General features: G+C 66.9%; 52 protein-coding genes (1 of these 52 running past the window's edge). 39 read left to right on the forward strand and 13 right to left on the reverse strand.

The window, feature by feature from the left end:
- Positions 1-167: 167 nt before the first annotated feature.
- Both ACFC4D_RS33145 and ACFC4D_RS33150 read right to left on the reverse strand, forming a co-directional pair.
- Entirely contained in the window at positions 168-695 is a 528-nt protein-coding gene (locus tag ACFC4D_RS33145; RefSeq protein WP_364632296.1) for a dihydrofolate reductase family protein, read from the reverse strand.
- 1 nt (position 696) lies between these two features.
- A complete protein-coding gene (locus ACFC4D_RS33150; protein WP_376069034.1) occupies positions 697-1,617 on the reverse strand; it encodes a helix-turn-helix domain-containing protein in 921 nt (306 codons plus the stop codon).
- Between the two features lie 212 nt (positions 1,618-1,829).
- Between ACFC4D_RS33150 and yajC the strand changes: the two genes are divergently transcribed.
- The 5 genes from yajC (at position 1,830) to ACFC4D_RS33175 (ending at position 7,637) form a co-directional block, all read left to right on the forward strand.
- Positions 1,830-2,204, forward strand: a complete 375-nt coding sequence (gene yajC, locus ACFC4D_RS33155; protein WP_364632300.1) for a preprotein translocase subunit YajC — start codon at positions 1,830-1,832, stop codon at positions 2,202-2,204.
- Between the two features lie 97 nt (positions 2,205-2,301).
- Positions 2,302-4,014 (forward strand): protein translocase subunit SecD, encoded by a 1,713-nt coding sequence (gene secD, locus ACFC4D_RS33160; RefSeq protein WP_375953560.1) that lies wholly within the window; start codon positions 2,302-2,304, stop codon positions 4,012-4,014.
- Positions 4,014-5,243 carry a protein translocase subunit SecF gene (secF, locus tag ACFC4D_RS33165; RefSeq protein ID WP_364632304.1) on the forward strand — a complete coding sequence of 410 codons (1,230 nt, stop codon included), beginning with the start codon at positions 4,014-4,016 and terminating at the stop codon, positions 5,241-5,243. The genes secD and secF overlap by 1 nt, the downstream gene beginning before the upstream one ends.
- 133 nt (positions 5,244-5,376) lie before the next feature.
- Complete coding sequence (locus tag ACFC4D_RS33170; protein ID WP_376069134.1) at positions 5,377-7,029, forward strand: ABC transporter substrate-binding protein; 1,653 nt, start codon at positions 5,377-5,379, stop codon at positions 7,027-7,029.
- Between the two features lie 35 nt (positions 7,030-7,064).
- The gene (locus ACFC4D_RS33175) at positions 7,065-7,637 is read left to right on the forward strand and encodes an adenine phosphoribosyltransferase (protein ID WP_375953558.1); all 573 of its coding nucleotides are present in this window, start codon (positions 7,065-7,067) and stop codon (positions 7,635-7,637) included.
- Between the two features lie 34 nt (positions 7,638-7,671).
- On the opposite strand, the gene ACFC4D_RS33180 is transcribed toward ACFC4D_RS33175, so the two are convergent.
- Complete coding sequence (locus ACFC4D_RS33180; RefSeq protein ID WP_364632310.1) at positions 7,672-7,953, reverse strand: hypothetical protein; 282 nt, start codon at positions 7,951-7,953, stop codon at positions 7,672-7,674.
- A 195-nt stretch (positions 7,954-8,148) separates the two neighbouring features.
- Here ACFC4D_RS33180 and ACFC4D_RS33185 point away from each other — a divergent pair, with 195 nt between their 5' ends.
- Complete coding sequence (locus ACFC4D_RS33185; RefSeq protein WP_364632312.1) at positions 8,149-9,339, forward strand: helix-turn-helix domain-containing protein; 1,191 nt, start codon at positions 8,149-8,151, stop codon at positions 9,337-9,339.
- Positions 9,340-9,346: 7 nt separating this feature from the next.
- Here ACFC4D_RS33185 and ACFC4D_RS33190 read toward each other — a convergent pair whose 3' ends face one another.
- Positions 9,347-9,634: a hypothetical protein gene (locus ACFC4D_RS33190; protein WP_375953555.1), complete on the reverse strand. Its 288-nt coding sequence runs from the start codon at positions 9,632-9,634 to the stop codon at positions 9,347-9,349.
- A 158-nt stretch (positions 9,635-9,792) separates the two neighbouring features.
- Between ACFC4D_RS33190 and ACFC4D_RS33195 the strand changes: the two genes are divergently transcribed.
- The 7 genes from ACFC4D_RS33195 to ACFC4D_RS33225 all read left to right on the forward strand — a co-directional run bounded on the left by ACFC4D_RS33195 (position 9,793) and on the right by ACFC4D_RS33225 (position 19,022).
- Positions 9,793-11,775 (forward strand): peptidoglycan DD-metalloendopeptidase family protein, encoded by a 1,983-nt coding sequence (locus ACFC4D_RS33195; RefSeq protein ID WP_376069037.1) that lies wholly within the window; start codon positions 9,793-9,795, stop codon positions 11,773-11,775.
- Positions 11,776-11,940: 165 nt separating this feature from the next.
- The gene (locus ACFC4D_RS33200) at positions 11,941-13,536 is read left to right on the forward strand and encodes an ABC-F family ATP-binding cassette domain-containing protein (protein ID WP_375953551.1); all 1,596 of its coding nucleotides are present in this window, start codon (positions 11,941-11,943) and stop codon (positions 13,534-13,536) included.
- A gap of 207 nt (positions 13,537-13,743) precedes the next feature.
- The gene (locus ACFC4D_RS33205; RefSeq protein ID WP_376069040.1) at positions 13,744-16,101 is read left to right on the forward strand and encodes a RelA/SpoT family protein; all 2,358 of its coding nucleotides are present in this window, start codon (positions 13,744-13,746) and stop codon (positions 16,099-16,101) included.
- Between the two features lie 134 nt (positions 16,102-16,235).
- Positions 16,236-16,871 (forward strand): pyridoxamine 5'-phosphate oxidase family protein, encoded by a 636-nt coding sequence (locus ACFC4D_RS33210; RefSeq protein WP_376069042.1) that lies wholly within the window; start codon positions 16,236-16,238, stop codon positions 16,869-16,871.
- Between the two features lie 9 nt (positions 16,872-16,880).
- Positions 16,881-17,231, forward strand: coding sequence for a hypothetical protein (locus ACFC4D_RS33215; RefSeq protein ID WP_375953546.1), 351 nt, complete (start codon positions 16,881-16,883; stop codon positions 17,229-17,231).
- 89 nt (positions 17,232-17,320) lie between these two features.
- Positions 17,321-18,637, forward strand: coding sequence for a serine/threonine-protein kinase (locus ACFC4D_RS33220; RefSeq protein WP_376069045.1), 1,317 nt, complete (start codon positions 17,321-17,323; stop codon positions 18,635-18,637).
- Between the two features lie 73 nt (positions 18,638-18,710).
- The gene (locus ACFC4D_RS33225) at positions 18,711-19,022 is read left to right on the forward strand and encodes a pyrimidine/purine nucleoside phosphorylase (RefSeq protein ID WP_364632327.1); all 312 of its coding nucleotides are present in this window, start codon (positions 18,711-18,713) and stop codon (positions 19,020-19,022) included.
- Positions 19,023-19,092: 70 nt separating this feature from the next.
- Here ACFC4D_RS33225 and ACFC4D_RS33230 read toward each other — a convergent pair whose 3' ends face one another.
- Positions 19,093-20,019, reverse strand: coding sequence for a dienelactone hydrolase family protein (locus ACFC4D_RS33230; RefSeq protein ID WP_376069049.1), 927 nt, complete (start codon positions 20,017-20,019; stop codon positions 19,093-19,095).
- 100 nt (positions 20,020-20,119) lie between these two features.
- Between ACFC4D_RS33230 and ACFC4D_RS33235 the strand changes: the two genes are divergently transcribed.
- Positions 20,120-21,091, forward strand: a complete 972-nt coding sequence (locus ACFC4D_RS33235; RefSeq protein WP_376069051.1) for a zinc-binding alcohol dehydrogenase family protein — start codon at positions 20,120-20,122, stop codon at positions 21,089-21,091.
- A gap of 64 nt (positions 21,092-21,155) precedes the next feature.
- Here ACFC4D_RS33235 and ACFC4D_RS33240 read toward each other — a convergent pair whose 3' ends face one another.
- Complete coding sequence (locus ACFC4D_RS33240; RefSeq protein WP_364632831.1) at positions 21,156-21,917, reverse strand: 3-hydroxyacyl-CoA dehydrogenase; 762 nt, start codon at positions 21,915-21,917, stop codon at positions 21,156-21,158.
- Between the two features lie 324 nt (positions 21,918-22,241).
- Here ACFC4D_RS33240 and ACFC4D_RS33245 point away from each other — a divergent pair, with 324 nt between their 5' ends.
- The 13 genes from ACFC4D_RS33245 (at position 22,242) to ACFC4D_RS33305 (ending at position 35,844) form a co-directional block, all read left to right on the forward strand.
- Positions 22,242-22,898, forward strand: coding sequence for a hypothetical protein (locus ACFC4D_RS33245; RefSeq protein WP_376069054.1), 657 nt, complete (start codon positions 22,242-22,244; stop codon positions 22,896-22,898).
- An 18-nt stretch (positions 22,899-22,916) separates the two neighbouring features.
- Positions 22,917-23,792, forward strand: a complete 876-nt coding sequence (locus ACFC4D_RS33250) for a MinD/ParA family protein (protein ID WP_375953535.1) — start codon at positions 22,917-22,919, stop codon at positions 23,790-23,792.
- Positions 23,789-24,442, forward strand: a complete 654-nt coding sequence (locus ACFC4D_RS33255) for a hypothetical protein (RefSeq protein ID WP_375953533.1) — start codon at positions 23,789-23,791, stop codon at positions 24,440-24,442. Before ACFC4D_RS33250 ends, ACFC4D_RS33255 begins: the two co-directional genes overlap by 4 nt.
- A gap of 160 nt (positions 24,443-24,602) precedes the next feature.
- Positions 24,603-24,893, forward strand: coding sequence for a hypothetical protein (locus tag ACFC4D_RS33260; RefSeq protein ID WP_364632339.1), 291 nt, complete (start codon positions 24,603-24,605; stop codon positions 24,891-24,893).
- Positions 24,893-25,156 (forward strand): hypothetical protein, encoded by a 264-nt coding sequence (locus ACFC4D_RS33265; protein ID WP_375953529.1) that lies wholly within the window; start codon positions 24,893-24,895, stop codon positions 25,154-25,156. Before ACFC4D_RS33260 ends, ACFC4D_RS33265 begins: the two co-directional genes overlap by 1 nt.
- A 52-nt stretch (positions 25,157-25,208) precedes the next feature.
- Positions 25,209-26,033 carry a hypothetical protein gene (locus ACFC4D_RS33270; protein ID WP_375953527.1) on the forward strand — a complete coding sequence of 275 codons (825 nt, stop codon included), beginning with the start codon at positions 25,209-25,211 and terminating at the stop codon, positions 26,031-26,033.
- A 56-nt stretch (positions 26,034-26,089) separates the two neighbouring features.
- Complete coding sequence (locus ACFC4D_RS33275; RefSeq protein ID WP_375953525.1) at positions 26,090-27,568, forward strand: hypothetical protein; 1,479 nt, start codon at positions 26,090-26,092, stop codon at positions 27,566-27,568.
- The gene (locus tag ACFC4D_RS33280; RefSeq protein WP_375953523.1) at positions 27,565-29,055 is read left to right on the forward strand and encodes an SCO6880 family protein; all 1,491 of its coding nucleotides are present in this window, start codon (positions 27,565-27,567) and stop codon (positions 29,053-29,055) included. Before ACFC4D_RS33275 ends, ACFC4D_RS33280 begins: the two co-directional genes overlap by 4 nt.
- A gap of 6 nt (positions 29,056-29,061) precedes the next feature.
- Complete coding sequence (locus tag ACFC4D_RS33285; RefSeq protein WP_376069055.1) at positions 29,062-32,541, forward strand: hypothetical protein; 3,480 nt, start codon at positions 29,062-29,064, stop codon at positions 32,539-32,541.
- Complete coding sequence (locus ACFC4D_RS33290) at positions 32,538-32,846, forward strand: transposase (RefSeq protein WP_376069057.1); 309 nt, start codon at positions 32,538-32,540, stop codon at positions 32,844-32,846. The genes ACFC4D_RS33285 and ACFC4D_RS33290 overlap by 4 nt, the downstream gene beginning before the upstream one ends.
- A 190-nt stretch (positions 32,847-33,036) precedes the next feature.
- Complete coding sequence (locus ACFC4D_RS33295) at positions 33,037-33,564, forward strand: hypothetical protein (protein ID WP_375953520.1); 528 nt, start codon at positions 33,037-33,039, stop codon at positions 33,562-33,564.
- Between the two features lie 37 nt (positions 33,565-33,601).
- Positions 33,602-35,461, forward strand: a complete 1,860-nt coding sequence (locus ACFC4D_RS33300; protein ID WP_375953518.1) for a type IV secretory system conjugative DNA transfer family protein — start codon at positions 33,602-33,604, stop codon at positions 35,459-35,461.
- Positions 35,458-35,844, forward strand: coding sequence for a DUF4913 domain-containing protein (locus ACFC4D_RS33305; RefSeq protein ID WP_364632357.1), 387 nt, complete (start codon positions 35,458-35,460; stop codon positions 35,842-35,844). Before ACFC4D_RS33300 ends, ACFC4D_RS33305 begins: the two co-directional genes overlap by 4 nt.
- Positions 35,845-35,958: 114 nt before the next feature.
- Here the strand turns inward: ACFC4D_RS33305 and ACFC4D_RS33310 are convergent, their stop codons facing one another.
- Complete coding sequence (locus tag ACFC4D_RS33310) at positions 35,959-36,513, reverse strand: hypothetical protein (protein ID WP_364632359.1); 555 nt, start codon at positions 36,511-36,513, stop codon at positions 35,959-35,961.
- A 425-nt stretch (positions 36,514-36,938) separates the two neighbouring features.
- Positions 36,939-37,727 carry a peptidylprolyl isomerase gene (locus ACFC4D_RS33315; protein ID WP_375953516.1) on the reverse strand — a complete coding sequence of 263 codons (789 nt, stop codon included), beginning with the start codon at positions 37,725-37,727 and terminating at the stop codon, positions 36,939-36,941.
- Positions 37,728-37,855: 128 nt separating this feature from the next.
- On the opposite strand from ACFC4D_RS33315, the gene hisS reads away from it, so the two are divergent.
- The 3 genes from hisS (at position 37,856) to ACFC4D_RS33330 (ending at position 41,221) form a co-directional block, all read left to right on the forward strand.
- Positions 37,856-39,136: a histidine--tRNA ligase gene (hisS, locus tag ACFC4D_RS33320; RefSeq protein ID WP_375953514.1), complete on the forward strand. Its 1,281-nt coding sequence runs from the start codon at positions 37,856-37,858 to the stop codon at positions 39,134-39,136.
- Positions 39,137-39,279: 143 nt separating this feature from the next.
- The gene (locus ACFC4D_RS33325) at positions 39,280-39,927 is read left to right on the forward strand and encodes a hypothetical protein (protein WP_376069060.1); all 648 of its coding nucleotides are present in this window, start codon (positions 39,280-39,282) and stop codon (positions 39,925-39,927) included.
- A 283-nt stretch (positions 39,928-40,210) separates the two neighbouring features.
- The gene (locus tag ACFC4D_RS33330; RefSeq protein ID WP_376069062.1) at positions 40,211-41,221 is read left to right on the forward strand and encodes a malate dehydrogenase; all 1,011 of its coding nucleotides are present in this window, start codon (positions 40,211-40,213) and stop codon (positions 41,219-41,221) included.
- A 1-nt stretch (position 41,222) separates the two neighbouring features.
- On the opposite strand, the gene ACFC4D_RS33335 is transcribed toward ACFC4D_RS33330, so the two are convergent.
- The gene (locus ACFC4D_RS33335; RefSeq protein WP_364632369.1) at positions 41,223-42,095 is read right to left on the reverse strand and encodes a TIGR03619 family F420-dependent LLM class oxidoreductase; all 873 of its coding nucleotides are present in this window, start codon (positions 42,093-42,095) and stop codon (positions 41,223-41,225) included.
- A 252-nt stretch (positions 42,096-42,347) separates the two neighbouring features.
- Here ACFC4D_RS33335 and ACFC4D_RS33340 point away from each other — a divergent pair, with 252 nt between their 5' ends.
- A complete protein-coding gene (locus ACFC4D_RS33340; protein WP_376069065.1) occupies positions 42,348-43,097 on the forward strand; it encodes an SDR family oxidoreductase in 750 nt (249 codons plus the stop codon).
- 157 nt (positions 43,098-43,254) lie between these two features.
- On the opposite strand, the gene ACFC4D_RS33345 is transcribed toward ACFC4D_RS33340, so the two are convergent.
- Positions 43,255-44,766, reverse strand: coding sequence for a hypothetical protein (locus ACFC4D_RS33345; protein WP_376069068.1), 1,512 nt, complete (start codon positions 44,764-44,766; stop codon positions 43,255-43,257).
- A 47-nt stretch (positions 44,767-44,813) separates the two neighbouring features.
- Positions 44,814-45,143, reverse strand: coding sequence for a type VII secretion target (locus ACFC4D_RS33350; protein ID WP_364632376.1), 330 nt, complete (start codon positions 45,141-45,143; stop codon positions 44,814-44,816).
- 177 nt (positions 45,144-45,320) lie between these two features.
- On the opposite strand from ACFC4D_RS33350, the gene ACFC4D_RS33355 reads away from it, so the two are divergent.
- The 6 genes from ACFC4D_RS33355 (at position 45,321) to ACFC4D_RS33380 (ending at position 52,094) form a co-directional block, all read left to right on the forward strand.
- Positions 45,321-46,310 carry an NAD-dependent epimerase/dehydratase family protein gene (locus ACFC4D_RS33355; RefSeq protein ID WP_376069070.1) on the forward strand — a complete coding sequence of 330 codons (990 nt, stop codon included), beginning with the start codon at positions 45,321-45,323 and terminating at the stop codon, positions 46,308-46,310.
- 50 nt (positions 46,311-46,360) lie between these two features.
- Entirely contained in the window at positions 46,361-47,377 is a 1,017-nt protein-coding gene (locus tag ACFC4D_RS33360) for an Rv2578c family radical SAM protein (RefSeq protein ID WP_375953502.1), read from the forward strand.
- 133 nt (positions 47,378-47,510) lie between these two features.
- Entirely contained in the window at positions 47,511-49,433 is a 1,923-nt protein-coding gene (locus ACFC4D_RS33365) for a 2-oxoacid:acceptor oxidoreductase subunit alpha (RefSeq protein WP_376069073.1), read from the forward strand.
- A complete protein-coding gene (locus tag ACFC4D_RS33370) occupies positions 49,430-50,509 on the forward strand; it encodes a 2-oxoacid:ferredoxin oxidoreductase subunit beta (RefSeq protein ID WP_376069074.1) in 1,080 nt (359 codons plus the stop codon). The genes ACFC4D_RS33365 and ACFC4D_RS33370 overlap by 4 nt, the downstream gene beginning before the upstream one ends.
- Positions 50,510-50,638: 129 nt before the next feature.
- Positions 50,639-51,307, forward strand: coding sequence for an SGNH/GDSL hydrolase family protein (locus tag ACFC4D_RS33375; RefSeq protein ID WP_376069076.1), 669 nt, complete (start codon positions 50,639-50,641; stop codon positions 51,305-51,307).
- Between the two features lie 31 nt (positions 51,308-51,338).
- Complete coding sequence (locus ACFC4D_RS33380; RefSeq protein WP_376069079.1) at positions 51,339-52,094, forward strand: MFS transporter; 756 nt, start codon at positions 51,339-51,341, stop codon at positions 52,092-52,094.
- Between the two features lie 671 nt (positions 52,095-52,765).
- On the opposite strand, the gene ACFC4D_RS33385 is transcribed toward ACFC4D_RS33380, so the two are convergent.
- Complete coding sequence (locus ACFC4D_RS33385) at positions 52,766-53,689, reverse strand: neutral zinc metallopeptidase (protein ID WP_364632390.1); 924 nt, start codon at positions 53,687-53,689, stop codon at positions 52,766-52,768.
- Positions 53,690-53,808: 119 nt separating this feature from the next.
- Between ACFC4D_RS33385 and aspS the strand changes: the two genes are divergently transcribed.
- On the forward strand, positions 53,809-55,599 hold the full coding sequence (gene aspS / locus ACFC4D_RS33390; protein ID WP_375953492.1) for an aspartate--tRNA ligase: 1,791 nt from the start codon (positions 53,809-53,811) through the stop codon (positions 55,597-55,599).
- A gap of 66 nt (positions 55,600-55,665) precedes the next feature.
- On the opposite strand, the gene ACFC4D_RS33395 is transcribed toward aspS, so the two are convergent.
- Positions 55,666-57,003 carry a hypothetical protein gene (locus ACFC4D_RS33395; protein ID WP_376069081.1) on the reverse strand — a complete coding sequence of 446 codons (1,338 nt, stop codon included), beginning with the start codon at positions 57,001-57,003 and terminating at the stop codon, positions 55,666-55,668.
- A gap of 195 nt (positions 57,004-57,198) precedes the next feature.
- On the opposite strand from ACFC4D_RS33395, the gene ACFC4D_RS33400 reads away from it, so the two are divergent.
- Positions 57,199-57,671, forward strand: partial view of a kinase gene (locus ACFC4D_RS33400; RefSeq protein WP_364632396.1) — the start only. It continues 697 nt past the right edge of the window; only the first 473 of its 1,170 coding nucleotides appear in the window; the start codon lies at positions 57,199-57,201; the stop codon falls past the right edge of the window.

Here is a 57,671-nt window from a genome sequence, read left to right on the forward strand (position 1 = left end):
GGGCGGGGGGGGGCCGGGGGGGGGGGGGGGGGGGGGTGGGGGGGGGGGGGGGGGGGGGGGGGTTGGGGGGGGGGGGGGGGGGGGGGGGGGGGGGGGGGGGGGGGGGGGCCCCCCCCCCCCCCCGCGGCCAGGTCTCACGACATCGGCGCTATTTCACGACATGGGCGCTATTTCACGACTTCGAAACGGGCGCACACGAGTTCACCGTTCAGAGCCGTTTCGACCGCGCGCAATTCCTGTTTGCGCGGCAGCAGCGGCGCACCCGAGCCGAGGGTGACCGGAGCGTACGAGACGATGATCTCGTCGAGTAGACCGTGCTCGGCGAATTCCGCCGCCAGCCCGCCGCCGCCGACCACCCAGAGCTTCTTGTCCCCAGCGGTTTCGGCCATCTGCCGATAGATCTCCGGAATCGGAGCACTGGTGAAGCGGATATCGCGTCCGGGCTTGGCCTCGAATTCGCGATGCGTCACCACCCACGCGGGCATGGTGTACGACCACTCGTCGGGTTCATGCTCGATCACCCACTGATAGGTGTTGGCGCCCATGACAATCGCGCCGATCTCGGCGATGAACGGGTTGTAGCCCATCGGCCCGTCACTATCGGCTTTGCGGGACAGCAGCCAATCCAGGGAATGCTCCGCATCGGCGATGAATCCGTCCAGACTGCTGGCGGTGTAATAGGTGGTGAAGGACATCTCAACCTCTCTGTCGCAGCCACATAATGGGATCCCCGTGGCCGATTTCCATTGCGTCATCGGGTGATTCAGCGCGCAGCCAGGCTCGGACGAGCAGTCTGCGATGCGCCGAATAGGTCAGTACATGTGCGATCACGCTGCCCAGCACGAAGCTCTCCGGCGGTTCGCACAGCGCGTCGATGAGGGTGTCGTTCCAGCCGCCGCGCCCATCGATCTCGCGCACGGCGGCGAGCCAGCGCGGGGTGACCTCCTCGAATCGCGCGCGCAGCGCGGCCGGATCGTCTGCCGTCGCGGCCGGGGTGTCCGCACCCTCGATCGCGGCCAGCCAGACCTCCCTGGTCCGGATCAGATTGGCCAGCACCCCGGCGATGGATTCCTCCACCCCGTCCCACTCCAGCACCGAGAACCCCGGTGCGCGCACCAGCCGATACCGTTCATCGGTCAATCCCGCCGCCCGCTCCAGCAGTTCGCGGGTGTCATCGACATCGTGGTGCAGCATGATCGCCGTCGGGTCCATATCGGGTCGTCCCTTCGGTTCGCTCTCCACCCACAGGGACATGGGCGGATGAAAGTGCACACCGTTGGCCGCCGGGAGCCAGCGCGCGGCCCGCTCGGTGCTCGTTCCGCTCGGCGGATGCCCGTAGGCCCGGCTGTATGCCCGGCTGAACCCCTCGACCGAGTCGTATCCGGCCTCGAACGCCACCTCGGTGACGCGTTCGCCCCGGCTCAATTGCCAGGCGGCGCGTTCGAGCAGCACCCGCCGCCGTAGCGCGACCGGGGATTCCCCGGTGCCGCGGGCGAATTGCCGGGAAAAGTGGAACGGCGACGAGAACGCTTCGGCCGCCATATCTCCCAGCGTCGAATTGTCCTGCGCCAGCACCGCGTCCAGCAGTTCACGAAGTCGATCTCGTCCGATGTGCACCTGATAAGTCTTGCGTGCGAGCCGCCCGCCGCGCTTGACCGATCTTGCTCTGTGTCGGCCATTCGCCGGGCGAGGTGTCGTCCGCACGTCCGGCCAACTCATTCGCCCTGGGCGAATCCAATACAGGTCGGCGCGCCCTATCTCAGGTTCTCCTGGCAGACTGTCGGGGAAACGACCCATTCGACCACTCAAATTAAGGGCTGACTTCGACGATGGACCTTCTGCTGCCGCTGCTGCTGGTTGCTCTGCTCATCCCGATGTTCCTGGGGGTCCGCCGCCAGAAGCGGGAGATGGCCAAGGTGACCGAGATGCAGGAAGCCCTGAAGGTCGGCGACCGGGTGGTCACCACCTCGGGCCTATTCGGCACCGTCGTCGAGGCCGATGACGATTCGGTCGATATCGAGATCGCCGAGGATGTCGTCACCACCTGGCTGCGCGCGAGCATCCGCGAAATCCGCAAGGACGACGCCGCGGTCACCGAGGAGTCGACCGACACCGATACCGAGGCCCCGGCCGTGGAATCGGTGTCCGACAGCGTTCCCGCGTCGGAGAACTCCGAAGACGCCCCCAAGCTGTCCAAGGACTGACATTCCCGCGCGCCGTCGGCCCGCCGCGATCCGGCGGCCGACGGCGCTGCGGTGTGCCCGCTCGATCCATCACTGATCCGCCTAGGAGATAAGTACTGTGCCACCTTCCCAGGGAACGGCGCATCCGTTGCGCCTGCTCGGCGTCTACGCCGCACTGGTGGCCGTGATGTTCGGCCTGATCTTCTTCACCGGAGACAAAACGGCGAGCCCCAAGCTCGGCATCGACCTACAGGGCGGTACCCGCGTCACGCTGACGCCGCGCACCCCCGACGGCGGTAAGCCCAGCCAGGACAGTCTGCGCAAGGCGCAGAGCATCATCGAGCAGCGCGTCAACGGCCTGGGTGTCTCCGGTTCCGAGGTCGTCATCGAGGGTGACAACCTGGTCATCACGGTTCCGGGCGAGGACGGCGCGCAAGCCAAGGCGCTGGCCACCACCGCCAAGATGTACGTCCGCCCGGTGATCCAGGCCATCGCGCCGCAGGTGAAGAACGGCCAACCGGTCAATCAGCAGCAGCAACAACCGCAGCAGCAGCCGGCCGCGCCACCCGCCTCGGTCTCCCCGAGCGCCCCGGCCGATGCGCCGCCCGCCGCGGATGTCGCGCCGACCAGTGAGGCCCCGGCACAGCAGAACCGGGTGTTCCCGGCACAGGCTCCCACCACTCCGCCGACCGCGCCCCCGGCGCAGCCGACCCCGCAGCAGACGCAGAAGGAGATCGCGGACGCGAAGGCCCTGCGCCAGAGCACCGATCCGACGATCCAGCAGACCGCCATGCTCACCATGGACTGCACCAAGCCGGATCCGTTGCAGGGCAACGACGATCCGAATCTGCCGCTGGTGACCTGTGGCGTCGAGGGCAATGAGGTCTACCTGCTCGACAAGAGCCGCCTGGACGGCCAGGAGATCAAGGACGCCTCCGGACAGTACGTCCAGAAGGAATCCAAATGGGTTGTGTCCGTTGACTTCAAGTCCGGCGGCGCCGACACCTGGGGCAAGCTGACCACCGAGTACTACAACAAGCAGCTGGCCTTCGTGCTCGACACCAAGGTCGTCAGCGCGCCCGTGGTGCAGCAGGGCGGCCAGTACGGCGGCAGCACCTCGATCTCGGGTCCGGGTATCAACAAGTCCTCCGCGCAGGAGCTGGGCAATACCCTCAAGTACGGTTCGCTGCCGCTCTCGTTCCAGACCTCGGAGGCCGAAACCGTCTCCGCGACACTGGGTTTGAGCTCGCTGCGGGCCGGTCTGATCGCCGGTGCGATCGGTCTGGTGGCGGTGCTGCTGTACTGCCTGCTCTACTACCGCATGCTCGGCTTCCTGGCCGGTTTCTCGCTCGTCGCCGCCGGTGTGGCGGTGTACGCGCTGATCATCCTGCTGGGCCGGTCCATCGGCTTCACCCTCGATCTCGCCGGTATCGCCGGTTTGATCATCGGTATCGGTATGACGGCGGACTCGTTCGTCGTCTTCTTCGAACGCATCAAGGACCAGATGCGCGGCGGGCGCAGTTTCCGCTCCGCGGTCCCGCGCGGCTGGCAGCGCGCACAGCGCACCAACCTCTCGGGTAAGACGGTCTCGCTGATCGCGTCCGCGGTGCTCTACATCCTGGCCGCCGGTCAGGTGAAGGGCTTCGCGTTCACGCTGGGTCTGACCACGGTGCTCGACATCATTGTGCTCTACCTGGTCACCTCGCCGCTGCTGATGCTGGCGTCGCGCTCGACCTTCTGGGCCAAGCCGTCGGTGAACGGTCTCGGCGCTGTTGCTGAAATTGCCCGGGAGCGCAAAGCGGCGTCCGGCGTCCTGGTGAAGGAGGCGTGATGGCGCGCGACAACAGTTCGGTTCTGGATATCGATTCCGAACTCGACTACGAATCCGAGCGGGCGACGCGTAAGCACAGCCTGTTCGAGCGGTTGTACACCGGCACAGGCGGTTTCGAGATCGTCGGACGGCGCAAGCTGTTCTACGGTCTCGCGGCGCTGCTGCTGCTGATCGCGATCGCCTCCATCGCGGTGCGCGGGTTCACCCTGGGCATCGACTTCGCCGGTGGTTCGCGCATCCAGTTGCCCGCGGGCGACGGCGTCACCACCTCGCAGGTGGAGAAGGTCTACGCCGATACCCTCGGCCATGACGCGGTCGCGGTGCAGAAGGTGGGCTCCGGTTCGGCCGCTGCCATTCAGATCCGGTCCGACAGCCTGGACAAGGATCAGACCGACAAACTGCAGAACGCCCTGTTCAACGCCTTCAAGCCGAAGGATTCGAACGGGCAGCCCAATATGAACGCCATCTCCACCGCGGAGATCAGCGAGACCTGGGGTGGCGAGGTCACGCATAAGGCGCTGCTGGCGCTGGTGGTGTTCGTCGTATTGACCATGGTGTACATCGCGATTCGCTTCGAACGCGATATGTCCATCGCGGCCATCGGCTCGCTGTTCTTCAATCTCGTTGTGACAGCGGGCATCTACTCGCTCGTCGGTTTCGAGGTGACGCCCGCGGCGGTCATCGGCCTGCTGACGATTCTGGGTTATGTGCTGTACGACAACGTGGTCGTCTTCGACAAGGTCGAGGAGAACACCGAGGGCGTACTGCATCTGACCAAGCACACCTACGGCGAGAAGGCGAACCTGGCAGCCAACCAGACGCTGATGCGCTCGATCAACACCACCATCATCGGCATCTTGCCGATCATCGGCATGCTGGTGGTCGCGGTATGGCTGCTGGGCGTCGGTACCCTCAAAGACCTCGCCCTGGTGCAGCTGGTCGGCATGATCGTCGGCGCGTACTCCTCGATCTTCTTCGCGGTGCCACTGCTGGTGACCATCAAGGAGCGCTTCGGCCCGGTGGCCGCGCACACCAAGAAGGTGCTGGCGCGTCGCTCGGGTGCGGTCAGCGGACGGGCCACCGAGGCCGCCGCGCAGCGTGCGGGCGCGGCCAGCCGTCCGGTGGCGGCGGGTGCGGGCCGCGAGGGCTCGGCACCGCGTTCCCGCGGGGGCGATGCGCCGCGACCGGGTACCCGACCGACCGGGAAACGAACCAAGCGAAGGCACTGAGCGCAGGGGGTTGCGGCAAGTGATCGGAAACAAAGCTCGCCGCGACAGCGCTTCTGTCGTGGCTCGCCACGGAGGAATTAACGCGGCTCGCCGCGGTTCGGTCATCGTGCTCGCCGGTGTGGTCGCCGCGGGCATGGTGGCGGGCTGCGCCGGGAAGAACCAGGTCCCGTCCATTGGGTACGGCGTCGACACCGCCGTCGCCAGCTATAACGGCGGCAGCACGCTCGGCGCGAACAGCGGTGCGGCGGCGGTGTTCTCACGGGTGATCACCGGGTTCTTCTACACCGGACCCGATGGGCAGCCGGTGGCCGATACCGATACCGGCACCGCCAAGGAGGTGCCGGGCGAGGCACAGACCATCCAGTACCGCCTGAATCCGGACGGTAAGTACTCCGATGGCGCGCCGACCTCCTGTGACGATCTGGTCATGGCGTGGGCGGCGCGCAGCGGGCGCTTCACCAAGGCCGGTCCGGGCGGGCCGGTGCCCATGTTCGATGCCGCGAGCACGGCCGGATACAGCGATATCGAGCGCGTGGACTGCCAGCCCGGGTCCAAGGACGCCACCGTGGTGTTCCGGCCGGGCCGGCACTATACGGCGTGGAAGACGCTGTTCAACGCCTCCGAGCTGATGCCCGCGCATGTGGTCGCCACGGCGGTGAAGGTGCCGAATGTGGTGGCGCCCTTGCAATCCGGTGATCAGGGCACGGCCGAGCGGATCGCCGATTTCTGGAACAACGGCTGGAAGCTTGCCCCCGGCAAGCTGGATCTGACCGCGCTGCCGTCCTCGGGCCCGTACCGGATCGAATCGTTCAGTGATAAGGACGGTCTGGTACTGGTCAAGAACGAGAAGTGGTGGGGCAACGCCGCCAAGACGCCGCGAATCGTGGTGTGGGACAAGAACACCGATCTCAAGGCCAAGGTCGATTCGAAGGCCGTCGGGGTGCTCGATATCGGTGCGGGCGCGCTCGGCGATGCCAAGCTGAGCGGGTTCTCCTCGGAGAATCTGCCGGGTCGCGGGGTGGAGCAGCTGGTGCTGAGCACCGGCGGGGTGTTCCAGAACGTGGCCGCGCGCCGCGCGTTCGCGCTCTGCGTGCCACGCCAGGCGCTGTTCGACAAGCTCGGGCATCCGGGCTACAAGGTCGATGTGGGCCTGGGTGCGGGCATTCTGAATTCCCGTACGGTGCAGCAGGATTCGCTGTACTACCCGGCCATCTCGGGTCCGGGTGACAAGTACAACAAGGGTGACGGCGGTGCGGCCGGTCAGGCCATGACTTCCGCCGGACAGGCCAATGCCACCATTCGCATCGGCTATCTGCGGCCCGATGAGCGGCGCGCGCAGACCGTCGCCATGATCGCCGACGCCTGCAAGGCCGGTGGCGTCACGGTGGTGGACGCGGGCACCCCGGACTTCTCGCCGCAGCAGCTCGTCGACGGCAAGGTGGACGCCATCCTCGGCGGCACCGCCGCCATGCCGGGCCCCTCCGGATCGCTCACAGCTACCGATGCGATCGCCGCGCTTCACACAGGTCAGGGGCTCAATTTCAATAGGTTCGGCAATGGCCGCTACGATGCCATCGCGGATCAGCTTGCGGCGGAGGACAACTCGACCACCGTGCTGAACTTGCTCAACGAGCAGGAAAACCTGCTCTGGAGCGAGATGCCGTCCATCCCGTTGTTCGCCTCCCCGCGCACCATCGCGTTCGGGGACGGACTGAAGGACGGGATCGCCAGCCCCACTCGGGCGGGCGCGGGTTGGAATATGGATCGCTGGGTGCTCGAACGGTGAGTGACCGTGGTGGCGAGGTGACGAGGAGTGGGTCTATGAGCAAGCATGGAATCGCGGATACCGCTGAAACGGTGGAGCAGCGCACCGCCAGGGCCGCGGACTCGGTACAGCGGCTGACCCGCTGGCATGACGACTTCCCGACTCCGGGAGTGCGTTTCGCCGATCTCACGCCGGTGTTCGCCGATGCGGAGGGCTTCCGCACGGTGCTGGACTGCTTCGCCGCGTGCGCGCCCGATGCCGATCTGGTCGCGGGCGTGGACGCGCGCGGCTTCCTGCTCGGTGCGGGCGTGGCCGCGATCCTGGGCACCGGTGTGGTGGCGGTGCGCAAGGCGGGCAAGCTGCCGCCGCCGGTCATCAGCCGCGAGTACACCCTCGAATACGGTTCGGCCGCACTGGAGATCCCGGCCGACGGTATCGATCTGAAGGGTCGTCGCGTACTGCTGCTCGACGATGTGCTGGCCACCGGCGGCACCCTCGCCGCCGCCGCCGAGCTGTTCCACGCCGCGGGCGCCGAGGTCGTGGCCGCGGCCGTGGTGCTCGAACTCGGCTTCCTGGGTGGGCGGGATCGCCAGGGCGATTACCCGCTCACCTCGATCGTCACGCTCTGAGCCGTTCGTCGCGATTGGGCTGTCGACGCCCGGGTCACGCCACGACCCGGGCGATCAGGCCGGTGACGAACAGCCAGAACACCGCTGCCAGACCGTAATTGATGACGATGTCCAGATTGCCGTTGCCGGTGTGGAACAGTCCCGGGAAGAACAGCGCGAGCGGTTCCGCCCAGCCCTTGATCAGGGTGAAGAAGCGATTGGACTGGTCCGCGCCGAAGACCAGCAGCAGGATGTAGACGACTTCGACTATCGCGAACAGAGCACCGATGCCGCCGATCAGGCGGGCGGCCATGCTCTCCCGGTAGGTTTGATACATGTAAGGCATATATGGGCGATTCCCCATGTCAGCCGATTGAAACGCGGGCGGAGCCCTGCGATTTCCGGGTGCTCGGCCGCGCTCCCGGGTCCGTGAGTTTGTGCGGATGACAGGATATGGACCAGTCGGTGTCTTGATTGCCCTGTTGTGTCCCGTTGTGCTGCGCGGGGATTCGTTCGCGCCCACAATGTCGAGATGAGTACTGCACCGGGGGAGCAGACACCCTTCACCGAATTCTTCAGTGCGCACCTACCCGAGGTGGCCCGCGAGGTCGTCCACGCGGTGGTGCGCACCGTGCCCGATTACGAACAGTTGCCGACCGAATTGCTGGAACAGGACCTGATTCGCCGCTCGGAGGAGAATCTGCGGCTGTTCCTGCGGCTGGTGAGTGAACATCGGGAACCGCGCGCGGGGGATCTGGACGAGATGATCGAGGTCGCGGTACGCCGTGCGCGCGAAGGCATTCCGCTGGATTCGGTGCTCTCGGTGTATCACCGGGGCGCGCTGGCGGCGTGGAATTTCCTGGCCGCCGCCGCGCAGACGCCGGAGCAGCGCGAGGAACTCATCGCCGCGGTACCGCAATTGCTGGGTTATCTGGGTGCGGTGATTCCGGGCGTCGCGGCCTCGTATCTGCGCGAGCGCCAGGATCTGCACTGGGAGCAGCGGGAAGTGAAACGTGCTCTGGCGCAAGCGCTGTTACAGGGTAAGCCCGCCGAGATACTGGCCGACCGGTTCGGAATCACGCTGGGGTCCTATCACGTGCTGGCACTGCGCACCTGTGGCGGCGCGGAGACCGCGGACGGTGCGCGGCCCGCCATGCGCGTCATCCACGGTGAGATCGATACGCTGTCGCCGCACGCGCTCACCGTGCTGGATCGCGCGGGCGGCTGGGTGCTGGTGCCCGCCACCGAATCCTCGGCGCGGCTCGATGCCGCGATCGTCCGCATCGCCGCCGCCGCGGGTGTCCGGGTGATCGCCGGAACGGCTACCGCCGCAATGGTTTCGGAGATTCCGCCGCGTGCCGAGGAGGCCGGTGAGATCGCCCGGCTCGCACTGGGTTTGGGCAGACCGACCGGTGTGTATCGAATGGCTGATCTGGCATTGCAGTATCAGTTCGCCCGGCCCGGACCCGCGCGCACCTGGCTGGTGGGCCTACTCGAACCGCTTACCGGACATCCGCATCTGATGGAGGCGCTACGCGCGTTCCTCACCCACGATCACAATCGGGTGGCGGCCGCGGAGTCCCTGGTGGTGCACCGCAATACGCTCAACTATCGACTGAACCGGATCGCCACCCTCACCGGTTACGATCCGGGCCGCTCCGAGCACACACCGCTGTTCGCCGCGGCGCTCACCGCGTTCGATCTGGCCACCGCCGAGTTGTAGCGCACGCTCAGCGCGCCACCATCCGGGCGACGAAACCGCTGACGACGAGCCAGAAGACCGCCGCCAGACCGTAATTGAGGATGATGTCGATGGTTCCGTTGCCGGTGTGGAACAGTCCCGGGAAGAACAGCGCCAGCGGCTCGGCGAACCCCTTGATGAAGGTGAAGAACCGATTCGACTGATCGGCCTGCAACACCAGCAGCAGGATGTACAGGCCCTCGGTGAGAGCGAACAGTGCCCCGACGCCGCTGATTATGCGGGCGGCGGTGGCCTCATTGCGGGCGACATAAGGCATTGGCGAAGGATGCCCGTTGTGTGCCCTTCGAAAACCGCGAACCGGCGGGTCGCGGACGACGCGCTGGCTCGCCAAACCGAATGGCTGGTCCGTGATTCGGCGTGTCCGGCATGGCATGATGACTGAGTGATCACGACGGCCACCGGAAGCGTTCTGGCGTGAAGGCCAAGTACCTCATCGGCGGTGCCGTCGGACTCATTCTGAGCCTGGTCACCCTGGTGCTCGTGGTCATCCTGCCCGCCACCGAGTCGACCTGCGGTGCGGGCACTCCCGGAATTCCGGCGGCCACCAGCGCGCGCACCGAACCCAATTGCCCCGCCACCGGTTCGGCCGCCGAGGCCGGACTGCAAGAAGGCGCGCTGCGCGCATTGCGCTGTGTGGTGGCGCGTTTCGGCATGATGGATATGCGCGGGGTCATCGCCGATGACGCGTACCCGGATCATCGCGAGGGGCGCGCGGTGGAATTCATCGTCGGCAATGATCAGGCCAAGGGCGATGCCATCGTCGACTTCCTGCGCGACAGCGCCGCGAACTTCCATGTCGACTATGTGCTGTGGCGGCAACGCAGCTGGACTCCGGAGGCTTCCAGCGGTATTCAGTGGACGCCCATGGAGGATCGCGGGGATGCGGCGCGCAATCATATGGATCGCGTGCAGGTGACCATCAAGGCCGTCACCGCCACCTCGACCGTATCCGGCCCGACCGAGGTGTCCCTGGCCGCCATGCCCGGAACGGTGAACGAGGCGGGCAAGCTCACCGGTGCGGGTCGTCGCCAATACCCCATGGCCGCAGGCACTTTCACCGTCTCGGATCCGTTCGGCGCCCGCGGCGGCACCCACCTGGGCGTCGATATGGCGGGTGCGGCGGGTACGCCCATCTACGCCGCCTCGGACGGTCTGGTGGTCGCCTCGGGTCCGGCGTCGGGCTTCGGCGACTGGATCGTCATCGACTCCCTCGACGAGAGCGGCCGCCGCTACTCCACCGTCTACGGCCACATGTACGAGTCCGGCATCTTCGTGCACACCGGTGACATCGTCACCATGGGCCAGCACATCGCCGATGTCGGCTCCAACGGCGAATCCTCCGGTCCCCATTTGCATTTCGAGCTGGTCCCCGGCGGTCGCCTGACCGGCGGCCATCAGGTCGACCCGATGGCCTGGCTGTCGGGTTCCTCGCTCCCGACCGCGACCGTCCCCAATAACTGCGAGAACGGATTCGGTTCCGCCGGAGGCAATCTCGCCCCCGGTAAGGTTCCGGCCGAACTCGAGGTCTGGTACCGGCGCGCCGGTTCGCTCTGCCCGCAGATCAGCTCCTCACTGCTGGCCGCGCAGGGCGAGGCCGAATCCGGCTTCCGACGCGGCCTGACCTCACCCGCCGGCGCGGAGGGTCTGGCCCAATTCCTGCCCAGCACCGCGGCTTCGCTGGCCCCGGACGGGCAGCCCTATGTCATAGACGCCGACGGTAACGGCACCGCCAGCCTCTGGGACGACGGTGACGCCATCATGGGCCAGGGCCGGTATATGTGCGCCATCGCCCAGGCGGTGCAGGGCTGGATCGATCAGGGCAAGGTGACCGGTGATGTCACCGCCCTGAGCCTGGCCGCCTACAACGCCGGTGAGGGCGCGGTGCTGGCTTCGGGCGGTATGCCCAATCAGGTGCCCGGTCACTTCAGCGAAACCCGTCCCTATGTGGCGAGAATCCTTGCCGCCGAGGCGAATTTCCGCAGTATGGGCAGCGCGGGCCGCTTCACCCCCGACGCCGCTGCCGCCCTCGGTCCGCAGATCGCCGAGGCAGGTCACGAATGGCTCGGCACCCCATACGTTTTCGGTGGCGGCACCACATCGGGCCCCAGTGACGGCGGTTTCGACGAACCCGGCCTGACCGCCGCGGCCGTCTTCTCGGCCAGCAACGGCACCATTTCGCTGCCCGGCACCGCCGAACAGCAGTGGGAGATCGGCACCGAGGTGGCGCTGCTCAAGGCCAAATCCGGTGACCTGGTCTTCGGCAACTTCGGCCCCCGCGGCCCGGCCACGGTGGGCATCTACCTGGGCAACGGCCGCATGCTGCACGCCGAACCCGGTGGCAAGGTCGCCGAGGTTCCGCTGCTGAACGGTATGAAGGCCCGCCGCATCGGCCAGTGAGCCCGCTCACGAAATAGACACTTGCACTGGTTCGTTGGCCTTGGTTAGAGTGGCAAACGTTCTTGCCCCGATCGATCGGAGACAATGCGTTGATTTCCTGAGGTAACCGCCGCGTGGCCCGCAGTCCTTGCGCGCCGCATCTCGCGAGTACCTGTGGGAGTCCGCATGTCATTACCTGTTATTTCCATTTCCGATCTCGCATTCGCATGGCCGGACGGCACCCCTGTTTTCGATGGTCTCGATGCCCGGCTCGGTCCGGGTCATATCGGCCTGGTCGGGAGCAATGGCGCCGGTAAATCCACTCTTTTCCGCCTGATCACCGGCGAACTCCAGCCAGGTCGCGGATCGGTGACCGTTCCCGGGGTGCGCGGATATCTGCGGCAGGACCTCGGTCTCGCGGCGGGTCAGCGGGTGGATGCCGTACTGGGGATCGCCGAGATCCGGAAAGCGTTGCACCGCATCGAATCCGGAACCGCCGATGCGGCGGACTTCGATATCGTCGGCAATGCCTGGGATATCGAGGAACGCGCACTGGCCTTGCTCGGGCGACTCGGATTGCACTATGTGGCAGGCGATATCGCGCAATTGGATCGGCGACTCGAAACGCTCTCCGGTGGCGAGACCGTACTGCTCGGGCTGGTGGCCGAACTGCTGCGCGAGCCCGAGATCCTGCTGCTGGACGAGCCGACGAACAATCTCGATCAGGTGGCGCGCGAGCGACTCTACGACGTGGTCGGGCAGTTCGACGGCACCGTGCTGACCGTCAGCCATGATCGGGAGCTGCTGGAACGGGTGGATGCCGTTGCCGAGCTGCGGCAGGGCGAAATCCGTTTGTTCGGCGGCAATTTCAGTGAGTACGAGCGCATTGTCGAGGCCGAGCAGGAGACCGCGCGGGCCGCCATTCGCGATGCGCGCGGCGATGTCCGCAAGCAGGCCCGGGAATTGGTGGAGACCCATATCAAGCTCGATCGGCGTAAGCGGTACGGGCAGAAGATGTGGGATCAGAAGCGCGAACCCAAGATCGTCATGGGCAATCGCAAACGCGAGGCCCAGGTATCGGCGGGCAAGTTGCGCAATCAGCACATCGGGAAATTGGAGGACGCCAAAGATCAGCTCACCGAGGCGCAGGAGAAATTGCGCGATGACCGGGAGATTCGGGTCGACCTGCCCGATACCCGGTTGTATCCGGGGCAGGATGTCATCGAATTGGATGAGATCACCCTGGCGTGCGGGCCGACCGTATCGCTGAAGGTGATCGGACCCGAGCGGATCGCGCTCACCGGGCGCAATGGCGTGGGCAAAACCACTCTGCTGCACCGTATTCGACAGGAATCGCCGAAGGTGCCGTGGCGCATGCTGCCGCAGCGCCTGGACGTCTTCGACGAGAACCTGTCGGTCTTCGAGAATGTGGCCGCGACCGCGCCGCACGCCTCGCCGGAACGGATTCGGGCGCAACTGGCCCGTTTTCTTTTCCGGGGGAGCGCCGCGGATGTGCTCGCGAGTGCGCTCTCGGGCGGGGAACGGCTGCGCGCGGCGCTGGCCATGATCCTGCTGGCCGAACCCGCCCCGCGACTGCTCCTGCTCGATGAGCCCACCAATAATCTGGATTTGCCCAGCCTCCGGCATCTCACCGAGGCGCTGGCCGGATTCCAGGGTGCGCTCATCGTCGTCAGCCACGATCCGCGGTTCCTGGCGGAGATCGGGGTGACGCGCCGCCTGGAGCTCACCGCGGACGGTCTGACAGACGCCCCGGTCGACTAGGGGATGCGGTTTCGGGACCGGAGCAATCCGGACGCAATGCCGCCGCGAAGTGTCGGTACGGGAGAGTAAGGTTCAACGCTCCGGGCAGGTCCGGTCAGGCGGCGTTCGGCGTTCCGGTCTCGAAACGTTTCCAGGACTAAAGTGGGTGGTCTACGTGGTTGGACGGTCCGGTACGGTGTTCCGATCGAGGCCGGGAGAGGTGGTGGCATGACACAGAATCTGGAGAAGGCGAACGCCGGGCAATCGGAGAATGGCGAGTCCGCCACTCCCGTGCCCGGCGCTCCTGTGCGTCCAGCCTCGGCCGCCGTCCCCACTTCCGCGTCCCGCCGCGTGCGCGCCCGCCTCGCCCGCCGGATGACCGGCCAGCGCGGTATCGCCGCTGTGAAACCGGTGCTCGAGCCCTTGGCGACGGTGCATCGCGAGCTGTATCCGAAGGCGAATCTGGCTCTGCTGCAACGGGCTTTCGATGTCGCCGATGAGAAGCATCAGCATCAGTTCCGGAAGTCCGGCGATCCGTACATCACCCATCCGCTCGCGGTCGCGAACATTCTCGCCGAGCTCGGCATGGACACCACCACACTGGTGGCCGCGCTGCTGCACGACACCGTCGAGGACACCGGCTACTCCCTGGACGAGCTCACCAATGAGTTCGGCACCGAGGTCGCCCACCTGGTCGACGGCGTCACCAAACTGGACAAGGTCAATCTGGGCGCGGCCGCCGAGGCCGAGACCATCCGCAAGATGATCATCGCCATGGCCCGCGATCCGCGCGTACTGGTGATCAAGGTCGCGGACCGGCTGCACAATATGCGCACCATGCGCTTCCTGCCGCCGGAGAAGCAGGCCAAGAAGGCACGCGAAACCCTCGAGGTGATCGCCCCGCTGGCGCATCGCCTGGGTATGGCCACGGTGAAATGGGAGTTGGAGGACCTCGCCTTCGCGATCCTGCACCCCAAGAAGTACGACGAGATCGTGCGCCTGGTCGCCGACCGCGCGCCCTCGCGCGATACCTATCTGGCAAGGGTGCGCGACGAGATCGTCAATACTCTTGCCGCGAGCCGCATCAACGCCATCGTCGAGGGCCGCCCCAAGCACTACTGGTCGATCTATCAGAAGATGATCGTCAAGGGCAAGGACTTCGACGATATCCATGACCTGGTCGGCATCCGCATCCTCTGCGATGAGGTGCGGGACTGCTATGCCGCTGTGGGCGTTGTGCATTCGCTGTGGCAGCCCATGGCCGGGCGTTTCAAGGACTACATCGCCCAGCCGCGGTACGGGGTCTACCAGTCGCTGCACACCACGGTGGTCGGACCGGACGGCAAACCCCTGGAAGTGCAGATTCGCACCCAGGACATGCACCGCACCGCCGAATTCGGCATCGCCGCGCACTGGCGGTACAAGGAGACCAAGGGTAAGCATTCCAACGACTCCACCGAAGTCGACGATATGGCGTGGATGCGTCAGCTCCTCGACTGGCAGCGGGAGGCGGCCGATCCGGCCGAATTCCTGGAGTCGCTGCGCTTCGACCTGAAGTCGCCGGAGATATTCGTCTTCACCCCCAAGGGTGAGGTCATCACGCTGCCGCAGAAGTCCACCCCCGTGGACTTCGCCTATGCCGTGCACACCGAGGTCGGCCACCGCTGCATCGGCGCACGCGTCAACGGGCGATTGGTCGCGCTGGAACGCCAATTGGAGAACGGTGAGGTCGTCGAGATCTTCACCTCCAAGGCGCAGAACGCCGGACCCTCCCGGGACTGGGCGAATTTCGTGGTGTCCCCGCGCGCCAAGGCCAAGATCCGGCAGTGGTTCGCCAAGGAACGCCGCGAGGAAGCCCTCGAGGCCGGTAAGGACCAGATCTCCAAGGAGGTCCGCCGGTCCGGGCTGCCTTTGCAGCGTCTGATGAGCGCGGACGCCATGACCAGTCTCGCCGCCGAGCTGCACTACGCGGATATCTCCGCGCTGTACACGGCGGTCGGCGAGAGTCAGGTCTCGGCGCATCACGTCGTACAGCGTCTGATGGCGCAGCTCGGCGGGGTCAGCGATGTCGAGAACGAGTTGGCCGAAAGGTCAACGCCGTCAACGGTTCCCTCGCGGCAGCGGCTCACCGGCGATGCGGGCGTGGAGATTCCGGGTGCGCCCGGTACGGTCTCCAAGCTCGCCAAGTGCTGCACCCCGGTGCCCGGCGACGAGATCATGGGCTTCGTGACCCGGGGCGGCGCGGTCAGCGTGCACCGCACCGACTGCACCAACGCGGATTCCCTTCGCGCGCAACCGGAACGGATCATCGAGGTCAAATGGGCCCCGTCGCCGTCCTCGGTATTCCTGGTCGCCATTCAGATCGAGGCGCTCGATCGCACCCGCCTGCTCTCCGATGTCACCAAGGTGCTGGCGGATGAGAAGGTCAATATCCTCTCGGCGGCCGTCACCACTTCCGGTGACCGCGTGGCCATTTCGAAGTTCACCTTCGAGATGGGCGATCCCAAGCACCTCGGCCACCTGCTGAACGTGGTGCGCAATGTGGAGGGCGTCTACGACGTCTACCGGGTGACTTCGGCCGCCTGATCCGCACGACTCCGCACGGCGGCGCTTCCCATCCGATGGGAAGCGCCGCTTTTTCTTTCCCGCATCGGGAATCAAAGCCGCGCGACTAACTGTTCAAGTACGCATAGGCGGTTAAAATGTGAAGGAGTCGTGTCATGACGGGGCACTATGCGCAGGTGGCGTTCACGCCCGCCGTGCGTGAGCATCAGCGCGAACACGGCAGTCTGCGTGCCTATGAGCGGATGGCGGCGGTACCCGAGGTGCCCGATCGCCTCGGCCCGAACGAGGCGTTGTTCATCGCCGAACGCGACAGCTTCTACCTCGCCACGGTCGGCGAGACCGGCTGGCCCTATATCCAGCATCGCGGCGGCCCGCGCGGATTCCTGAAGGTGATCAACGCGAACACCCTCGGCTTCGCCGACTTCCGCGGCAATAAGCAGTACATCAGCCGCGGCAACCTCGATCATGACGGCCGCGTCGCGCTGTTCCTGATGGACTATGCCGCCAGAACCCGGTTGAAGATCATGGGCCGGGCCAGGGTGGTTGAGGCGCAGCAGGATCCGGACCTCATCGCCGCACTGGGCGATAAGGACTATCCGGCCCGGATCGAGCGCGCGCTGCTCATCGAGGTCGAGGCGTTCGACTGGAATTGCAGCCAGCACATCCCCGAGCTGTATCCGCGCGAGGAAGTCCTCGAGGCGGTGCAATCCCTGCACGACCGCATCGGTGAACTCGAACGCGAGAACGCGCGCCTGCGGGCGACGCCGCCCGGTTCCGATCTTGGTCGGTAGCATCGAGCGATGCCACTGATCGAGGTCACCTACGCCGCCCATGTTCCCGAATCCGCGCTGCCCGCCCTGGCTGATGTTCTGCCACATCTGGTTTCGACCGCGGTGGAATGTCCGGAGGAGCCATACGACGGCGATCTACAACCGGGTGATGTCGAAATGCGCTTCCGCGCCCTGGGACCGTTCGATGTGAGCGGTCTGGACGTGGTGATCGAGGTGCGCTCCAAGTTCTTCGAGAGCCGCGCGAAGAACCGCCAGGACCGGGCCGATGCATTGCACGCCGCCCTCGAAGCCGCCACCGGCCTGGAGAACTTCGGCGTCTACCTCACCTTCCCGATCGCCGCCTGGGCGCAGTCGGAATAGGCTCGAACACCCAAAAACGTTGGGTGGCACTACGATCGTCGTGCACGCCGTGCGGTGGCGTGTGAGTGATCGGGGGTCGTATGGCTGGAATGTTCGAACCAGCCCATGCCGTGTGTGGTCGATATCGGCTCGTCGAGGTGCTGGGTTCGGGTGGATTCGGGCGGGTGTGGCGGGCGCACGATGAGGCGCTCAATGTCGAAGTGGCACTGAAGGAAGTGACGTTCGCGCGGATTCTGCCCGATGACGAACATCAGGAATTGCTGCTGCGGGCCAAGCATGAGGCGCGCAATGCCGCTCGGCTGCGGGATCATCCGAATATCGTCGGCGTCTACGACGTGGTCATCGAGTACGGGATTCCGTGGACGGTCATGCAGATCGTCAACGGCCAGTCACTGGAGCAGCGGGTCAAAACGGGCGGGCCGCTGTCGGTCGAGGCCACCGCGGATGTCGCCGAGGCGCTGCTGAACGCCCTCGAGGCCGCCCATGACGCGGGTGTCGTGCATCGCGATGTGAAGCCCTCCAATGTCATGCTCGCCGCGGGCGGCCGAATCCTGCTGGCGGACTTCGGAATAGCCGTGCACGAATCCGACACCCTGGTTACCAAGACCGGGGTGCTGATCGGCTCGATGGAGTTCATGGCACCGGAACGCACCGGCGATAAACGCAGCGAACCACCGAGCGATCTGTTCTCCCTCGGCGCGACCCTGCATTACGCGTGCACCGGCATCTCCCTGTTCCACCGGGATAACGTGACCGCCACCCTCAGCGCCGTACTCTTCGAACCGGTGCCGCCGATGCCCGCGGCCGGACGCCTGGAACCACTCATCACCGCGTTGCTGGCGAAGGATCCGGCCGAGCGCCCGAGCATTCGAGCCGCCCGCGCCCTGCTGAATCGCCCGCAGCACACCGTGATTCGCCCCGAGAAGGCACCGGAGTCGATGCGCGAGCGCGCTCCGAACCCGCCCGTCCCCGCCCCGGAGTCCCCGCCCGCACCCGAATCCCGCCCGGCGCGAGCGCCTTTCGGCAGAACCCGGCTACTGCGCACCCTCGCCGTCGCCGTCACAGTGATCATTCTCGGCACGGCCACGGTGCTGACCCTCTACCGGAACAGCGTCTGGTTCTCGAGCTTCGCCGATGACACCTTCGACCTGGCCGACGGCCTGTCCGTCGCCCCCGGCAGCTGCATCCGGAAACGCGACAGCGCCAACCCACCCCGCACCGCCATCCCGTGCGCCGCCGCCGAAGCCGAATGGCTCATCGTCGATCGCCTCCATTTCGCCGCACCCCAGCCCACCGATGACGCGGCCAAAACCGATTTCAACCTGCGCTGTGATCGCACCGGCGGCGTCTCTTTCACCTATCCGGCACCCGCCGAACTCGAACTCTGGTGCCTGCGCCGCCGATGACCCGGCCACCGCGCGGCGGCTGTCCGGGCCACCGGTAGGCTGACCTCTCCCAGCGTCACTACCAGGAGAGTTCATGACCGCGTTCGAGAATGTCAGTGTCACCAAGAAGGCGAATGTCTACTTCGACGGCAAGTGCGTCAGCCACAACATCACGTTGGCCGATGGCACCGCGAAGTCGGTCGGCGTGATTCTGCCCGCGACGCTGACCTTCAATACCGGCGCGCCGGAGATCATGGAACTCATCGAGGGTGAGGCCAAGGTGACCCTCGCGGGCTCGGACGAGACCGTCGTCTACCGGGGCGGCGAGTCGTTCTCGGTGCCCGGGGACAGCAGCTTCCAGATCGAGGTCGTGGAGCCCGTGCACTACGTCTGCCACTTCGGCTGATCTGCCGGTCGCGCCCGCGGCGCGCCCTACACGCCCGTGTCATCCCTCGGATGACATGGGCGTTGTGCTGTCAGTCCAGGTGCTGGGCGTACCAGTCGGTGACGCGCCGCCAGGCCATGATGGCGGCGGTCGGGTTGTAGCGGGGCCCGGTGTCGTTGAAGAAGGCGTGGTCCGCGCCGTCGGCGACGAAGGATTCGTGGGTCGCGCCGATCTTGTCCAGGGCGGCTTCGGCGGCGGGGCGGGAGGCGTCGACGCGGGAGTCAAGAGCGCCGTAGACGGCCAGTACCGCGGCCTTGGTCTTGATCTCACCGTTGTCGGGGAAGGGGCCGTAGAACGGGGTGGCGGCCGCCAATTCCGGTGTGCCGGTGGTCAGTAGCAGCCAGACCAGGCCGCCGCCGAAGCAGAAGCCGGTGGCGCCGAGCCGCTTTCCCGGTGTGCGGCGGCCGAGTTCGGCCACACCGGCCTGCAGATCGGCGACGAAGCGTTCCTGGGGGAGTTTGCCAAGGGCCGCGGTGGCGGCGGCCGGATCGGTGAAGGTGGCGGTGCCGCCCTCTTCGGAGAGCAGGTCCACGGCCAGGGCGTTGTAGCCGATGCCCGCGAAACGCCCTGCGATGGAACGGATGTGGTCGGTGAGGCCCTTGTTCTCATGGATCACCAGGACACCGCCGCGCGGTTGCGCGGCTGCGGCCCAAGCCGCCTGCAGGGTGCGGCCGTCGGGGCCGGGGAAGGTGATGGCGGCGGTGGGCAGCGCGGTCGCCGATCCCGGTGGCGGACCCGCGGGTGCGCCGGAACTCGGCGCGGCGCTACCGGTCGCCGATGTCGCTGGGGGAGCACCGGATTCATCGGCCTTATCGGCGCAAGCGGCCAGCAGCGCCACGGCGGCCGGTGCGCCCAGCCCGAGCATGCCCAGCCGGCGCAGCGCCTCGCGGCGGCTGAGCAGGCCCTCGACATGGTCGGTGGCGATTTCCTCTGCGATATAGCGCTGCAGCGGCGTCATGAAGATCAGCCTAGGCGCATTGCGGGCGAGCCGGGGAACACAACGGCCTTGTCTTCGTTATGACTTCACGTCGCTGTAAATCAGGATCTGGAGGTGCCGCATGCGCGGTGTGCGTTTCGAGGAGTTCGGCGGACCGGAGGTACTGCGGGTGGTCGAACTCGACATCCCCGAACCCGCCGCGGGCGAGGTGACCATCGATATCGCCTACATCGGCGTGAACTTCGCGGATCTACAGGCGCGGTCCGTCGGTTACCGGGTGCCCGGACTGCCGTTCGTGCCGGGTCTGGAACTGTCCGGCCGGATTCGCGCCCTCGGCGCGGGCGTCGAAGGTTTCGAGATCGGCCAGCCGGTCGCCGCGATCACCGAGGGCGGTGCGTACGCCGAGGTGGTGCGGGCCAAGGCCGCCACGGTGTTCCCGGTTCCCGAGGGCGTCGATTTGCGCACGGCCGCAACGCTTCCCACCGTGCTGCCGACCGCGTACGCGCTGGTGCACACCGTGGGCCGGGTGCAGCCGGGGGAGACCGTGCTGGTGCAGGCCGCCGCGGGCGGCGTCGGCACCGTGGCCGGGCAGGTGGCCAAACTGGCCGGTGCGGGCGCGGTCTACGGCGTGGTTTCCAGTGCGGCCAAAGCGGATTACGCGCGCAAGCTCGGCTACGACGACGCCTTCCTCACCGACACTTTCGATGACGAGGTGCGCGCCGCCACCAACGGCCGCGGTGTGGATCTGGTGCTGGACCCGGTCGGCGGCGAGACCATGCGACGCAGTCTGGACACCCTGGCCCTGTTCGGCCGCCTGGTGTCCTTCGGCAACGCCGGCGGTGAACCCGCCTGGCAGATCGGCCAGCCCGAGCTGTACCCGCGCGGGCGTTCGATCGCGGGCTTCTCGATTCTGAGCCTGACCGCGAGCGAGCCCCAGGTGCTGCGCGAAATCGCCTCGCACGCCTTCGAATTGGTGACCAGCGGCAAGGTCGAACTGCCGATCACCGCCGAATTCCCGCTCGCCGAGGCGGCCGATGCCCATCGCCTGATGGACAGCCGCACCTCGACCGGGAAACTCATCCTCGCGGTCTGAGCCGCGAAACCGGCCGGGAGTCAAGGACTTCCGGCCGGTCGCGACGTTCAGGCGTTACCGGGATCTACCGCGGCGCCATGCGGATCGCGCCGTCCAGCCGGATGACCTCACCGTTGAGCATCGGGTTCTCCACGATGTGGCGCACCAGCGCCGCGTACTCGGCCGGATCGCCGAGCCGCGCCGGATGTGGCACCTGTGCGCCGAGGGCCGCGATGGCCGAATCGGGCAGCGTGGCGAAAAGGGGCGTGTGGAACAGGCCCGGCGCGATGGTCATCACGCGAATCTTGATCGGGGCCAGGTCACGTGCCACCGGCAGGGTCAGGCCAACGATGCCGCCCTTGGAGGCGGAGTAGGCGGCCTGTCCGATCTGCCCGTCGAACGCGGCGACGGAAGCGGTATTGACAATCACTCCGCGTTCGCCGTCGGCCTCCTCGGTCGCCGAAATGCGCTCCGCCGCCAGGCGAATGACATTGAACGTGCCGATCAGGTTCACGTTGATGATCTTCTTGAACGCGTCGAGCGGGAACGCGCCCTGCTTGCCGACGGTCTTGATCGCATTGCCGATTCCGGCGCAGTTCACCGCGATTCGCAGCGTGCCGAGGCCCTGAGCTGCGTCGAGGGCGGCGGTCACATCCTCTTCGCTGGTCACGTCACCGGGCGAGAACACCACGCGCTCACCGAGTTCCTCGGCCACAGCCTTGCCGTCGGACGAGGGAAGATCGAGGATAACGACCTTCGCGCCGGCCGAGTGCAGTTCGCGCACAGTGGCTAGGCCGAGTCCCGACGCGCCACCGGTAACGACCGCGGCGATGTCTGCTGTCTTCACAAAACCTCCAAATATCTGGTCTTGTGAATGTAGATTCTGCTGTGGCGGTGCGGAAGAGCGGGTCCCCGGCGTGGTGCGCACACCATGCTCGCGGGCCTGCTATCGCACGCGCGCGTGAAAACAGGAGTGCGCTTCCGGCGCGTCGACGCGCTGGAATCCTGCACATGCGAAATAATTTCCGACTGGGACCGTCCTGACTGCGACGCACCCGGCGGCGCGGTGACGGCGGGCCGCCGTACGACGATCGATCGTCCCGTCACTACCAACCGCCGAGAGGGTCCGACGATGCAGCAAGACTCGCCTGGCTCCACGGAGACCCGAGCAATGTTGAAGTCGTACAAAAAAGTCTCGCGCTGGTATCCGGCGCTGGAACCGGTGGCAGCCGACGGGAGTACGCCCGCACCCGCGGATGCCAACGGCGAGACGGTCTTCGGCGGCGAGGACGGCCCCGCGCGCTTCCCGCACTACATCCAGGATGACGAGCCCGAGCTGGAAATCCCGCCGGTGCCCGAATCGGTGCTCAAGCGCACACACTTCTCCGGCGCGTGGTCGGATTGGATGACCGATCGCGAGACCGTTTCGTACACACCGAAACTCCGTTACCGCGATTCCACGGTGGTCGAATTCCCGTGGGAGGGTGAGCAAGACGATGCGCGCCCGGATGCCGCCACGGCATTGCTGGACGCCGTCGACAGCGAGGCGGAGGCGCCCGCGCGCCCGGCTCCGGTGTCCCCGGCGCAGTTTCGCCGCAGACGGCTGTACGCACTCGGATTCCTGATCGTTGCCATCCTGTTGCTAGCCGCTGCCGGTGGAGTTGCCCTATATGTGCTCAACTCACACGGCGGCACTTCGCAATCCATCGGCACACTCGGTATGGACTCGCAATCGGGTACGAGCGACCTCCCGGCGGCGTACAACAAAATGACGGCCACCGTGGCGATCGGCGACCATATCCCTACCGCGGGCACACCGGCTGGATAAGAGGGAGAGCTGACAGAGATGGATCAGGACTGGAGCCGCTGGCTCGACGAAGTGCCCGAAGAGGGCGAATCGTCGGACAGTGCCGCGCGTTCCAAGGCTCCGGTGGTGCGGCTGCGCAAGCGTCGCGGCGACTCCGGTGAGCCCGGCCCGGCGCAACGGCCGATTCTGGTGGTCGGCGGATGCGGTGGCGCGGGCGTGACAACGACCGCCCTCGGCATCGCCGGTGAGATCGGTGCCGCGGGTGCGCAAACTGTAGCCGTGGACGCCACTTTCGCGGGCAGCGATCTCGCATTACGTGGCGCCGATGAGCATTTGAGCCCGATCAGCCTGCAATCGTGGCTCTACGGGCGCGGTGACGATGAGGCCGCACCGCTCAAGGAATGCCTCTCCCGCGCCACCTCCGGCATCGGCCTGCTGTGGCGCGATCCGGCCCCGCTGCGCCGCCGCGCGACGTACCTGACGGTCGCGCGCGCCATCAACGACTCCGGGTACACGCCCGTCTACGACGGCGGCAGCCCGATCGCGAGCCGGCATCTGCGGCCGCTGCTCGAGGACGGCGATATCGCTCTGGTGCTTGCGATCCCGGCGCGCGTGGACGCCGCCAACCGATTGCGGGTCACCCTGGAGTGGCTCGACGATCAGTTCGGCGGACCCGGTGAGGGTCAGGGCGGCGGAATTGTCGGCGATACCACAATCGTCGTCTCACATCAGTTGCCGGGCAGCGACTCTCGGATCGCTGATCATTTGCGGGAACACCTCGACGGTTGGGTGGGCGATATTCTCGAGCTGCCGTACGACCCTCACCTGGCCCGCGGAGAACTGGTGCGGCACAGCGACCTCGCGGCCGAGACACGCCGTGCGTATCGCCGCCTGCTTGCTGGAGTGGCATCATGACCGCAGCCATGAAGGAACGCCGATCTTCCTCCGAGACCGCTATGGCGGCAGGCGTGGTGCCGCCCCCGGAGGCCCGCCGCGCACCGATTTGGGACCGACCCGTACCCGGCGGCGGCCGCGCACCCCTGGTGTGGCTGCTCGGTGTACACGGCGGCGCGGGCGCGAGCACCCTCGCGCATGTGCTTGCCCCGGCGGCGGATTCGTACCGCCGCTGGCCCGGCGTCTTCGATCGCGAATCCCCGTTCGTGGTGCTCGTCGCCCGCGAAACCATCTCCGGTCTGACCCGCGCCCATGACCTGCTGCGCCAGCACCACGCGGGCCTGGCGGGCGACTGCGAGGTGCTGGGCCTGGTGACCGTGGCCGCCCGTCCGGGCCGCATCCCCGCCGAAATCCGCCGCTATCGTGATGTGGTCGGCTCGCTCGCCGGTCAGGTCTGGCAGATGCCCTGGCATGAGGAGTGGACGCTGGTCGAACCCGATCAGCTCCCGATCTGGTCGCCCGGCGATCAGCCGCCGGTGCAGCGCAAGCGCAAACCCGATGCGCTGCAAGAGGTTACAACCGATGTCCGGGAACTGGGCCTGAGCATCGTCTCCGCCGCGCAGGAGGCGCTGGACGCCCCCCGCCCGGCGCCCCCGGAAGCCGGGGAGTGATCATTGTGAACATTGGAAACCATTGCGCGCGAACATGTTCCCGGATTCCGGGAGCGGCGGAACGATTAGCCGAAGAAGGAGATGCCGGGACCGTGCGTGCGTGCGCGCCGGTCGGCGGCGAGATTGTCACTAGCAGTTCGCTTTTGGAGAAGGACAGACAATGAGCATGATCCTCGCCGTGCACGACGCGTATGGGCAGTTCCTCGCCCAGGTCGGTAATCCGACCCCCGAGGCGCCGCCCGCATCCGACAAATTGCTGAAGCTGGTTCGGTACTTCACCTGGTTCGTGCTGTTGTCCGGAATCATGGGAATCACCTACGCGGGCGGCAAGTTCGCCTGGGAGAAGTGGACGGGAGGCGGTTTGGAGTCGCCGAAGATGGTGGCAGGGGCCATGATTGGTGGAATCATCGCCACCAGCGCCGGAACCATCATGAACGCTGTGATCACCTAATGTCCGCCACAGTGGCCGTACTGGCCTACAAACAGATGCCGGCCGATGTACTGCGGCCGATGATGCAGCTGATCGACTGGCTGCTGTGGTGCGTACTGCTGTTCTGCCTGGCCTGGATGATCCTCTCGGCGGGGCGGCTGTGGTACGCGTTCCGCGACGATCTGGCCGCCAATGACGCGACGCACGGGGTGGTGGTGAGCCTGCTCGGCGCGATCATGGCGAGTTCGGCCAGCGGCATCGCACTCGCGCTGCTCCCGACGTAAGAGTTCAGGCATCGCAATTGTCCAGTGACGAAAAGACTTTGGAGGCGCCGTCATGAGCGAGAAGGAGTCGCCCGAGCGCGACCGCGTCTCGTTCGGCGTCATCGCCTCGGCCGCCGTGGTGGCGTTGATCATCATCGCGGGCATCGTGGTGTACATCAACCACGGCGACAGCACCCCCTCGGCGGCGAAACCCGATGGGACGGCCCCCACCACCTCCGAACCGGGCGCGACCGGTTTCGCCTCGCCCGAGGTGGATCTGTTCGGCCGCCGCGTCGACATACCCAATAACGCTGCCGGGCAACCGCTTCCGCAGCAGCCGAGTAAACGCAAGGCCACCGATCAGGATTGGCTGACCGCCGCCCCCGAGGGCACTGTCGAGCCGCACGGCTGGCAGCGGGTGTACGGCGCATCGGTACCCTTCTCCACCTCCGACGGCCCCACCAGGCTGGAAGACGGTCTGGCCGTTGGCTATTCGCACACGCCCCAGGGTGCGGCGCTGGCGGCGGCGCAGATCACCTATCGCCTCAACGCCCGCCCCGCCGACCGTGAACTCTATGTGCGGCAGGTGCGTGTTTCCGCCCAGCAGGTGTCCGCCTACGACCAGGCGCTCGCGGATCAGCGACTGCCGAAACAGCAGCCGGAGAAGGTGACCCGCTATCTGGTCGCCCCGGACGGCTTCCAGATCGAGAACTACGCCGACGATATGGCCATCGTGCGGCTGGCCGCACGCGGTCCGGTGCTCGACAGCAGACAGACCTGGGCCGCGGTGCGACTGATCATGGTGTGGGACGCCGGTGACTGGCGCCTCAAACCATCGAGCTCCAAGGCCTCGCAGACCGAATACGTGGACTCCCTGGCCGGGTGGACACGGTGGTAGACGAACGAGTGGTGACCAGTGAAGTGGCCCAGCGACCCATTGAGGGGTGGAACCACATGGTGAGGCGTATCTTTACGATCCTCGCGGTCGTGTTCACCGTCATGATCGCTACGCCGACCGTGGCGTACGGACAGGACTACGGATTCGATCCGGCCTGCAACCAATTACACGACTCGCTCGACGGTCTCGGCATTCCGGGGCTGTCCCTGGGCGATGCCGCCTCGGCCGCGTGCAAGGCGGGCAATGTCGCGACCCATCCGACCGATGCGGCCGCCGCCGTACGCGATAAGGCGTGGGACTCCACCTTCGGCAAGGTGGTCGACTCGCTGATGAACGGCCTGGGCGAGGCGCTGATCCTGGCGTTGACGTTCTGGATGAAACTGCCCAATGAACGGGTCAGCGATTCCGGATCGCTCTTCACCAAGATCAACGACTACACGTATCAGGTCCAGATACTCCTGTTAATGGTCTCGGTAATCCTTTCCGGCGCAAAGCTCGCCGAGGCCAGACGCGGAGCCGCGGTCAGTGAGGCCGCCGAATCGTTCCGAATGTACGCGCGCGTGGTCTTCAGCTCCTGGATGCTGGGCGCGGTGATCGTCGCCGCGACACAGGCTTCGGACAAGTTCTCCGAATGGGTGATCAACGACGCCACCAACGGCCAGGCCAAGGATCTGGCCGAGCTGATGGTGAAAACGTCCAAGCTGCAAGCGTTCTCGCCCGGCCTGGTGTTGATCATCGCCATCGTCGGCCTGCTCGGGGCGCTCGCGCAGATCGTGCTCGCCATCGTGCGCCAGGGTCTGCTGGTGGTGGCCGCGGGCGTATTGCCGCTGGCGGCAGCGGCTTCGGGCACCAATACCGGTAAACAGTCCTATCCCAAGCTGATCAGCTGGATCATCGCGTTCATGCTCTACAAGCCGGTGGCGGCGATCGTCTACATGATCGCCTTCGTCACCGCGGGCAATACCGATGATCTGACCTCGACGGCCGGTCTGCCCGACGCCGATCAGGCGCAGCGCATGCTGGTCGCCATCGTGCTGCTGTGCAGCGCGGCCTTCGTGCTCCCGGCGCTCATGCGCCTGGCCACCCCCGCCGTCTCCATCGTGGGCAGCGGTGGTTCGGGTCTGACCGCCACCACCGGCACCCTCGTCGGTGTCGCCGCGGTCGGCGCGGTCGGTACCCGCGCGGTGGCCGTGAAGGCAACGGCCGCACCGGGAGCCGCGGGATATGTCGGACCCGGCCGCGGCGGACGACCGCCGGGCGGTGGTCCGCGCGGTGGCGGCGGAGGCGGCGGTCCGCGACCGCCCGCACCGCGTCCGGCTCCGAGTGGCGGCGGCGCGGCGGCCGCGAATCCTTCCGGTCCGGGGACCTCGGGCGCAGTACCGTCAGGCGCGGCGCGGTCCGCGGCGAACCGGGTCGCCCAGGTCCGGGCGGCCACCGCCAGCCTGAACAAGGCCGATGCCGCCGCCGGCGATCTCGCCGGTGACCGCTGGGCCAACCGCGCACCCGACCTCGGCAGGAGCACCATTCCGCGATGACGATGACCGATACCTACGAGCGCCGGGCCTACGGTCTGTGGCAGAAGCCGCGCAGCGCAGGACTTTTCGGTCTGCGCTGGGGCGAGACCCTGGTCGGTTTCGCCGTCGTGATCAGCGGCCTGCTCACCGCGATGATCTTCGGGCCGATGCCCGCGCTCGTCGTCGCGGTATTCGGTCTGATCGTGATGGTTCCACTGGTGTGGCGGACGGGGGGCCGCTCGGGCTACGAGAACGGATTGATGATGTTCCATTGGTTGCGCGGCCGCAGCAAGGGCGAGCACGTCTACCGCGGCGGCCGGTTCTCCCGGATTCCGGGCGGTGTGACCCGGCTGCCCGGGCTGATGGCGCCGTCGCGGCTCTACGAGGGCATCGACGCGGGCGGTTACAGCTTCGGCATGATCCACCTACCCCAATTCGGCCAGTACACGGTCGTTTTGCGGGCCTGGCCGCAGGGGCACGAGGCGGTCGATCAGCCGGTTATCGACCGCTGGGTGTCGGCCTGGGGCACCTTCCTGGCCTCGCTGGGCCAGACGTCGGACATCGTGGCGGTGGTACCGGTCATCGATACCGTGCCCGAGACCGGAAACCGTTTGCTCACCGAGGTTTCCGCGATCACCCGCCCCGAAGCGCCGGATCTGGCGCAACAGGTCATGTACGAGCTGGCCACCGAACTGCCGCAGGAGCGAGTGCAGCTGCTGCCGCGCGTGGCCATCACGTTCAAGGCGACAACCGCTGAGCGGCGCAAGAATCCGGCGGAGGAGGCGGTCGAGATCGGCCGCCGCCTGCCCGGTATCTGCGCGGCGCTGGCGGAGGCGGGCGTGCGCGCCCAGCCCATGTCGGCCGACGATGTCATCTCCTTCATCCGCCGCAGCTACGATCCGGCCTCGCAGGCCGATCTCGAGGTGGCGGCGGGCGAACCCGGTGGGCACGGGCTGGATTGGGCCGATGCCGGACCGGTCTCGCATGAGGAGCGCTGGGATCACTTCATCCACGACGGCGGCCGCTCGGTCACCTGGGAGATGGACACCGCACCCGAGGGCGCGGTGGACGAGCGCGTGCTCCAGCGCCTGCTCGCCCCGAATCCCGAAGTGCCACGCAAGCGCGTGACCATCGTGTACCGCCCGCACTCCGCGGGCGACGCCGCCCAGATCGTGGATGACGATTTCAAGAACGCGCTGGTGGCGCAGCAGAGTGAGCGCGGTGTCGTCTCGGCGGCGGCGTCCATTCGCGTCGGCGCCACCCAGCAGGCGCGTGAGGAGCAGGCCAGGGGTCACGGTGTGACCCGCTTCGGGGCGCTGGTGACCATCACCGAACCCCTGCGCGGCGATCTGCCGCGCATCGAAGCCATTACCCGCGATCTGTCCACACAGTCGCGTTTGAAGATCCGGCGTTGCTATCGCTACCAGGCGGCGGCCTTCGCGGCCTCGCTCGGCTGCGGGGTGATCCTGCCGGAACACGCGACAATTCCGAAAGCGCTTGCGGGGTAACCCTTCATGCCACGTGACTTCGAACCTCCGGTCCGGGAACGCGATACCGCGCCGCCCGCCCGCCGTTCCACGCGCCGGGACACGCCCCCGGAACCGGACCTCATCCCGGAGGATCCGGCGCTGCCGGTGACCCGCGTGGCCCGTGACGAACACCGCCCGCGCCGCGGCACCCTGCCGGACCGTCGCATGCTGCGCCGCGATCCGCTTCCCGACGGTCCGGTGCAACTCGGCCCGGATCCGGAATCGGCGGAGCCGGAACAGCATTCGAATCCGGAGACGCCCGCGGGCCCGGATACGCGGAACCGGGAGGAGCTCGCCGGCACGGCTCCGGAGTCGCGGCCGGAGCCCGAGGTGGTCGCGCCGGAACCGGAGCCCGATCCGTGGTCTCGGGCCGGGCTCGGCGGAGTCGCGGATAGTGCTGTGCCGGAACTGTTCTCGGAACCGGAGCCCGAACTCTCCGCCGAGGAGGCGCAGGATCGCGCACGATCCACCGATGCGCTGCGATCGAGTGCGAGCTGGTCACTCGGCCGCCGGAAGAAGTTGCCCAGTCTGGAGCCCGAACCGTATTCGGGGCCGGAAACGGTGTCTCGCACCGAGATCGGCAGGTCCGAGGGCGCGAACGCGTCCGCGGCGGACACGGCGGGCGGACCGGAATCCGCCGATGGCTCGAAACAGTCGGAGCGCGAACGCGCGCCCCGCGCGGCGGAGGGGATGCGCCCGCGCGGTTCGGATCGAGTCGAGGGGGAGCGCATGGACGAGGACCACACGCGAGGGTTAGCGGGTAGTGAGACCGCGGCCACGCTGGAAGCGGAAACCGCCGGGCGCGAACGAACTCCGGGACACGACTCCGGGGAAGCCGCGGTCAGTGCGCGGCGGTCGCGCGGGACCGAGGGTGCGACGGCCGAGGGTTCGGCGCACGGTACGGAATCGGATCCGGCGATCCGGCGACGGGAAACGCCGCCGGGCCGGGAGGTCGCGCGCCGCGCCGACGCGGGCGATCGGACGGCCGATCCGGCCGGACGGGAACACCGCCGGGCGGCGGGGCCCGAGCGGGAGGGACGACGCGGTGAGGGCCGGGACGCCCCGCGCGGTAGCGGAATCGAGAGTGTGCGCGGCCGCGGTCGCGAGTCGTCCCCGGGTGACGGCCGCGATATCGCGGGCGATGGGCACGAACGCGGGCATCGGGAGGGATACGACGCCACCCGCGGTGAGGGTCGTGAACCCGGCCGCAGGCGCGCTGACGGTCGAGATGCGAGTCAGGGACGCGAAATCCCGCGTGGTGACGGTCGTGCGGCCGGGCGCAGCGAGATTCGCGGTGAGCGCGCTGAGGTTCGCGAGGGCCGCGGTGAGCGCGACGGGCGCGGTGAGGTTCGCGAAGGCCGCGGGGAGCGCGACGGGCGCAGCGAGGTTCGCGACGGGCGCGCCGAGCGCGACGGGCGGGCCGAAGCGCGCGAGGGTGCGCGAGATCCGCAGCGCGCCGCGGGAAGTGACGCGCGCACCGGTGCTGGCCGTAAGCGGCCCACCGATCCGGATCGGGTGCATTTGGGCGGGCGGACCGGTTCGCCCGGGCGTACCCGGCGGCCGCGGCCGGACGGTGAGCCGGGGGAGCGCACGGGGCGGGATCGGCGCGGCCGGACCGAACGCGGTGCGGCCGAAGCGCAGGGCCGCGGGTCCGCGGGTAAGGGCAAGGGCGAGACCAGGAGTGAGCGCGCCGAGCGGACCAAGGCCGCGAAATCGGCTGCCGCCAAACGCCGTGCCGCCGCGAAGAAGAAGCAGAAGCAGGCCGGTCCGAAGCTGCTCGATGATTCGACGCGCGCCAAGCTCGAGGTCATCACCCGCGAGCAGAACGGGCTCGGTGCGCTGTGGGCGACCTTCCGCCTGCACACCGATGATCTGCGGCGGCGCAATTTCGCGGCGCGCGCGGAGCGCATGGAGTACGGCAGCTTCGACGAATTCGACCGCACCACACAGCAATTGACCGATCGCGGCTATATCGGCGCGGGCGGCGGGCGAATGAACGTGGTGGGCAGGCCGGTGGAGTACCGGGCCACCACCGCGCAGGTCGCGGGCCTGTGGCCGTGGTCGGTGGGCGCGGGCGCGCCGCTGATCGGTACGCCGCTGGGTTCGCATCTGCATACCGGCGCACCGGTGTGCTTCGACCCGATGAACTGGTTCATGCGCGGCAGCTTCATCACCGCGCCGAGCCTTTTCGTGCTGGGGCTCAACGGTTTCGGCAAATCCTCGCTGGTGCGCCGGATCGTGCTCGGCGGTGTGGCGCAGGGCATCACCCCGCTCATCCTGGCCGACGTCAAGCCCGACTACCGCAAGCTGGTGGAACTGGTCGGCGGTCAGGTCATCGATCTGGGTTACGGCCACGGCAAACTGAATCCGCTGGCCGCGGGCGTGCTGGGTTCCATCGTCCCGATGCTGACCGAGCTGCCCGCACTGCACACCCAGGTGATGCAGGAGTTGCGCGCCCGCCAGGTCACCCTGGTCGCGGGTCTGGTGGAGCTGGTTCGCGGTGCGCGCGTACGGGATTACGAGGAGACCCTGCTGGCCACCGCGCTGCGCATCCTCTACCGCCCGGGCAGCGCGTTCACCCCGGACAAGCCCCCGATCATCGAGGATCTGCTCACCGTGATCGTGGCGGGCGGTGATGAACTCCAGCTCGACGCGGGCGCGGACAATCCCGACGAATACCAGAACGCCATCAAGGGTCTGCGCCGCTCACTGCGCGCGCTCACCCAGGGTCCGTTCGGCGCGGTCTTCAACGGCCAGACCACAACTCCCATCGACACCACCGCCACCGCGGTCTGCATCGACGTCTCGCATATCCCGAGCGGTGACAAGAAGCTCAAGGCCGCGGTCATGCTGGCCTGCTGGGCTGACGGTTTCGCCTCGGTCGAGGCCGCGCACGTGCTGGCGGACGCCGATCTGGGTCCGCAGCGCTACTTCCAGGTGGTGATGGACGAGCTGTGGCAGGTGCTCGGCCTGGGCGACTTCATGGTCGACCGCGTGGACGAATTGACCCGTCTGCAGCGCGGTATCGCCACCTCGCTCATCATGATCAGCCACACCATCAAGGATCTGCAGGCCCTGGGTTCGGAAGCCGCCATCGCCAAGGCGCTCGGCTTCCTGGAACGCGCCCGCGCCAAGATCTTCGGCGCGCTACCGGCCGAGGAGATCGCCCGCCTGGACTCCACGGTCCCGTTCACCTCCGCCGAGGAGGATATGGTCACCAGCTGGTCCGCGCCGCAGGCGCTGACCGGTGAGGCGCTCAAACCGGGGCAGCAACGCCCGCCCGCGCCCGGCACCGGCAAATTCCTGCTCAAGATCGGTGAGGACCGGCGCCCCGGTATTCCGTTCCACATGGAGTTCACGTGGTCCGAGAAGGAAAGCGGAATCCACGACACCAACCAGCGGTTCAGTGAATTCACCGAATCCACCGCCCGCCGCGGCACCGACGACGGGAGTGTTACCGAATGATGCCGCACAGGTCCTACCGAAGAGTGTCGCCGGAAGTGCGCCAGGCCGCCGTCGAGCAGGTCATCGCACTCACCGGAAAACTGCGCTCGGAATCCGAGGCATGCCGGGTGGTCGCCGAACAGATTGGCGTGCACACCAATTCGGTGCGCAACTGGGTTCGCGCCGCCGAAACCCCCGGCCTGGAACAGATGGACGCCACCAACCTGCGCCGCAAAGTAGCTCTGCTGCAACAGCAGCTGGCCGCCGCCGCGGAAATGAACCGCACCCTGGTGGAAACCCTCTACGACGCCAAGCGGGGCATGTGACCGCGGGCCGGGTGACCCTATGACCGCACCGCCGGTACGCGGACACGCCGGGCCGGGAAACCCGCTGGTATGGCCCGGGTGTCGGTCACAGCGTCTAGCCTGGATATCAGGTCCGCAATCGCGCGAACAGCGCGCGACGGCCGGTGCGGCAACCGTACGAAGGACTGGGCAACGCACGAAACTGGTGGTGATGCTGGTGCTGAGCGTCGCAATGCTGGTGTCCGCGTGCAGTAGTGGCAGTGACGGTGATTCCACGCCGAGCAGGCTGAATCCGCCGACATCCACCACGCGCCTGCTGCAGAGTGCCCCGGCACCGGACCCGACCACCGCGGACGGAGTCGCGGTGGCGGCGCTGCGCGAGATATTCACCTGGTATCCGGTCACCGAAACCCAGAGCGCGTCGCTGGGCCGGGCGCGGAAATGGCTGGGTCCCACGCTCATCCGTACACTGGACACACCACCCACCAGCGCCGAAATGCCGAAGGCGACGCTGCAGTGGGCCGACTGGGCCAAGGCCGGAGCGCATATAGAGGCGTTCGCCTTCGCTTCGGGTGAGACCGCACCACCCGGGGCGGATCCCAATCGGGCGCAGTACAAGATCGGTATCGAACAGACGGTCGTCTATCCGGACGGGCGGCGCAGCCCGCTCCCGGCCAGTACGGTCGTCGCTACCGTCGTACGAACCAACGGCACCTGGCAACTCGACGGATTCCGTTGAGCGGCAACGACATACAGGTCATCTGAGGAGGCTGGAGATGGCGAAAGCACCGGTGAAGGATCCGGCCGAAGCGGGCCCGGACCATCAACTGAACATGATCTACGCGGGCTTCGCGGTCTTCGGAACCCTGTGGCTGGCAATCCAATTGGGCAATCTGCTGTCCACGCCGAAGCAGGATGTGCCGATCAACCCGATCGCCATCGGCGTCGCCCTGGCCAAGGGCAAGCTGGAATGGCGCTGGAGCTCGACCATCATCGTGCTGCTGGTGATCGCCGCCGCGCTCGGATACCAGCTGTACAAGCGCAGGGCGAAGGCGCGCAAGGCCATCGGGCGACTCCCGGTCGACGACAAGGCCGACGTCATGGGCAATGGTGGCGCGATCAAGGCGCTCACCGATGCCGGTGTCCGCGAGAAGGCCGAACAGCTCGGCATGCGCCTGGGCCGTGAGGATATGCCCGGCGTGCCGATCGGCATGTCCGTCGCGGATGGCTGCATGCTCTACGGCTCGTACGAGGATCTGCACATCGACATCTGGGGTCCGCGCCAGGGCAAGACCACCTCGCGGGTCATCCCGGCGATTCTCGCCGCCATCGGCCCGGTGCTGGTCACCTCCAATAAGCGCGATGTCGTCGATGCCACCCGAGATGTGCGCGACAGCAAGGGCAGTCCGATCTTCATCTTCGATCCGCAGGACATCGCGGTCGATCCGATGAACTCCGATGACCGTGCCCGCACCTGGTTCTGGGATCCGCTGGCCTGGGTCGACGCCCGCAGCGACGGATGCGAAATGCGCGCCGCCCGTTTGGCCGGACACTTCGCCGACGGTGATGACAGCTCCGGTTCGGTCGCCACCTCCACCGACAGCTTCTTCGATCAGGAAGCCGAGGATCTGCTCGCCGGTCTGTTCCTGGCCGCCGCGGTGGACGAGCGCCCCATCACCCAGGTGTGGGAGTGGGTCACCAACCCGCAGGACACCGAACCGATCGAATTGCTGCGCCGCTCCGGCCGTTTCCACTTCATGGCCTCTGGTCTGGCACAGCAGTACAACGTCGACGAGCGCACGCGCAGTGGCGTTTTCGGCACCGCCAAGAAGATGGTGCGCTGCCTCAAGCTGTCGAATGTGCACCGCTGGATCACCAAGGAATTCGGCGGCCAGCAGTTCGACGAACTCGCCTTCATCCGCGATAACGGCACCCTGTACTGCCTCTCGCTCGAAGGCCGCGGTTCGGCCGCACCACTGGTCAGCGCGCTCACCGAGGCGGTCATCGACGTCGCCACCCGCGAGGCGTCCCGCTCACACGGCGGCCGCCTGGAGATCCCGCTGCTCGCGGTGCTCGACGAGGCCGCGAACGTGGTGCGCTGGAAGGATCTGCCCAAGCAGTACAGCCACTTCGGCTCGCGCGGCATCGTGGTCATGACGGTGTTGCAGTCGTGGGCGCAGGGCGCCCGCTGCTGGGGTGCGGACGGTATGGAAGCGCTCTGGGCCGCGGCCAATATCAAGGTGCTCGGCAGCGGTGTCGACGATACGAAATTCCTCACCGAACGCTCCGAGGCCATCGGCGATTACGACAGCATCTCCCAGTCCGTCTCGGAATCCTCTGGCGGCAAGAGCTATTCGCGTTCGCTGGGTTCCTCGCGCACCTTCAGCGTGAACGGCCTGGCCACCCTGCCGCGCGGGCGCGCCATCGTATTCTCCTCCGGCACACCGGCGGTGCTGGTGCGCACCGTGCCGTGGTGGGAGGGTGAATACAACGAAGAGGTGAAGAAGTCGATCACGCATCACGATCCCTCACCTCGCCGCAAGACCGAAATCGTTGATCTGATCGGCGCGCCGTCGCTGATCAAGGCAGAGCCGGCGAGCGACGCCGGGCAGATTGAGGAGGTCCGGCCGCTGTGAACGAACAGCAGGAAACACCGATGGTCTACGCCAGCGTGGTGGAGTTCGTGGAGAACTACCTGAGCCTGGTGTACCGGCGGCAGGTGACCGATATCAGCGATACCGTCTGGTGCCCGGAATGGTGGAAACACGCCGAGGCGGTGGCGCGCCTGGATGCCATGTGGCGCGCATGGGAGCATTTCCGCAAGGACGGCAAAACCGGTCTGTCGGTGTGGTTTCTGGATCACGCCGATCCGCATATGGCGAAACTGTTCGACCCCAAGGGGCCGTTCAAGTACTGCAGCGTGCGCAACGGCCATAAGGACATGCTCACGCCGCTGCCGTTGAAGTCGCCGGTGGGCGGACTGTTCAGCGATCCCACCATGGGTGATTTCCGGATGTAGCACGCGGATCACCCCGGCAGGACAACGGGCCGAATCGGGGTCGCGCTGTCGGAAGCTATGTGGCGGATCGTGTTTCGACGCGATCCGCCGCTTCGCTTTATCGAGTCGAGTGGATCAGGAACGAACGCGTTCGCGCCCGCGGGCTTCCTGTTCCCGGGCGCGGCGCTGTGCCACCGCGGCCTCCTGCTCCTTGGCGCGCACGGCCTCGGCCGCGGACTGCGCCTGCCCGACCTCCATCAACATGCGCACCGCCGCCAGTTCGGGAGCGATACCCATGCGCGAAAGATGTTGGGCCAGAGCGGTTCGGCGCTCGACGGAGTCATAGCGCACCAGGGACTTGTTCATCGCGGCCTGGGTCGCGGCCATACGGGTGGCCTCGGCCTGCGCGGCGAACCGGTCCTTCTCGAGGGATACACCCTTGTCGAGCGGCGGCTTCTCGATCATCCGCGCGAGAGCCACATTGCGCGGATCCTTGGCCTTGGCATCCGCTGCTTCCCGGAGCTGACGCTCACGGGCTTCCTTCTGCCGGGCTTCGGTGACTTTGACGCGGGCTTCCGCCTCTTTCTGGCCACGTTCCCGGGTTCGCAGCGCGACAAGTGTCGCGAGCTGCAACATTTGCCTCATCATCGCCGCGGTTTCGCGGCCGATGTCGTCGAGTTCCTCGGCCATCGCATGCTCCCCGATGCTGCAGTGATCACTATGGATGATTGTGGTGCTTCGTCACGGACATCGCCACACGAACGGTAATTCGGGTAGTCATGTCCCGCCTGCAAACGTGGACACCGAGAGCACTTGGAGGCGTTGGGGTTACTGCCCGTTGGGGGTTGCCCGGTGGGCTGTACTACGCCGCTTCGTACTCCGTTCTACGAGATTACCAGCGAAAACTCGGATACCGCCGCACGCGCGCGTCGCGATACAGCATATATCGCACAATTCCGGCAGTGTGCGGAAAACTCAGGATTTTCTTTGGTTAGGAAAGCCTTACACAGAAGGTTCGGTGGCCGCTTCCAGCACGTTTCGCCGGAAACCAAACGGTCCCGGTGTCGAGTGACACCGGGACCGAAAGACCATGCCGGTCAGTCGTTTTGGGGCGATCAGTCGATTTTGACCGACTTGATGGATACGTTGTCGACCGGCGCGCCGTCCTGTCCGCCGCCCTGCACGCCCGCGGCCGCGATCTTGTCGAGCGTGGCCAGACCGGCCTCGTCCACCGTGCCGAAGATGGTGTACTGCGGCGGCAACTTGGAATCGCCGTAGACCAGGAAGAACTGGCTGCCATTGGTTCCCGGCCCGCTATTGGCCATGGCCAGCGTGCCGCGCTTGTAATCGATCGGGGTGTCCGCCGCCGGATCCATCGGGCTGATCCCGGCGGTCGGGTACTCATTGTCGAACTCGTAACCGGGTCCGCCCGAACCGGAGGCGCTGGGATCACCGCACTGCAGCACCTTGAGGCCCTCGGTGGTGGTCATCCGGTGGCATTTGGTGTCGTCGAAGAACTTCTGGTTCGCCAGATTCTCGAAACTCTTTACCGTGCAAGGGGATTGCTCGGCGTTCAGCTGAACCGGGATCGGTCCCTCGGTGGTGTCCAGGGTTGCCTTGGCGTTCTTCACATCCGAGAGCTTGCCCACCTTGCCGGGCTTGTCCACCGGGCGCGCGGCCGGCGACTGCGCGGCGCGGAAATCACACGCGCTCGCGGTCGTATCGGCGTCATCGCCCTTGGTCCAGTAGTAGATGCCGACACCCGCCGCGACCGCGACCACGACGCCCACCGCGGAGGCGAGGATGGTCATCTGCTTGCGCTTGCGCGCCCGCTGGGCCCGGCTGGCGACCTGACGCTCCAGCTTCCGTTTCGCCGCAGCGCGTCGCTGTTCATTGCTCGGCACTAGCTAGTCCCTCCGTATCGGTTGCTTCCGGGCTAAGAGTGTGCCATCAGTTCCTGAGACAATCCCTTATAACCGCTGCACGATAACCGGTTGGACTTGCGGAAGCACCATGGGGAAAACTGGACGCCGTGACCAAGACCAGCAGCTTCCGTGCCCCGAAGGGTGTGCCCGACTATCTCCCGCCCGTATCGACGGAGTTCATCGCCGTGCGCGACGCGCTCATGAACACCGCTCGACTGGCCGGATACGGGCATGTGGAGCTGCCGATCTTCGAGGAGACCGCGCTCTTCGCGCGGGGTGTCGGCGAGTCGACCGATGTGGTCTCCAAGGAGATGTGGACCTTCGCCGATCGCAACGGTGAGAGCTTCACGCTGCGGCCCGAAGGCACCGCCGGCGTCATGCGCGCGGTCATCCAGCACGGACTCGATCGCGGGCAGCTGCCGGTGAAACTCGCCTACGCCGGGCCGTTCTTCCGCTACGAACGACCGCAGAAGGGTCGCTACCGGCAGTTGCAGCAGGTCGGCGTGGAGGCCATCGGCGTGGATGATCCGGCGTTGGACGCCGAGGTCATCGCCATCGCCGATCGCGGTTTCCGCTCCCTGGGCCTGGACGGCTTCCGCCTGGAACTGACCTCGCTCGGTGACGACTCCTGCCGCCCGCAATACCGGGAGTTGTTGCAGGAGTTCCTGTTCAAGCTTCCGCTCGATGAGGAGACCCGCCGCCGCGCCGAGATCAACCCGCTGCGGGTGCTCGACGATAAGCGTCCCGAGGTCAAGGAAATGACGGCGGGCGCGCCGCTCATGATCGATCACCTGTCCGAATCCGCCAAGGCGCACTTCGATCTGGTACTCGGCTACCTGGACGCGCTCGGCGTGCCGTACGTGGTCAACCCGCGCATGGTGCGCGGACTCGACTACTACACCAAGACCACCTTCGAATTCGTGCACGACGGTCTCGGCGCGCAATCCGGTATCGGCGGCGGCGGCCGCTATGACGGACTGATGGCCGAACTCGGCGGTCAGCCGCTGTCCGGCATCGGTTTCGGCATCGGCGTCGACCGCACCGTGCTGGCCCTGGAAGCCGAAGGCAAGTCCGCCACGGACGGTTCCCGGGTGGACGTGTTCGGCGTATCGCTCGGCGATATCGCCAAACAGCGCCTGGTCGTGCTCGCCGCACAGCTGCGCGCGGCGGGCATCCGCACCGACCTCGCCTACGGCGGGCGCGGTGTCAAGGGCGCCATGAAGGCGGCCGACAAGTCCGGCGCCCGTTACGCATTGGTGCTCGGCGACCGCGAGGTCACCGAGGGCGAGATCGGGCTCAAGGATCTGAGCAATGGCGAACAGCGCCAGATCCCGCTGGACGAGGCCGTCGCCCGGGTGACCGCAGCCCTTGCGGGCCAACAGGATTGATCGACCTTCCCGGACGGCCTGAGCGCCGTCCGGAAAGCACGGCCATATCCGGGCGGACAGACCGCTCCGACTGGTAGCGTCCCGTGCGGCGCGCGGCCAGTGCGCCACGCCCACCGGCGCGCCTCCCGGATGAATGCGCAACCGTGACTGAACAATCCGCACCGGGGCCCGTCGCCGAGATCGGGCTCGATCTGATCGCACCCGAGGTACTCGCGCCCGCACTGCGCCGATTGACGCTGGCGGCCATCGGGATCGGGGCGGGGGTGGGACTGCTGGCCGCGGTACTGGTGAGCTGGCAGGTGGGCCTCGCGGTGGGGCTGGTGCTCGGAGCACCGACCGCGCTCTACGCGATCGCCGTGCAGCGCAGGCGAATTCGGCTGTCCGGCACCGAAATCCGAGCTCGGACCTGGCGCGGGGAGAAACGGCTCGATCTGTCCGCCGCCACCGGGGTGGAAATCCTGGTGCATCCCGGCCGCCTGAGCCGAATCGTCTTGCGCGCCACCGCAGGACCCGATACCCGCATCGTCCCGCTCGGCATGTACACCGATACCGGTGAGGGTCGCGAACTGCACCCGCTGGGCTTGCGCAAACTGGCCGACGCGCTATCGGCCTGCCCGCTCGCCGCCGCCCTGGCGGTCTCCGATGTACTCATCCTGCAATCGCGGACCGAGGCGCGCGACGCCTACGCCGAGGAGCGGCCGCTGTACCGGGCGGTCCGGTTGGTGCGGGATCGGGACGCGGTGTCCACGATTGTGCTGACCGACGCCGATATCGCCCAATTGGCCCGCTGATCGCTGTGTCCGCGCCGCGCGGGCGGCCGGTCGATCAAGGGCGCACACCCCGGCCGCATCGGGGTTGCCACGCCATATCGGCGGGCGCGAAATACTCGCACGTCGCAGGCCGCCGGAGGATGCGGGTTCGGGCGCGGATCACCGCCGCGACGCCGCGCGAGCGGTGTCCGGGGATCCCGCGCGCGGTGTCTGATTGCTCACGAACGGCCTCACGAGCCGGGTGTTCGGACGGTGAGCACGGTTAGGGTTGGGGCGGAGAATCGACTACCGCTAGGAGTTCGTCGTGAGCACTGCCGCTCGGCCGGAGCCTGTGACCGTCACCGTTACCGGGGCCGCCGGACAGATCGCCTACGGGTTGCTGTTCCGGATCGCCTCCGGGGCACTGCTCGGGGCCGACACGCCGGTGCGCTTGCGGCTGCTGGAGATTCCGGCGGCGGTGTCCTCGCTCGAGGGCGTCGCCATGGAGCTCGAGGACGGTGCGTTCCCGCTGCTGGCCGGGATCGATATCTCCGATGATCCGTGGGTCGGGTTCGACGGTGCGAATATCGCGCTGCTGGTCGGCGCGCGCCCGCGCACGGCGGGTATGGAGCGCGGGGATCTGCTCGCCGCCAACGGGCCCATCTTCACCGATCAGGGTGCGGCCATCAATGCCAATGCGGCGCAGGACATCAAGGTGCTGGTGGTCGGAAATCCGGCCAATACCAACGCTTTCATCGCCGCGAGCAACGCCCCCGATGTGCCCGCCGCGCGTTTCACCGCGCTGACCCGCCTGGACCACAATCGCGCGATCGCGCAGGTGGCGAAGAAGACCGGTGCGGCCGCGGCCGATATCGAGCGAATCGCCATCTGGGGCAATCACTCCGCGACCCAGTACCCGGATCTGAGCTATGCCACGGTCGGCGGGAAGCCCGCGCTCGAGCTGATCGGCGATCAGGCGTGGGTGGAGAACGACTTCATTCCGACCGTGCAGCAGCGCGGCACCGCGATCATCAAGGCGCGTGGCGCGTCCTCGGCGGCGAGTGCGGCCAGCGCCGCCATCGACCACATCCACGATTGGGCGCTGGGCACCGCGCCCGGTGAATGGGTCTCGATGGCGGTGCCGTCGGACGGTTCCTACGGTGTGCCCGAGGGTTTGATCAGCTCGTTCCCGGTCACCTGCGCCGATGGCGAATACCACATCGTGCAGGGCCTGGAGATCGGCGAATTCTCCCGTGCCCGAATCGATCTCAGCGTCGCGGAGCTGGCGGCCGAGCGCGATGCGGTCATCGAGCTCGGCTTCGCCAAGCGTTCCTGATCTAGCGCACCTTGGCGATGATGTTGTCGCCGTACCACTTGATCTTGGTGATCTTCTCCTCCAGGGTCTCCGTATCGTGCTCCTTGGCGTAGGAGTTGCGGAAACCGACGATCAGATCGGTGATGCCCTTCTCCTCGACGCGCTTGACCCCGTCCGGGGTGTAGCCGTCGTAGGAGACGGCGTGGATCTCGAACTCGCCGGGATTGTCACGCTCACTGCGCAATTCGTTGATCCGGGCCAGATACTTGTCCAGCTCCTCGGCATTGCCGCCCGCGTGCATCCAGCCGTCGGTCAGACGCACCGCGCGCTTGAGCGCGGCATCGCTGTGCCCGCCGACCAGGATCGGCAGCGGCTTGGTCGGCGCGGGGGTGAGCTTGATCTTCTGGATGTCGTAGAACTCGCCGTGGTACTCGAAGTACTCGCCGGTGGACAGGCCCTTCACGATCTCGATGCATTCGTCCAGGCGCTTGCCGCGGCGCTCGAACGGTACGCCCATGATGTCGAAATCCTCCGGCCACGGGCTGATGCCGACGCCCAGCGCGAAGCGGTTATTGCTCAGGCGCGCAAGCGAACTCGCCTGCTTGGCGACCAGCACCGGCGGGCGGATCGGCAGTTTGAGCACGAACGGGGTCAGCCGCAGCGTGGTGGTGGCCGCCGCGATGGCCGCCGACAGCACGAAGGTCTCGATGAACGGCTTGTCCTCGAGGAATTCGCGGTTGCCGTCGGAGTTGTACGGATACTTCGAGTCCGATTCGGCCGGATAGGCAATGCTGTCCGCCACGGTGATGCTGTCGAACCCGGCCGCCTCGGCCGCCTGAGCGAGGGGGATGTAGTAATCCGGGTTGGTCATCGCCTCCGCATAGGTGAAGCGCATCGGGTTCGTCCTCTCGACAGTGAGCAAGTTCGAAAACTAGAACAGATTCTAGTTGTTGTCGTGATGCTAGCCCGATATCGGCCGCGGCGGCAGATGAACCGGCCGAAACCTGCCACCCGGCCGCGATATCGCTGAGGTGCAGCATTTGTTGTAGCGCAGCCGTCGCCGACCGGCCCGTGAGGGTCTCGGTAGCTGAGATGGCCCACCCGAGGGGGTTGCCTTTCGAATCTGCACCTTGTTCTAATCCAAGGCATGACCATCGCCATCACCGGATCCGGGTCGGGCATCGGAGCGGCCACCGCCGCCGCGCTCACCGCGGCGGGCCACGACATCATCGGCATCGACCTGCGCAATGCCGATGTGACCGCCGACCTCACCGATCCGGCCGCCCGCGCCGCCGCCGTCGAGGCGGTGCTGGAGCGTTCCGGCGGTGTGCTGAACGGCCTGATCCTGTGCGCCGGTGTCGGCCCGCACGTGCCGGACCCGAACTTCGTGGTCGAGATCAACTACCGCGCCACCATCGCCTTCCTCGATGCGCTGTTCCCCGCCCTGCAGAAGGGCGAATCGCCTGCGGCAGTGGTGGTTTCGTCGGTTGCCTCCACCCACATCAAGTGGGAGGACAACCCGATCAACAAGGGTACCGAGGCCGAATCCTTCGCCTCCGCAGGCGATTTCGCGGGCCAGTACGCCTACGCCTCCTCCAAGAACGCCGTCACCGTCGCGGTCCGCCAGCGCGCCGTCGAATGGGGTAACGCCCGCGTTCGCCTGAACACCGTCGCCCCCGGCAGCGTCGACACCCCGCTGCTGCAGGCGGGTATGGACGATCCGCGCTACGGCGACGCCATCCGCAACTTCGTCGCCCCCATCGGCCGCAATGGCACCCCGGCCGAAATCGCCTCCCTCATCAAGTTCTTGATCGGTCCCGACGCGGGCTTCATCCACGGCGCGCAGTTCGTCATCGACGGCGGTATCGACGCCCAGGTCCGCCCCTCGGCGGTCTGACCCGGCGCCGGGCGATCCCCGGCCCACGAACGGTGGCCGTCGCCCGCGAGGTGTACAAATCCGCAATCGGTCTCGGCCCCCACGATGCCGCGGTCCCGGAGCAGCTACTCCGGGACCGCGGCATCATTTCGTTCGCACCCGGCGTCGCCGGATCGGGTCAGAGTTGGTCCGAGATGTGGTCGCCGGTGGGCTCGTCGTCGGGCTGACCGATGACCCCGGGGCTGGCCGCGCCGAGGTTGCCGGTGAGTTCGCTTTCGGCGGTGCGGCTTTGGTGGGGCTGGACGGTGCGGGAGGAATCCTGATCGGAGCCGCCGCGCTGGCCCGCGCCCGCTGCCGGGGAGCCCATGAAGCCGGGGCTGGCGGGGCCGCCCATGCCGGGGGCTCCCGCCGCTCCGGAACCGAAGGGGTTGGCCTGGGCGGCGATTCGGCCGCCGGGGATGGAGGAGCCGGGGCCGCCCGGGACCGAGGGGATACCGCCGCCGAGGCCGCCGCCACCCGCGCCGCCGCCACCGGCCGCACCACCGCCGCCTCCGCCCAGGCCCGCGGCCTTGGTGTCGAGATCGGTGGGGGAGCTGGGGTTCGGGTTCGCCGGGGTGGTCGCGGACGGGTTGATCGCGCCCTCCAGGAGCGACTTGGCCTGTTCCAGGATGGGCTGGCCGACGTTCTGGGCGAGCGATTGGGCGACCTCGGCGGGGTTGACGCCGGTGCCGTTCCGGCCGAGCAGCTGGCCGATGACGGCGTTGAGTTGGGTGGTGTAGCCGGAGAGTTCGCCGTGGGTCAGGTTGACGACCGTGATGGCCGAGCCGAGATGTTCTGTGGCGGAGGCGATCAGGGCGGTCTGGCCCGGGGGAGTCAGGGCTACCGGGGCCAGCGCCGTGGCCTGTGCGGCGAAGGATTGCGCGATGGCCGTGAGCTGGATATTGCCGCGCTGCACCACCGCGGCGGCCTGTTCGGTGAGGGTGGACAGATCGAAGCCGCGCTGGGTGGTTTCCTGACCGTGCGCCTGCGCCTGCTGACCCGCCGACTGCGCCTTATCGGAAGCCTGTCCCTTCCACAGTGATTCGACCGTTTTGAGCGCGCCGCCGCCGACCTGCACGGCACTCTCGATGAATTTCGAGCCCTGGCTCAGCAGCGTCGCCGGGTTCACCGCGCCCAGGACGCCGGTGCCGAAGCTGTTGATCAGATCCAGGAACGGTCTGAACAGGGCGTCGATACCCGGAATCGCCGGGACGGACAGGCCCTTCATGAGGTCGCCGACCGGATCGGCGGGCAGCGGCGGCAACACCGGATTACCGGCGGCCCGGGTGAACGCGGCCTGCGCGGCAGCGAGGGCGGCGGGGACATTGTTCAACGCGGTCTGGGCATTGCCGAGCACACCCTGGGCATCGCTCAATGCCCGTTGAGCGCCGGAGAGCACACCGTGCGCGGAATCGAGTGCGGGCGAGACCGCACCGTCCAGCACCGAGGCGGCATGCGTATCGCCGCCCGAACCGCCCGGAAAATGCGGCAGGCCACCCGAGAGCGGGGTGCTCTCCTGCTCGAATTCCTTGCGGGACAAGGCGAATGCGGGCGGTTCGAAGTCGGCGATATCGGCGGGGAGATCACCGAGCGGCAGCGTGGGCAGCGCACCGGGATACATGGCAGGCAATGCCTGCGCGGGATCGGCCATCGGAGCGATCGGATGGTGCATTCCGATCACGCCGGAATCGAGGGGCCTCATACCTGCTCGCCGATCCGGCTCGCCGCACTGCCCAGCCCGCTCGCGAAGGAGTCGTCGGTGGCGTCGTAGGTGGCAGCGGAACCGAAGGCGGTCTGCCCGATATGTGCGAATCGCTGGGACAGCGCGTTGATATCTCTATCGTGCAGTAGCTCGGCGACCGCGAAGCTGGCCAGGAAATCCGCGCCGATGAGCCCGAAGACGGGTGTCATGGCGGCAACGTGCGAGGCCGTGTCGATGCCGCCGGTGGCGGCGATATCGGCGGCTACGCCGTGCTGTGCGGTAGCGAAGCCGCGGACCGCGTCGGTGTCGACCGAGAGATCGGCCATGGGAGCCCCCCAATCAGCGTGACTGGCATCGAGTCGAAAACACATGCGGTTGCGAATATAGCCCACCGAGAGTCCAGCTCGGCGTGCCGTTCGTCTCCACGCCGCAGGTAGAAGCGGTTTCCGGATCGTCGCCCGGCCGTTCTTGCAAATTAGAACAAGTTCTATATTCTTCATCACATGAAGGTCGCAGTCACCGGCGCCGCCGGGTTCCTTGGCACCAATTTGCTTCGCCTGCTTACGGATCGCGGTCACGAGGTGACTGCCATCGATCGCGTCCGCCCCGCCACCGATACGCCCGGCGTGACGTGGGTGAGCGGCGATGTGCTCGATCCCGCCTCGATGCGCAAGACCCTCGACGGGGCCGAGGTGGTCTACCACCTGGTGGCGCTCATCACCCTCGCGCACAAGAACGATCTGGCCTGGCGGGTGAACACCGAGGGTGTGCGCGTGGTCGCCGAGGCCGCCCTCGAGGTCGGCGCGCGCCGCATGGTGCACACCAGCTCGATCCACGCGTTCAACCAGTACACCTGCGGTGGCGTCATCAATGAGCGCGCGCCGCGGTCCATCGATCCGGAACTGCCGGTCTACGACCGCTCCAAGTTCCAGGGTGAGATCGAACTGCGCAAGGTCATCGACAAGGGTCTGGACGCGGTCGTCTGCAATCCGACCGGTGTGTACGGTCCCGTCGACCACACCGATTCGCGCATCAACAAGACCCTCTGGGATGCCGCGCGCGGCCGCGTCCCGGTCATGATCAGCGGCGGCTTCGATCTGGTCGATGTGCGCGATGTGGCCGGCGGCCTGGTGCTCGCGGGCGAGCGCGGTAAGACCGGTGAGAACTATCTGCTCGGTGGCCACTTCACCAATATGTTCGACGCCACCCGGCTCGCGGCCGAGGTGAACGGAAAGATGAAGCCCGCCTTCGCGATTCCGGCCAAACTGATCAACTCGCTGATGCCGGTGATGGAACCGGTCGCCAAGGCCATGGGCAGCGATCGCATCTCCAAGGCCGCCATGGGCGCGCTGCTGTCGGCTCCGATTGTGGAGCACGACAAGGCAACCGCCGAAATCGGTTACCGGCCGCGGCCTGCCGAGGAGACCATTCGCGATCTCGTCGCGTTCTACAACGGCCAGAATTTCAAGGTCGTCACGCAGAAGATCGCGTGACACCGGCGGAGACGCTTGACTTACGCTAGAACAAATGTTCGACTTGGGTGGTGCGGTGGCAGAGCCAGACCTTGGAGGCCGATAACGGCGCGCTGCCCGGGCTCGAACGCGCGGGATTCGTTCGCAGCGTACAGACTCCGGACTTCGAAGGCATCACCTTCCACGAGGTGTTGTGCAAGTCCGCGCTGAACAAGGTGCCCGACGGCGGGAGCCTGCCGTTCAATTGGACGATCAACCCCATGCGCGGCTGCTCGCACGCGTGCACCTACTGCTTCGCACGCGGCACCCACGAATATCTGGATCTGGACGCGGGCGATGATTTCGACCGTCAGATCGTGGTCAAGACCAATGTCGCGGCGGTGCTGCGCCGGGAGCTGCACAAGCGCTCCTGGCATCGGGAAACCGTTGCGCTGGGGTCGAATACGGATCCCTATCAGCGCGCCGAGGGCCGCTACCGGCTGATGCCGGGCATCATCGGCGCGCTCGCCGAATCGGGGACGGGCTTCTCCGTTCTCACCAAAGGCACCCTGATGCGCCGGGATCTGCCGCTGCTCACCCAGGCGGCGCAGCAGGTGCCGGTGCATCTCGCGGTGTCCATCGCGATTCTCGATCCGGAACTGCACGCCAGTCTCGAGCCCGGTACGCCTTCACCGCGAGCGCGCCTGGAGTTGGTGCGCGCCTTGGCCGATGCCGGTTTCGCCGTGAATGTCATGGTGGCCCCGATCATTCCGTACCTCACGGACAGCCGCGCCCACCTCGATGAGTTGATCACCGCCATCGCCGATGCGGGCGCGGCGAGTGTGGTCGCATTCCCCATGCACCTGCGCGGCAGCACCCGCGGCTGGTTCCTCAATTGGCTCGCCGAACAGCACCCGGCGATGCTGCGCCGGTACCGGCAGCTGTATGGTCGCGGTGCTTCGGTGACACCGGAGTACTCCGCATGGCTACGCGGTCGGATCGAGCCACTGCTGGAGAAGCACGGTTTGAACGGCGAACGGCAGGCCGAACCCGAGGTGCGCGCCGCCGTATCGCAGACGCCCGACCCGCAACTGGCCCTGTTCGCCTGACGCCAGTCGCGCAATCTTTGCCTGATTCACCAATCTCTGCCCGTTTCACCGCTCACATTCGCGGGCGTGCCGCGAATATAGCGGAGTAGTTTGGCGTTGGTACCTCTCACGGACGAGGAAGTGATGTAGGCGCATGGGAAACAGCGGTGCCCCAGAGAAATTGGAAAAGGTTGTAATTCGGTTCGCTGGCGACTCCGGCGACGGTATGCAGCTCACCGGTGACCGATTCACCCACGAGGCAGCCGCATTCGGCAATGACCTCGCCACCCAGCCCAGCTTTCCCGCCGAGATCCGCGCGCCCCAGGGCACGCTGCCGGGTGTTTCCTCATTCCAGATCCAGATCGCGGACTATGACATCCTCACCGCCGGTGACCAGCCCGATGTGCTGGTGGCGATGAATCCCGCTGCGCTGAAGGCGAATCTGGAGGATCTGGCGCGCGGGGCGACCTTGATCATCAATACGGACGAATTCACCAAACGTAATCTCGCCAAGGTCGGGTATGCCGGTGATCCGCTCACCGATGACACTTTGACCGATTTCGTGGTGCACAAGGTGCCCATGACTTCGCTGACTCTCGGTGCGACCGAACCGACCGGTGTGGGCAAGAAAGACGGTCAGCGCGCCAAGAATATGTTCGCGCTGGGATTGCTGTCCTGGATGTACGGGCGGCCACTCGGCGGCACCGAACAGTTCATGCGGGAGAAATTCGCCGCCACGCCGGATGTGGCCGAAGCGAATATCCTCGCATTCCGGGCAGGGTGGAATTATGGCGAAACCACCGAATCCTTCGCCACCACCTACGAGGTCGCTCCCGCGACGCTGCCCGCGGGCACCTACCGGCAGATCACCGGCAATACCGCGCTCGCCTACGGCATCGTCACCGCCGGGCAGCTGTCCGGGCTGCCGGTCTTCCTGGGGACCTATCCGATCACCCCGGCCTCGGACATCCTGCACGAGCTGAGCAAGCATAAGAACTTCGGCGTCACCACCTTCCAGGCCGAGGACGAGATCGCCGGAATCGGTGCGGCACTGGGGGCTTCGCTCGGCGGCGCGCTGGGGGTCACCAGCACGTCCGGACCCGGACTGGCGCTCAAGAGCGAAACCATCGGCCTGGCAGTGATGACCGAACTGCCGCTGCTCATCGTCGATGTGCAGCGCGGCGGGCCGTCCACCGGACTGCCGACCAAGACCGAACAGGCCGATCTGCTGCAGGCGCTGTACGGGCGCAATGGCGAATCGCCGGTCCCCGTGGTGGCACCGCGTTCGCCCGCGGACTGTTTCGACGCCGCCGTGGAGGCCGCGCGCATCGCGCTCACCTACCGCACGCCCGTGCTGCTGCTCTCCGACGGCGCGATCGCCAATGGCTCCGAACCGTGGTCGATCCCCGAGGTGAGCGAAATGCCGCGCATCGACCCGGGATTCGAGCCCGCGGGCGATCCGGGCGATCCGTTCGAACCCTATGCCCGCGACCCCGAAACCCTGGCCCGTCCGCTCGCGGTACCCGGTACGGTCGGGCGCGCGCATCGCATCGGCGGTCTGGAAAAGGCCGACGGCAGCGGCAATATCTCGTACGAGCCCGCCAATCACGAACTGATGGTGCGGCTGCGGCAGGCCAAGATCGACGGCATCACCGTGCCCGATCTCGAGGTCGAGGATCCCAGCGGGCGGGCCGAACTGCTGCTCATCGGCTGGGGCAGCTCCTACGGACCGATCGGCGAGGCGTGCCGGCGGGCCCGGCGGCGCGGCGTGCCGGTGGCGCAGGCGCATCTGCGGCATCTGAACCCGTTCCCCGCCAATCTCGGTGCGGTGCTGAAGCGCTATCGCACCGTGGTCGCACCGGAGATGAACGGCGGCCAGCTGGCCATGCTGCTGCGCGCCCGCTATCTGGTCGATGTGCAGCCGTGGACCAAGATCGCCGGGCTGGCCTTCTCGGCACAGGAACTCGTCGGCGTCATCGACGCGGCACTGGACGGATCCATCGCGGAGATGGAACAGGCCAAGGCCTTCGCCGCCCGAGCGCGGGCCACCTACCGCACATCAGGGGGTAACGCATGACCATCCTCGAAAACCCTTTCGTGGGAACCGATCTCGGCCTGACCGGGCTGTCCGGAGTACCGCGCGCGGACGGACCGCAGAAGGCCAAGGACTACACCACCGATCAGGAGGTGCGCTGGTGCCCGGGCTGCGGTGACTACGTCATCCTCGCCACCGTGCGCGGCTTCCTGGCCGATCTCGGGCTCGAACGCGACAACCTCATGTTCGTCTCCGGGATCGGATGCTCGAGCCGCTTCCCGTATTACCTGGAGGCGTACGGGATTCACTCGATTCACGGGCGTGCGCCCGCCATCGCCACCGGGCTCGCGGTCACCCGGCCGGATCTGTCGGTGTGGGTGGTGACCGGTGACGGTGACGCGCTGTCCATCGGTGGCAATCACCTCATCCACGCGCTGCGGCGCAATGTGAACATGACGATCCTGTTGTTCAACAACAGGATCTACGGGCTCACCAAGGGGCAGTACTCGCCGACCTCGGAGACCGGCAAGGTCACCAAATCCACGCCGATGGGGTCGATCGACCATCCGTTCAACACGCTGTCGGTGGCGCTCGGCGCCGAAGCCACCTTCGCCGCACGGGCTTTGGACTCCGATCGGGCCGGGCTCAACGAGGTGCTGCGGGCCGCCGCCGAACATCGCGGCACCTCATTCGTGGAGATCCTGCAGGACTGCCCGATCTTCAATGACGGTTCCTTCGACGCGCTGCGCCGCGACAACGCCGAATCGCATTTGATCCGGCTGCGGCACGGTGAACCCATCCGGTTCGGGGCCGAGAGTGAATTCGCCGTGGTGCGAAGCGGTTTCGGGTTGCGTGTGGTGCGCGCGGACAGCGTCGCCGACTCCGAGATCGTGGTGCACGACGCGTACACCGATAGTCCGGAATACGCGTACGCGCTCTCGCGGCTCTCGGATCAGGACCTGTCACACGTGGTGACCGGCGTCTTCCGCAGCGTCGCCCGCTCCACCTACGACGACGGCGTGCGCGCCCAATTGGAGACGGCGGCCGAACGCAAACCGGTACAGGAGAATTCGCTTCAGCGCCTGCTCACCGGCCGCGAAACCTGGACGGTCGCCTGAGCTTTCGATCACCGAGAAGGCGTTCCGCAGGCGCTGAGGCATATCAGCGAAGCGCTTGCGGGGCGCCTTCCGCATGTCTGTCGCACAACACCATTGCATGGGTATATGTACGACCGTATGCTTACTTTCATGACCGCACTAGCGCAACCTTTGACCGAGGACACGGATCCGTATGTCCTGCCACCCACCGAACTCGCCGCACTGCTGTTCGACGCGCCCTGGCGGCGGTACGCGGTATTCGGCGACAGCCTGTCGGTGGGCGCGGGTGATGCCACCCCGGGGTACGCGGATCTGGGCTGGCCCACCCGCGTCGAGCGCGTGCTGCGCATGGTGCGTCCGGACCTGGAGTACCTCAACACCGCCCGCGTCGGGGCCACCACCGCGCAGGCGCTGGCCGAGCAGGGCGAGCGCATCCACGATTTCGCGCCCGATCTGCTGCACGTGAACAGCGGCGCGAACGATATCGTGCGCCGTGAGCTCGATTGGGAGCAGATCGAGCACGGTCTGCGCACCATGTACCGATTCGCCGCGGCCACCCGCGCCCAGATCGCCGTGTACACCCTCGGCCGCGCCTTCGTCATCCCGGTCTTCCCGGATTGGGGCGACCGATTGCGCAGGCTGAACGACCTCACCCGCACGCTCGCTCGCGAATTCGACGCCGTCCTGGTGGATTCCGAGGATCACCCGCTCAATGACCGCCCGAACCTGTTGAGCGAGGACGGAATCCACTTCTCCACCTCCGGCCAGGCCATCCTCGCGACGCTCATGGTCCGCGAACTCGCGCATCGCCTGGCCTGATCCGGACCAAAAAATTTTAGGGAAACTAGCTATGGTTGAGTCTAGTCAGGTGCTGGTATCGCCACCCGTCCGGGATCGGTCGAATCTCATTCTGCTGGTGCTGTGTTCGGCGGCCTTCATGGCGATGCTGGACACCTTCATCGTCAACGTCGCCTTCACCGCCATCGGCGACGGCTTTCCGGGATCATCGCTCGCGGATCTGAGCTGGGTGCTCAACGCCTACACCATCGTGTACGCGGCGCTGCTCATACCGGCCGGACGGCTGGCCGACCGCTACGGCCGCAAACGCGGATTCCTCACAGGCCTGGCCGTTTTCACGGTCGCGAGCGTGGCGTGCGCCCTCGCGCCGAGTCTGTGGTCGCTCATCGGATTCCGCGCGCTCCAGGCGGCCGGGGCGGCGCTGCTCACACCCACCAGCCTCGGACTGCTGCTGACCGCACTACCGGTCGAACGCCGCGCGACCGCCGTGAAGATCTGGGCCACCTCCACCTCCCTCGCCGCCGCGATCGGCCCGATCATCGGCGGGGCGCTGGTGCAGCTGTCCTGGCAGTGGGTGTTCCTGGTCAATGCTCCGGTCGGGGTGATCGCCATGGTCGCGGGGTCTACGTGGTGCCCGATCTCGAAGACGCTGTGGCAGGCAGGATCCCGGATCTGCTGGGCGCGCTGGTGCTGGCGCTCGGGCTCGGTGCGCTGGCGCTGGCCTTGGTCAAGGGGCAGGAGTGGGGCTGGTCCGGGACGTCGACGCTCATCGCCTTCGCCGTGGCCGCCGCCGGATTCGGCACGGTGATCGTGCGGGTGCTGACCCACGCCATGCCGATCGTGGATCCGGGACTGCTGCGGGTGCGCACCTTCTTCTGGTCGAACATCACCGCGCTGCTGTTCTGTACGGCGTTCGGTGCCGTATTGCCCAGTGCGGTACTGCGATTGGAGACCGGTGCGCACTACAGTGCCCTGACCACCGGTCTCGCGCTCGCGCCGGGACCGCTCATGGTCATGGTCTTCGCCGTGGCCGGACAGCGCCTCACCCGGCGCGGCTGGCCCGCGAATCGCATTGTCGCCCTGGGCAATGCGCTGTTCGCCTGCGGCGCTGTGCTGTTGGCGGTGAGTGCGGGCACGGAGGTCGACTACCTCACCCGGGTGCTGCCCGGCTGGATGATCATCGGTGTGGGAGTGGGGTTTTCACTGCCCAGCCTGCTCGCCGCGGCGACCGTCGGCCTGCCGCCCGCGCACGTGTCGAGCCGTAGCGGTGTGGTCAATACCAGCCGCCAGCTCGGCTATGTCTTCGGCGTCACCATGCTCGTCGCCATCCTCGGCACACTGAGCGCCGACGCGGGTGCCGCCGTCACCGGGTTCACCCGCGCCTGGTGGGCCATCGCCGCGGTGGCACTGCTGAGCACGCTCACCGCGCTCGGCACTACCGCACGCGCCGAAGCGATTGCCTGACAGCGCTGTTCGCGACTACTTCAGGCCGGGCGGATTGTTCAGATCGCGCGCCGAGAAGGTGTCGCACATCTTGATCTGCCCGGACTTGTAGCCCGACAGGAACCACTTCTGGCGTTCCTCGGACGAACCGTGCGTCCAGGCTTCGGGATTCACGCGACCGGTCGACGCCTTCTGAATGCGATCGTCGCCCACGGCCGAAGCCGCGGAGAGACCGTCGTTGATGTCGTTGTTGGTCAACGGCTTCAGGAACGGCTGATCCGAACCGGGCGCGGGCAGCTTATCGGCGTAGTACGCCCACACGCCCGCATAGCAGTCGGCCTGGAGTTCGGTGCGGACCGCACCGGACTCCGGACCCTGCGGATCACGTTGCGCCCGATTGATATCGCCGAGCAGGTTCTGGATGTGATGGCCGAACTCGTGCGCCACCACGTACTCCTGCGCCAGCGGTCCGCCGCTCGCACCGAAGCGATCCTTGAGTTCCTGGAAGAAGCTGGTGTCGAAGTACGCGGTCTGATCGGCCGGGCAGTAGAACGGCCCGACCGCCGAGGACGCGCGGCCGCAGCCGGTGTTCACCTGACCGGAGAACAGCGTCACCTTCGGGTCGACGTATTTCTTGTTCACCTGCTTGGGCAATTCGGTGCTCCACACCGCGTCCAAGCTCTGCACCGTCAGCACCACTCGACAGTCCACGTACTTGTTCGCGTCCGCACCGGTCTTGCAGTGATCGGGTGTTTTCACCGATCCGCTGTTGGCATTGCTGTCCGCACCCGTGAACTGTCCGAGCACACTCCCCGGATCGCCACCCAACAGCAATGTCGCTATCAGCACGATGATGCCCACGGCACCACCGCCGAGAACCAATCCGCCGCCCATGCCCGGTCCGCCACCGCCGCCGGAAACCCGGTTCGGGTCGATCTGCAGGCCCTCGTTGAAGGTCATACGCACTAGCTTGGCACGGCCGCACGGATATCGGTTTCCACTCGGGAAACGTGTCTCACTACGATGGGAGCGCACCCGGCGGACCCCGCGGTGTTTTCCAGCCCATCGAAAGGATTCCCGTGCTGCGCACCCACTTGGCTGGTTCGCTGCGAAGCGAGCAGGCCGGTCAGACCGTCACCCTCACCGGATGGGTGGCCCGGCGTCGAGACCACGGTGGCGTGATCTTCATCGATCTGCGTGATGCGTCGGGCGTGTCGCAGGCCGTCTTCCGTGAGGGCGAGCCCGCCGAACAGGCCCATAAGCTGCGCAACGAGTTCTGCGTGAAGGTCACCGGTGTGGTCGAGAATCGGCCGGCCGGCAGTGAGAACCCGAACCTGCCCACCGGTGCGATCGAGGTGAACGTCACCGAACTCGAGGTGCTCAACGAGTCCGCGCCGCTGCCGTTCCAGCTCGATGACGAGCCGGGCGAAGAGGCTCGCCTGAAGTACCGCTACCTGGATCTGCGCCGCGAGGGCCCGGCCCATGCCATCCGGCTGCGGTCCAAGGTCAGCGCCGCCGCCCGCGAGGTGCTCGGCAATCACGCGTTCGTCGAGGTCGAGACCCCGACCATGACGCGTTCGACCCCCGAGGGCGCGCGCGACTTCCTGGTCCCCGCGCGTTTGCAGCCGGGCAAGTTCTACGCGCTGCCGCAGTCCCCGCAGCTGTTCAAGCAGCTGCTCATGGTCGCGGGCATCGAGCGGTACTACCAGATCGCGCGCTGCTACCGCGATGAGGACTTCCGCGCCGACCGCCAGCCCGAGTTCACCCAGCTCGATATCGAGATGAGCTTCGTGACCCAGGAGGATGTGATCCTGCTGGCCGAGGACATCCTGGTCGCGCTGTGGAAGCTGATCGGGCACGAGATCAGCACCCCGATCCCGCATATGACCTACGCCGACGCCATGCGCCGGTTCGGTTCGGACAAGCCCGATCTGCGCTTCGGCATCGAGATCACCGAAATGGCGGAGTACTTCAAGGACACGTCCTTCCGCGTGTTCCAGGCTCCGTACGTCGGCGCGGTCGTCATGCCGGGTGGTGCCTCGCAGCCCCGGCGTCAGCTCGACGCCTGGCAGGAATGGGCCAAGCAGCGCGGCGCGAAGGGCCTGGCGTACATCCTGATTCAGGAGGACGGCACCCTGGGCGGACCGGTCGCCAAGAACCTGACCGATGCCGAACGCGAGGGTCTGGCCAAGTACGTCGGCGCGAACCCGGGCGACTGCGTGTTCTTCGCCGCCGGTGAGGCCAAGCCGCAGCGCGCGCTGCTCGGCGCGGCCCGCGGTGAGATCGCGCGCAAGTGCGGCCTCATCGACGAGAACGAGTGGGCCTTCGTCTGGATCGTGGACGCCCCCATGTTCGAACCCGCCGCCGACGCCACCGCCAGCGGTGATGTGGCCCTCGGCCATTCGGCCTGGACCGCGGTGCACCACGCCTTCACCTCGCCCAAGCCCGAACATCTGGCCACCTTCGACACCGATCCCGGTTCGGCGCTGGCCTACGCCTACGACATCGTCTGCAACGGCAATGAAATCGGCGGCGGCTCGATCCGTATTCACCGAAAAGACGTGCAGGAGCGGGTCTTCAAGGTGATGGGCATCAATGACGAAGAGGCCCAGGACAAGTTCGGCTTCCTCCTCGACGCCTTCTCCTACGGCGCTCCGCCCATGGGCGGCATCGCCTTCGGCTGGGACCGCATCACCGCGCTGCTCGCCGGAGTCGACTCCATTCGCGAGGTCATCGCCTTCCCGAAGTCCGGTGGCGGCGTCGACCCGCTCACCGACGCCCCGACCCCGATCACCCCGATCCAGCGTCGCGACGCGGGACTGGATGTGAAGCTGGACGAGAACGGCAACCCGGTCAAGGCCGAGAAGTAGGCCGTACGAAAAACGAAGCACCCGTTGCCGATTCCTCGGCGGCGGGTGCTTCGTCGTTCCGGTGGATCAGTACTGCACGACCAGGCGGCCGGTGAGGAAGCGGTAGGCGTAGGTGACCGCGATGGCGCTGACCGGACCGGCGACCAGCAGGCCGATACCGCAGCAGAGCGCGCCGACGAAGGTGATGACCAGGACGGTCAGGGCCAGCAGCAAGATCTGCAGGACATTCGCGATCACCAACTGGGCACTGGCCTTGATGGCGTTGATCGGATCCATTTCCTGATCGATCACGAAGTGCAGCGAGAACATGCACAGGATGCCGACGATCACGACCGGGAAGATGCAGAGCATCGAGGCGATCAGACAGGCCACGAATACGATGAGCGCGGTGAGCAGCACGCTGCCCGCGTTCACGAAGCCGAAGAAGGCCGGGAAATCCGGTGGGGTGCCATCGGTTTCGTAGAGCGCGCCGCGAATCATGGCCGCCTGCAACAACCAGACGATCAGGGCCGCCACGGCGAACATGAGCAGCACACCCGCCAGCGACTGCACATTCACGATATTGACCAGCAGCGTGACCACCAGCCAGGCGATCAGGCCGATCAGCACCATGCCGACCCAGGGAATCGGGTTGGCGCGGAAGCGATCCCAGCCGTAGGACACGGCGTGGCCGACATCGAGGCGCTCGTACGGGCGGGCCGTGATGGAGTTGTCAGCGGGCCCGGGCGGGGGAGTGCCGTCCGGACCCAGGGGCACGCTGCCGGGGGGAACGCTGCCCGGCGGGACATTGCCGGGCGGGAAACCACCCTGCTGGGGTGCGCCCGGCTGACCGTAACCCTGGGGGCCGCCCTGCTGCGGATATCCGCCCTGCGGACCGCCCGGTCCGAAGCCGCCCTGCGGTGCACCCTGCTGCGCGAAGCCGCCGCCCTGCGGATTGCCCTGCTGCGGTGGGAACCCGCCCTGCGGATTACCTTGCTGCGGTGCGAATCCGCCCTGCTGGGGGTAGCCGCCCTGGGGGCCGCCCTGCTGCGGATATCCGCCCTGGGGATTGCCCTGTTGCCCGAACCCGCCCTGGGGGTTGCCCTGCGGAGGGTAGCCGCCACCCGGATTGCCTTGCTGCGGTGGGAATCCACCGGCGGGCTGACCCTGCGGCGCGCCCGACTGCGGGTGCAGGCGGGGCGGGGGTTCGACGGCCTCGCCGTACTGCGCCGCGCCCGGACCGTCGAATTGCGGGTAGCCCGCGCGGCCGGGCAATTCGTGCCTGCCGTGTTCGGGGCCGCCGGAAGACGCTGCGGGTTCGGGGTTCTGGTGCTGTCCGGAACGGGCGGTCGAGCGCGGTCCGCCTTGGTCGCCGGGAGTGTCGCCGGAGGGATCGTTCGGTGCGGAGGGCGGCGTGCCGGTCATGGTCGCGAGCCTTTCACATTTCCCGTTTTACGGTGTGGCGCACAGCAGTTGAACATGAGACAACTAGACCACCCCGGTTGTGTCAAGCAACCAGCGCCGTGTGGGCAAACCCTTGACCAAGACACGCCGGACGACGCGCGAAAGGTTGCGCAACCGCTCGCTGAAAGTGACCTGGTGCGAGTAACTTGGGACGAGATGACCGCACTATTGGCCGAACGCGCCGCCGAAGTCGTGTCCGCGGCACAACAGTTGCTCACAAAGCGAATGGGTGCTCCGGTAAAGCTGAGTGATCCTATGGAACTCAGCGGTAGTGGTAGGACGACGGTACTTCGCGTGCGTGTTGCGGAGAACGCGTTTTCACTTCCTCGCACACTCATAGTGAAGCAGGTACGTGGCGCCGCACAGGAACGACGCACCGGGGGCATGGCACCCGGTGTGGCCAGCATCGACTCCGCATTCTTGCGCGAGGCGGTGTCCTACCAGTTCACCACCGCGCTGGGGCGTGACCACCGACCGGGGGCGTACCTACTCGCGTACAGCCTCCCCGACCGGCTGCTCATTCTCAGCGATCTGGGCGAGAACACCTCGCTCACCGCGGTCCTACAGGCGAACGCCGAACCCGCCGGGCGCAACTCGCTCATGGCATTCGCGCAGGCCCTGGGCCGCAT

Source organism: Nocardia sp. NPDC056000 (genome assembly GCF_042269265.1).
GTDB lineage: Bacteria > Actinomycetota > Actinomycetes > Mycobacteriales > Mycobacteriaceae > Nocardia.

Coding starts and splice junctions, on each gene's coding strand:
- ACFC4D_RS33235 (WP_376069051.1), top strand. CDS start 20,120: ATGCGCGGTGTGCGTTTCGAGGAGTTCGGCGGACCGGAGGTACTGCGG.
- ACFC4D_RS33275 (WP_375953525.1), top strand. CDS start 26,090: ATGGTGAGGCGTATCTTTACGATCCTCGCGGTCGTGTTCACCGTCATG.
- ACFC4D_RS33370 (WP_376069074.1), top strand. CDS start 49,430: ATGACCATCCTCGAAAACCCTTTCGTGGGAACCGATCTCGGCCTGACC.
- ACFC4D_RS33180 (WP_364632310.1), bottom strand. CDS start 7,953: ATGTATCAAACCTACCGGGAGAGCATGGCCGCCCGCCTGATCGGCGGC.
- ACFC4D_RS33250 (WP_375953535.1), top strand. CDS start 22,917: ATGGATCAGGACTGGAGCCGCTGGCTCGACGAAGTGCCCGAAGAGGGC.
- ACFC4D_RS33190 (WP_375953555.1), bottom strand. CDS start 9,634: ATGCCTTATGTCGCCCGCAATGAGGCCACCGCCGCCCGCATAATCAGC.
- ACFC4D_RS33285 (WP_376069055.1), top strand. CDS start 29,062: ATGCCACGTGACTTCGAACCTCCGGTCCGGGAACGCGATACCGCGCCG.
- ACFC4D_RS33145 (WP_364632296.1), bottom strand. CDS start 695: ATGTCCTTCACCACCTATTACACCGCCAGCAGTCTGGACGGATTCATC.
- ACFC4D_RS33210 (WP_376069042.1), top strand. CDS start 16,236: ATGACGGGGCACTATGCGCAGGTGGCGTTCACGCCCGCCGTGCGTGAG.
- ACFC4D_RS33245 (WP_376069054.1), top strand. CDS start 22,242: ATGTTGAAGTCGTACAAAAAAGTCTCGCGCTGGTATCCGGCGCTGGAA.
- ACFC4D_RS33300 (WP_375953518.1), top strand. CDS start 33,602: ATGGCGAAAGCACCGGTGAAGGATCCGGCCGAAGCGGGCCCGGACCAT.
- ACFC4D_RS33380 (WP_376069079.1), top strand. CDS start 51,339: ATGGTTGAGTCTAGTCAGGTGCTGGTATCGCCACCCGTCCGGGATCGG.
- ACFC4D_RS33295 (WP_375953520.1), top strand. CDS start 33,037: ATGCTGGTGCTGAGCGTCGCAATGCTGGTGTCCGCGTGCAGTAGTGGC.
- secF (WP_364632304.1), top strand. CDS start 4,014: ATGGCGCGCGACAACAGTTCGGTTCTGGATATCGATTCCGAACTCGAC.
- ACFC4D_RS33225 (WP_364632327.1), top strand. CDS start 18,711: ATGACCGCGTTCGAGAATGTCAGTGTCACCAAGAAGGCGAATGTCTAC.
- ACFC4D_RS33335 (WP_364632369.1), bottom strand. CDS start 42,095: ATGCGCTTCACCTATGCGGAGGCGATGACCAACCCGGATTACTACATC.
- ACFC4D_RS33340 (WP_376069065.1), top strand. CDS start 42,348: ATGACCATCGCCATCACCGGATCCGGGTCGGGCATCGGAGCGGCCACC.
- ACFC4D_RS33385 (WP_364632390.1), bottom strand. CDS start 53,689: ATGACCTTCAACGAGGGCCTGCAGATCGACCCGAACCGGGTTTCCGGC.
- ACFC4D_RS33345 (WP_376069068.1), bottom strand. CDS start 44,766: ATGGCCGATCCCGCGCAGGCATTGCCTGCCATGTATCCCGGTGCGCTG.
- ACFC4D_RS33355 (WP_376069070.1), top strand. CDS start 45,321: ATGAAGGTCGCAGTCACCGGCGCCGCCGGGTTCCTTGGCACCAATTTG.
- ACFC4D_RS33350 (WP_364632376.1), bottom strand. CDS start 45,143: ATGGCCGATCTCTCGGTCGACACCGACGCGGTCCGCGGCTTCGCTACC.
- ACFC4D_RS33365 (WP_376069073.1), top strand. CDS start 47,511: ATGGGAAACAGCGGTGCCCCAGAGAAATTGGAAAAGGTTGTAATTCGG.
- ACFC4D_RS33265 (WP_375953529.1), top strand. CDS start 24,893: ATGTCCGCCACAGTGGCCGTACTGGCCTACAAACAGATGCCGGCCGAT.
- ACFC4D_RS33280 (WP_375953523.1), top strand. CDS start 27,565: ATGACGATGACCGATACCTACGAGCGCCGGGCCTACGGTCTGTGGCAG.
- ACFC4D_RS33230 (WP_376069049.1), bottom strand. CDS start 20,019: ATGACGCCGCTGCAGCGCTATATCGCAGAGGAAATCGCCACCGACCAT.
- ACFC4D_RS33220 (WP_376069045.1), top strand. CDS start 17,321: ATGTTCGAACCAGCCCATGCCGTGTGTGGTCGATATCGGCTCGTCGAG.
- ACFC4D_RS33175 (WP_375953558.1), top strand. CDS start 7,065: ATGAGCAAGCATGGAATCGCGGATACCGCTGAAACGGTGGAGCAGCGC.
- ACFC4D_RS33310 (WP_364632359.1), bottom strand. CDS start 36,513: ATGGCCGAGGAACTCGACGACATCGGCCGCGAAACCGCGGCGATGATG.
- ACFC4D_RS33200 (WP_375953551.1), top strand. CDS start 11,941: ATGTCATTACCTGTTATTTCCATTTCCGATCTCGCATTCGCATGGCCG.
- ACFC4D_RS33270 (WP_375953527.1), top strand. CDS start 25,209: ATGAGCGAGAAGGAGTCGCCCGAGCGCGACCGCGTCTCGTTCGGCGTC.
- ACFC4D_RS33375 (WP_376069076.1), top strand. CDS start 50,639: ATGACCGCACTAGCGCAACCTTTGACCGAGGACACGGATCCGTATGTC.
- ACFC4D_RS33255 (WP_375953533.1), top strand. CDS start 23,789: ATGACCGCAGCCATGAAGGAACGCCGATCTTCCTCCGAGACCGCTATG.
- yajC (WP_364632300.1), top strand. CDS start 1,830: ATGGACCTTCTGCTGCCGCTGCTGCTGGTTGCTCTGCTCATCCCGATG.
- ACFC4D_RS33215 (WP_375953546.1), top strand. CDS start 16,881: ATGCCACTGATCGAGGTCACCTACGCCGCCCATGTTCCCGAATCCGCG.
- ACFC4D_RS33205 (WP_376069040.1), top strand. CDS start 13,744: ATGACACAGAATCTGGAGAAGGCGAACGCCGGGCAATCGGAGAATGGC.
- ACFC4D_RS33290 (WP_376069057.1), top strand. CDS start 32,538: ATGATGCCGCACAGGTCCTACCGAAGAGTGTCGCCGGAAGTGCGCCAG.
- ACFC4D_RS33170 (WP_376069134.1), top strand. CDS start 5,377: ATGGTGGCGGGCTGCGCCGGGAAGAACCAGGTCCCGTCCATTGGGTAC.
- ACFC4D_RS33260 (WP_364632339.1), top strand. CDS start 24,603: ATGAGCATGATCCTCGCCGTGCACGACGCGTATGGGCAGTTCCTCGCC.
- ACFC4D_RS33395 (WP_376069081.1), bottom strand. CDS start 57,003: ATGACCGGCACGCCGCCCTCCGCACCGAACGATCCCTCCGGCGACACT.
- ACFC4D_RS33185 (WP_364632312.1), top strand. CDS start 8,149: ATGAGTACTGCACCGGGGGAGCAGACACCCTTCACCGAATTCTTCAGT.